Source organism: Haloferax elongans ATCC BAA-1513, from assembly GCF_000336755.1.
GTDB classification, from domain to species: domain Archaea; phylum Halobacteriota; class Halobacteria; order Halobacteriales; family Haloferacaceae; genus Haloferax; species Haloferax elongans.
On record NZ_AOLK01000015.1, the window covers coordinates 112,526 to 169,512 of the forward strand.

At 63.2% G+C, this 56,987-nt stretch carries 54 protein-coding genes, 1 tRNA gene and 1 other RNA gene (2 of these 56 running past the window's edge); 18 read left to right on the forward strand and 38 right to left on the reverse strand.

From position 1 onward, the window contains the following. Positions 1-658 carry the 5' portion of a thiolase family protein gene (locus C453_RS07240; protein WP_008323601.1) on the reverse strand. It extends 494 nt beyond the left edge of the window, so only the first 658 of its 1,152 coding nucleotides appear in the window; its start codon is at positions 656-658; its stop codon lies beyond the left edge, outside the window. 178 nt (positions 659-836) lie between these two features. Here C453_RS07240 and C453_RS07245 point away from each other — a divergent pair, with 178 nt between their 5' ends. Continuing rightward, positions 837-1,250: a DUF7548 family protein gene (locus C453_RS07245; protein ID WP_008323602.1), complete on the forward strand. Its 414-nt coding sequence runs from the start codon at positions 837-839 to the stop codon at positions 1,248-1,250. A 138-nt stretch (positions 1,251-1,388) separates the two neighbouring features. Continuing rightward, positions 1,389-1,700: signal recognition particle sRNA (gene ffs, locus C453_RS19530), an RNA gene on the forward strand. Between the two features lie 190 nt (positions 1,701-1,890). Here ffs and C453_RS07250 read toward each other — a convergent pair. Both C453_RS07250 and C453_RS07255 read right to left on the reverse strand, forming a co-directional pair. Then, the gene (locus C453_RS07250) at positions 1,891-2,163 is read right to left on the reverse strand and encodes a Sec-independent protein translocase subunit TatA/TatB (protein WP_008323603.1); all 273 of its coding nucleotides are present in this window, start codon (positions 2,161-2,163) and stop codon (positions 1,891-1,893) included. Between the two features lie 579 nt (positions 2,164-2,742). Continuing rightward, positions 2,743-4,674 carry a bifunctional metallophosphatase/5'-nucleotidase gene (locus C453_RS07255; protein WP_008323605.1) on the reverse strand — a complete coding sequence of 644 codons (1,932 nt, stop codon included), beginning with the start codon at positions 4,672-4,674 and terminating at the stop codon, positions 2,743-2,745. A 279-nt stretch (positions 4,675-4,953) separates the two neighbouring features. On the opposite strand from C453_RS07255, the gene C453_RS07260 reads away from it, so the two are divergent. Further along, positions 4,954-5,766, forward strand: coding sequence for an aldo/keto reductase (locus tag C453_RS07260; RefSeq protein WP_008323606.1), 813 nt, complete (start codon positions 4,954-4,956; stop codon positions 5,764-5,766). 400 nt (positions 5,767-6,166) lie between these two features. Here the strand turns inward: C453_RS07260 and C453_RS07265 are convergent. The 7 genes from C453_RS07265 to C453_RS07295 all read right to left on the reverse strand — a co-directional run bounded on the left by C453_RS07265 (position 6,167) and on the right by C453_RS07295 (position 13,836). Next, positions 6,167-6,237: transfer RNA gene (locus C453_RS07265), tRNA-Gly, on the reverse strand. A 175-nt stretch (positions 6,238-6,412) separates the two neighbouring features. Continuing rightward, positions 6,413-7,438, reverse strand: coding sequence for a DUF4382 domain-containing protein (locus C453_RS07270; RefSeq protein WP_008323607.1), 1,026 nt, complete (start codon positions 7,436-7,438; stop codon positions 6,413-6,415). Positions 7,439-7,543: 105 nt separating this feature from the next. Continuing rightward, the gene (locus tag C453_RS07275; RefSeq protein ID WP_008323608.1) at positions 7,544-8,572 is read right to left on the reverse strand and encodes an NAD(P)/FAD-dependent oxidoreductase; all 1,029 of its coding nucleotides are present in this window, start codon (positions 8,570-8,572) and stop codon (positions 7,544-7,546) included. 105 nt (positions 8,573-8,677) lie between these two features. Further along, positions 8,678-9,325: a class I SAM-dependent methyltransferase gene (locus C453_RS07280; protein ID WP_193788056.1), complete on the reverse strand. Its 648-nt coding sequence runs from the start codon at positions 9,323-9,325 to the stop codon at positions 8,678-8,680. A gap of 138 nt (positions 9,326-9,463) precedes the next feature. Beyond that, positions 9,464-11,569: a type II secretion system F family protein gene (locus tag C453_RS07285; RefSeq protein WP_008323610.1), complete on the reverse strand. Its 2,106-nt coding sequence runs from the start codon at positions 11,567-11,569 to the stop codon at positions 9,464-9,466. A gap of 1 nt (position 11,570) precedes the next feature. Then, complete coding sequence (locus C453_RS07290; protein ID WP_008323611.1) at positions 11,571-13,265, reverse strand: type II/IV secretion system ATPase subunit; 1,695 nt, start codon at positions 13,263-13,265, stop codon at positions 11,571-11,573. A gap of 67 nt (positions 13,266-13,332) precedes the next feature. Next, complete coding sequence (locus C453_RS07295) at positions 13,333-13,836, reverse strand: DUF7549 family protein (RefSeq protein ID WP_008323612.1); 504 nt, start codon at positions 13,834-13,836, stop codon at positions 13,333-13,335. A 157-nt stretch (positions 13,837-13,993) separates the two neighbouring features. On the opposite strand from C453_RS07295, the gene C453_RS07300 reads away from it, so the two are divergent. After that, complete coding sequence (locus C453_RS07300) at positions 13,994-14,467, forward strand: DUF5793 family protein (protein WP_008323613.1); 474 nt, start codon at positions 13,994-13,996, stop codon at positions 14,465-14,467. Between the two features lie 80 nt (positions 14,468-14,547). Further along, the gene (locus tag C453_RS07305) at positions 14,548-15,174 is read left to right on the forward strand and encodes a uracil-DNA glycosylase family protein (RefSeq protein ID WP_193788057.1); all 627 of its coding nucleotides are present in this window, start codon (positions 14,548-14,550) and stop codon (positions 15,172-15,174) included. A 333-nt stretch (positions 15,175-15,507) separates the two neighbouring features. Here C453_RS07305 and C453_RS07310 read toward each other — a convergent pair whose 3' ends face one another. From C453_RS07310 to C453_RS07320, 3 genes are all read right to left on the reverse strand, one after another. Beyond that, the gene (locus C453_RS07310; RefSeq protein WP_008323615.1) at positions 15,508-16,320 is read right to left on the reverse strand and encodes a DUF4097 family beta strand repeat-containing protein; all 813 of its coding nucleotides are present in this window, start codon (positions 16,318-16,320) and stop codon (positions 15,508-15,510) included. Positions 16,321-16,368: 48 nt separating this feature from the next. Further along, positions 16,369-17,043 (reverse strand): MBL fold metallo-hydrolase, encoded by a 675-nt coding sequence (locus C453_RS07315; protein WP_008323616.1) that lies wholly within the window; start codon positions 17,041-17,043, stop codon positions 16,369-16,371. Positions 17,044-17,127: 84 nt separating this feature from the next. Further along, positions 17,128-18,315, reverse strand: coding sequence for a J domain-containing protein (locus C453_RS07320; RefSeq protein ID WP_049907568.1), 1,188 nt, complete (start codon positions 18,313-18,315; stop codon positions 17,128-17,130). 113 nt (positions 18,316-18,428) lie between these two features. Between C453_RS07320 and C453_RS07325 the strand changes: the two genes are divergently transcribed. Both C453_RS07325 and C453_RS07330 read left to right on the forward strand, forming a co-directional pair. Beyond that, positions 18,429-19,415, forward strand: a complete 987-nt coding sequence (locus C453_RS07325) for an MBL fold metallo-hydrolase (protein ID WP_008323620.1) — start codon at positions 18,429-18,431, stop codon at positions 19,413-19,415. Between the two features lie 26 nt (positions 19,416-19,441). Continuing rightward, positions 19,442-19,726, forward strand: a complete 285-nt coding sequence (locus C453_RS07330) for a DNA-directed RNA polymerase subunit L (RefSeq protein ID WP_007539164.1) — start codon at positions 19,442-19,444, stop codon at positions 19,724-19,726. Between the two features lie 72 nt (positions 19,727-19,798). On the opposite strand, the gene C453_RS07335 is transcribed toward C453_RS07330, so the two are convergent. Together C453_RS07335 and hisF are read right to left on the reverse strand one after the other, a co-directional pair. Continuing rightward, entirely contained in the window at positions 19,799-20,419 is a 621-nt protein-coding gene (locus C453_RS07335) for a DUF1684 domain-containing protein (protein ID WP_008323625.1), read from the reverse strand. Between the two features lie 98 nt (positions 20,420-20,517). Continuing rightward, on the reverse strand, positions 20,518-21,330 hold the full coding sequence (gene hisF / locus C453_RS07340; RefSeq protein WP_008323626.1) for an imidazole glycerol phosphate synthase subunit HisF: 813 nt from the start codon (positions 21,328-21,330) through the stop codon (positions 20,518-20,520). Between the two features lie 113 nt (positions 21,331-21,443). On the opposite strand from hisF, the gene C453_RS07345 reads away from it, so the two are divergent. Further along, positions 21,444-22,055 (forward strand): VOC family protein, encoded by a 612-nt coding sequence (locus C453_RS07345; protein WP_008323627.1) that lies wholly within the window; start codon positions 21,444-21,446, stop codon positions 22,053-22,055. A 22-nt stretch (positions 22,056-22,077) separates the two neighbouring features. Here the strand turns inward: C453_RS07345 and C453_RS07350 are convergent, their stop codons facing one another. Next, positions 22,078-23,886 carry a glycoside hydrolase family 13 protein gene (locus C453_RS07350; RefSeq protein WP_008323628.1) on the reverse strand — a complete coding sequence of 603 codons (1,809 nt, stop codon included), beginning with the start codon at positions 23,884-23,886 and terminating at the stop codon, positions 22,078-22,080. Between the two features lie 123 nt (positions 23,887-24,009). Between C453_RS07350 and C453_RS20390 the strand changes: the two genes are divergently transcribed. Both C453_RS20390 and C453_RS07355 read left to right on the forward strand, forming a co-directional pair. Next, a complete protein-coding gene (locus C453_RS20390) occupies positions 24,010-24,210 on the forward strand; it encodes a DUF7550 family protein (RefSeq protein WP_008323629.1) in 201 nt (66 codons plus the stop codon). 66 nt (positions 24,211-24,276) lie between these two features. Further along, entirely contained in the window at positions 24,277-25,248 is a 972-nt protein-coding gene (locus C453_RS07355; protein ID WP_008323630.1) for a quinone oxidoreductase family protein, read from the forward strand. An 18-nt stretch (positions 25,249-25,266) separates the two neighbouring features. On the opposite strand, the gene purL is transcribed toward C453_RS07355, so the two are convergent. Beyond that, positions 25,267-27,375, reverse strand: coding sequence for a phosphoribosylformylglycinamidine synthase subunit PurL (gene purL / locus C453_RS07360; RefSeq protein WP_008323631.1), 2,109 nt, complete (start codon positions 27,373-27,375; stop codon positions 25,267-25,269). Between the two features lie 96 nt (positions 27,376-27,471). Continuing rightward, positions 27,472-27,906: a CBS domain-containing protein gene (locus tag C453_RS07365; protein WP_008323632.1), complete on the reverse strand. Its 435-nt coding sequence runs from the start codon at positions 27,904-27,906 to the stop codon at positions 27,472-27,474. Positions 27,907-28,136: 230 nt separating this feature from the next. Between C453_RS07365 and C453_RS07370 the strand changes: the two genes are divergently transcribed. Together C453_RS07370 and C453_RS07375 are read left to right on the forward strand one after the other, a co-directional pair. Continuing rightward, a complete protein-coding gene (locus tag C453_RS07370; RefSeq protein ID WP_008323633.1) occupies positions 28,137-28,820 on the forward strand; it encodes a PHP domain-containing protein in 684 nt (227 codons plus the stop codon). Further along, positions 28,820-29,911 carry an asparagine synthase C-terminal domain-containing protein gene (locus tag C453_RS07375; RefSeq protein ID WP_008323634.1) on the forward strand — a complete coding sequence of 364 codons (1,092 nt, stop codon included), beginning with the start codon at positions 28,820-28,822 and terminating at the stop codon, positions 29,909-29,911. Before C453_RS07370 ends, C453_RS07375 begins: the two co-directional genes overlap by 1 nt. Positions 29,912-29,923: 12 nt before the next feature. Here the strand turns inward: C453_RS07375 and C453_RS07380 are convergent, their stop codons facing one another. After that, the gene (locus tag C453_RS07380; protein ID WP_008323635.1) at positions 29,924-30,397 is read right to left on the reverse strand and encodes an NUDIX hydrolase; all 474 of its coding nucleotides are present in this window, start codon (positions 30,395-30,397) and stop codon (positions 29,924-29,926) included. Between the two features lie 78 nt (positions 30,398-30,475). Continuing rightward, positions 30,476-31,423: a transcription initiation factor IIB gene (locus C453_RS07385; RefSeq protein ID WP_008323636.1), complete on the reverse strand. Its 948-nt coding sequence runs from the start codon at positions 31,421-31,423 to the stop codon at positions 30,476-30,478. 223 nt (positions 31,424-31,646) lie between these two features. On the opposite strand from C453_RS07385, the gene gatC reads away from it, so the two are divergent. Together gatC and gatA are read left to right on the forward strand one after the other, a co-directional pair. Beyond that, entirely contained in the window at positions 31,647-31,925 is a 279-nt protein-coding gene (gene gatC, locus C453_RS07390) for an Asp-tRNA(Asn)/Glu-tRNA(Gln) amidotransferase subunit GatC (RefSeq protein ID WP_049907601.1), read from the forward strand. Next, positions 31,925-33,196: an Asp-tRNA(Asn)/Glu-tRNA(Gln) amidotransferase subunit GatA gene (gene gatA / locus C453_RS07395; RefSeq protein ID WP_008323637.1), complete on the forward strand. Its 1,272-nt coding sequence runs from the start codon at positions 31,925-31,927 to the stop codon at positions 33,194-33,196. Before gatC ends, gatA begins: the two co-directional genes overlap by 1 nt. A gap of 63 nt (positions 33,197-33,259) precedes the next feature. On the opposite strand, the gene C453_RS07400 is transcribed toward gatA, so the two are convergent. From C453_RS07400 to C453_RS07410, 3 genes are all read right to left on the reverse strand, one after another. Then, positions 33,260-34,123 (reverse strand): CARDB domain-containing protein, encoded by an 864-nt coding sequence (locus C453_RS07400; protein ID WP_008323640.1) that lies wholly within the window; start codon positions 34,121-34,123, stop codon positions 33,260-33,262. An 80-nt stretch (positions 34,124-34,203) separates the two neighbouring features. After that, positions 34,204-34,866: a potassium channel family protein gene (locus C453_RS07405; protein WP_008323641.1), complete on the reverse strand. Its 663-nt coding sequence runs from the start codon at positions 34,864-34,866 to the stop codon at positions 34,204-34,206. A 71-nt stretch (positions 34,867-34,937) separates the two neighbouring features. Continuing rightward, positions 34,938-36,323: an APC family permease gene (locus C453_RS07410; protein ID WP_049907570.1), complete on the reverse strand. Its 1,386-nt coding sequence runs from the start codon at positions 36,321-36,323 to the stop codon at positions 34,938-34,940. Positions 36,324-36,515: 192 nt separating this feature from the next. On the opposite strand from C453_RS07410, the gene C453_RS07415 reads away from it, so the two are divergent. After that, a complete protein-coding gene (locus C453_RS07415; protein WP_008323643.1) occupies positions 36,516-38,060 on the forward strand; it encodes a TrkH family potassium uptake protein in 1,545 nt (514 codons plus the stop codon). 5 nt (positions 38,061-38,065) lie between these two features. Here C453_RS07415 and trkA (C453_RS07420) read toward each other — a convergent pair whose 3' ends face one another. The 4 genes from trkA (C453_RS07420) to C453_RS07435 form a co-directional block, all read right to left on the reverse strand. Then, positions 38,066-39,403 (reverse strand): Trk system potassium transporter TrkA, encoded by a 1,338-nt coding sequence (gene trkA / locus C453_RS07420; protein WP_008323644.1) that lies wholly within the window; start codon positions 39,401-39,403, stop codon positions 38,066-38,068. A gap of 101 nt (positions 39,404-39,504) precedes the next feature. Further along, positions 39,505-41,109, reverse strand: a complete 1,605-nt coding sequence (locus tag C453_RS07425) for a TrkH family potassium uptake protein (protein ID WP_049907571.1) — start codon at positions 41,107-41,109, stop codon at positions 39,505-39,507. Positions 41,110-41,202: 93 nt separating this feature from the next. Next, the gene (trkA, locus tag C453_RS07430) at positions 41,203-42,540 is read right to left on the reverse strand and encodes a Trk system potassium transporter TrkA (RefSeq protein ID WP_008323646.1); all 1,338 of its coding nucleotides are present in this window, start codon (positions 42,538-42,540) and stop codon (positions 41,203-41,205) included. A gap of 148 nt (positions 42,541-42,688) precedes the next feature. Next, complete coding sequence (locus tag C453_RS07435) at positions 42,689-43,213, reverse strand: type II toxin-antitoxin system RatA family toxin (RefSeq protein ID WP_049907602.1); 525 nt, start codon at positions 43,211-43,213, stop codon at positions 42,689-42,691. A 120-nt stretch (positions 43,214-43,333) separates the two neighbouring features. On the opposite strand from C453_RS07435, the gene C453_RS07440 reads away from it, so the two are divergent. The 3 genes from C453_RS07440 to coaBC all read left to right on the forward strand — a co-directional run bounded on the left by C453_RS07440 (position 43,334) and on the right by coaBC (position 46,352). Beyond that, the gene (locus tag C453_RS07440) at positions 43,334-44,311 is read left to right on the forward strand and encodes a DUF7551 domain-containing protein (RefSeq protein WP_008323648.1); all 978 of its coding nucleotides are present in this window, start codon (positions 43,334-43,336) and stop codon (positions 44,309-44,311) included. A gap of 37 nt (positions 44,312-44,348) precedes the next feature. Beyond that, on the forward strand, positions 44,349-45,128 hold the full coding sequence (locus C453_RS07445; protein WP_008323649.1) for an FAD-dependent oxidoreductase: 780 nt from the start codon (positions 44,349-44,351) through the stop codon (positions 45,126-45,128). A 66-nt stretch (positions 45,129-45,194) separates the two neighbouring features. Further along, on the forward strand, positions 45,195-46,352 hold the full coding sequence (gene coaBC, locus C453_RS07450) for a bifunctional phosphopantothenoylcysteine decarboxylase/phosphopantothenate--cysteine ligase CoaBC (protein ID WP_008323650.1): 1,158 nt from the start codon (positions 45,195-45,197) through the stop codon (positions 46,350-46,352). A gap of 35 nt (positions 46,353-46,387) precedes the next feature. On the opposite strand, the gene C453_RS07455 is transcribed toward coaBC, so the two are convergent. From C453_RS07455 to C453_RS07505, 11 genes are all read right to left on the reverse strand, one after another. Next, positions 46,388-48,133, reverse strand: a complete 1,746-nt coding sequence (locus tag C453_RS07455; protein WP_049907603.1) for a Na(+)/H(+) antiporter subunit D — start codon at positions 48,131-48,133, stop codon at positions 46,388-46,390. 140 nt (positions 48,134-48,273) lie between these two features. Further along, on the reverse strand, positions 48,274-49,971 hold the full coding sequence (locus C453_RS07460; RefSeq protein WP_008323652.1) for a cation:proton antiporter: 1,698 nt from the start codon (positions 49,969-49,971) through the stop codon (positions 48,274-48,276). Then, entirely contained in the window at positions 49,968-51,455 is a 1,488-nt protein-coding gene (locus C453_RS07465) for a monovalent cation/H+ antiporter subunit D family protein (protein WP_008323653.1), read from the reverse strand. The genes C453_RS07460 and C453_RS07465 overlap by 4 nt, the downstream gene beginning before the upstream one ends. Continuing rightward, positions 51,448-51,807: a cation:proton antiporter subunit C gene (locus C453_RS07470; RefSeq protein ID WP_008323655.1), complete on the reverse strand. Its 360-nt coding sequence runs from the start codon at positions 51,805-51,807 to the stop codon at positions 51,448-51,450. Before C453_RS07470 ends, C453_RS07465 begins: the two co-directional genes overlap by 8 nt. Continuing rightward, positions 51,804-52,271: an MnhB domain-containing protein gene (locus tag C453_RS07475; RefSeq protein ID WP_008323656.1), complete on the reverse strand. Its 468-nt coding sequence runs from the start codon at positions 52,269-52,271 to the stop codon at positions 51,804-51,806. The genes C453_RS07470 and C453_RS07475 overlap by 4 nt, the downstream gene beginning before the upstream one ends. Continuing rightward, positions 52,268-52,813 carry a DUF4040 domain-containing protein gene (locus C453_RS07480; protein WP_008323657.1) on the reverse strand — a complete coding sequence of 182 codons (546 nt, stop codon included), beginning with the start codon at positions 52,811-52,813 and terminating at the stop codon, positions 52,268-52,270. The genes C453_RS07475 and C453_RS07480 overlap by 4 nt, the downstream gene beginning before the upstream one ends. After that, positions 52,806-53,123 carry a monovalent cation/H(+) antiporter subunit G gene (gene mnhG, locus C453_RS07485; protein ID WP_008323659.1) on the reverse strand — a complete coding sequence of 106 codons (318 nt, stop codon included), beginning with the start codon at positions 53,121-53,123 and terminating at the stop codon, positions 52,806-52,808. The genes C453_RS07480 and mnhG overlap by 8 nt, the downstream gene beginning before the upstream one ends. 1 nt (position 53,124) lies before the next feature. After that, positions 53,125-53,415, reverse strand: coding sequence for a cation:proton antiporter (locus C453_RS07490; protein ID WP_008323660.1), 291 nt, complete (start codon positions 53,413-53,415; stop codon positions 53,125-53,127). 2 nt (positions 53,416-53,417) lie between these two features. After that, entirely contained in the window at positions 53,418-54,509 is a 1,092-nt protein-coding gene (locus C453_RS07495) for a monovalent cation/H+ antiporter subunit E (RefSeq protein ID WP_008323662.1), read from the reverse strand. Between the two features lie 187 nt (positions 54,510-54,696). Next, complete coding sequence (locus C453_RS07500) at positions 54,697-55,182, reverse strand: Lrp/AsnC family transcriptional regulator (protein WP_008323663.1); 486 nt, start codon at positions 55,180-55,182, stop codon at positions 54,697-54,699. A 99-nt stretch (positions 55,183-55,281) separates the two neighbouring features. Further along, a protein-coding gene (locus C453_RS07505; protein WP_008323664.1) for an amino acid permease crosses the window boundary here: on the reverse strand, positions 55,282-56,987 show its 3' portion. It continues 499 nt past the right edge of the window; the window shows 1,706 of its 2,205 coding nt (coding positions 500-2,205); the start codon falls outside the window, past its right edge; its stop codon occupies positions 55,282-55,284.

Consider the following 56,987-nt stretch of genomic DNA (forward strand, 5'->3'; position numbering starts at 1 on the left):
GACAGAAGACGAGCGCCGCCGAGCCGTCCGTGATGGGACAGAAGTCGTAGAGGCGAAGCGGGTCAGCGACGATAGGCGAGTCGAGGACGGTGTCGAGGTCGACTTCCTTGCGGAACTGCGCGTGCGGGTTGTCGAGACCGTTCTTGTGGTTCTTGACGGCGACTTTCCCCAGCGACTCGCGCGGGGCGTCGTACGTGTCGAGGTAGAGACGCGCCGTGAGTCCCGCGAAGGAAGGCAGCGTCACGCCGTGTTTGTACTCGACCGGGTGTGTCAGCGAGGCGATGACGTCTGTCGCCTCGGCGGTCGAGCGATGGGTCATCTTCTCGCCGCCGACGAGCATCGTCATGTCGGACGCGCCGGAGGCGACCGACTGCCACGCGGCGTAGACGCCCGCGCCGCCGGACGAAGAGGTCTGGTCGATTCGGGCGGTGTAGGCTGGCATCGCCGCGAGGTCGTGGGCGAGGGCGTTCGGGACGCCGGTCTGCCCTTCGAACTCGCCGCTTGCCATGTTCGAGACGTAGAGGTGCTCGACTTCGTCGGGCGAGACGTTGGCGTCCGCGAGTGCTTCCTGTCCCGCCTCGGCGAGCAGTTCGCGAATCCAGGCGTCTCGTTGCCCGAACTGGGTCATCGATGCGCCGATAATCGCTACGCGGTCCATACGCGCACGTCGTCGCACCGAGATTTAAAACCGGGCAATCCCCTCGCGGTCACGCCTCGACGACCTGCCTCGACGACCTGCCTCGACGACCTGCCTCGACGACCTGCCTCGAATCACTGCCACCTGCTCTCGACCACGTCTCAAACCGTTTATCAGTCGGTCTTTCGAACGGGTTTCTATGGATATCGAACGCACCGCCCCGGCTGTCGGCCTCGTCGGCTCGGTCCTTCTCGCGGCCGCCGTCGCGGTGCCAGCAGTCGCCGTCGAATCCGGAGCAGGTCCGATGGCCGCCTACTACGCCTCGGGTCCCGTCGGAATCGCTATCGTCGGATTGCTGGCGCTCGTCGAGGTCATCGTTCTCCTCTCCGGGCGGCAAGAACGCACCGACCCTGCGACCGCTGCCGGTCTGGCGTTCGTTCTCGCGCTCACGATGCTCGGTATCTCGGTCACGTGGGCGTTCGCAATCGACCCAACGGTCCTGTTTAGTTTCCCAGAGCAGTACTCGTGGATTAGCTATCACCGCTGGAGCGTCCTCGGAGCCGCCTCGCTCCTCTTCGTCGGGACCGCGGGATACGCCAGAAGCGTCCTCTAAGCGAACCACAACGTCACTCCGAACGAATCGTCGCTGGAGCTATCTGTGGCTGTACTACCACTGGAGACACCCCGACGGTGTCCCACGATTTTCCTTCCGACGAGTCGAAAGGCCCTTAACAGTCCGTGGATTAGGAAGGGGTGGACTAGGTCGGGCAGTTAGGCCCTGCTCTTCACCCGCGAAATAGGTCTTTAGCGGGGACCGAACACGGGCGCGTCCGGTCAGACCGGCGCGGGCCTCGGAAGCCAACGTAGAAACCTCGTCCTTCGGGGACAGCGGTTCCGCGTACCCCTTCCGCAGGGAAGGGTTCGCGCGGTTCATCGGTGGTACCCCGCCAGGCGCGGAAGCGAGCAGCGGACCATCGGACGTGCGTCGCTCGAGGGATCGCGGGGTGGAGAAGGCAACCGAGATTCCCCACGTCGGAACGCCGGGCAACCTCACTGTCCACCCATTCATACCTCATTCACACGCTGAGCGAGAGCCCCGTTACTCGCTCTATTCGGACGATAGTGACCAAGACAACAGTGAGTAGGACGACAGTGAGTAGGACGACAGCGCAGCATGCAGCTTCCGTCTACGTGCAGCGTCGCTACTCACACGTCTTGGGTGTCGAAGCGGAAGTGACCCGCTAAAAACGCGATTAGTTCTCGTCTTTCGCTTCGGCCGTCTCCGATTCGGACTCGGCGGCCGTCGTGGTTTCGTCTTCGTCTTCGTCCTCGCTGCCCTCAACGCCTTCCTTCAGCTCCTCTTCGATTTCCTGACGGCCGCGGCGGAACTCTCCCATCGCCTGTCCGGACGAGCGAGCGAGTTGCGGGAGCTTGTTCGCACCGAAGAGTAGGACGACGATGAGCAGGACGATGAGTAGTTCTGGGCCGCCGGGGAGCCCCGGAAACAGTGGGATGGGTGTCAACATTATGTTCGGTTACGTTCGCGGGGAAGATAAGAGAGGCGGTCTGTCGCGCTGGTATTTCGCGCCGTTGTGACTCTCCCAAAGAGCCGCACAGCCACACTATCGGCAGTTGTGGGCGTTTAAGGGTGTAAAACGTGGACGCGGGTGGTCGCAGCACTGGGGAACGGACTCACGTGTTGCCACCGCGACAGCAATAGTGCCCTCGCTGGAGAGCGAGCGCCACTCGGAATTTTCGTGGTGGCACCACCGAAGCCACCAGTTGTCAGGACGATTTTTCTCGACGTTAGAGACCTGTCATTACGTCGGTGCTCCCGCATTCGGGACACTGTGTCATCGTCCCGAGTGACGACTCCACTCGACTCCACTCGGTCCCACCCGAGATAGCCGAGTAGCCACACTTTCGGCAGCGAGACATCGGTTCTGAGGAACTGCTTGCCATACTGATTCAACTATCACGATTCCACATAGTCGTTACTCTGGTTGGTGGAAATGTACAGAAAAAAGACGGTCAATTAGTGTATCAGGACGCGAGTTGTGCGCTGATCGTCGCCGAGGGAGTGATGTCACACCGCGACGTTCGGGTCACACCGTACAAATCGGCGGGTCGCCGTTGCCGGACCCCGGTTGACCGTCGGGGTGTGAATCGTCCTGTCCCGGCGGCACGTTCACGTCGACGTTTGCGACCGCATGCTGGAAGTAGCCGTCGCCGTAGACGGGACTGTCGTATCCGGCGTACAGTTCGAGTTCTTGACTGTCGTCACTCAGCCGTCGGAACTCGTCTTGGTCGAACGTCACGACGAGTTCGCCGTCTTCGACAGTTGCTGACTCGGCGTCGAGCGCCCCTGTGGTCGCGTTCTGGAGGACGACAGACGAGGCGTTCACCCCGTCGATATCAGAGGAAACCGCCTTCCGGACAGTGACTGTCTCCTTCGCCGCGTGGGCTGGCGGGTTCGCGACTGTCACGTTTCCGAGGTGGCTATCGACGCGCCGAATTCGGTTGGTGTCCTCGGGTGCAACCGGCGAGTTGGCGTCGATATACTGCGCAACGACGGTCCCGTAGAGCGTGTAATCCTCGCTCGTGGTCGGGAGTTCCGCCATGCTCCATCCGTACCGGTCCTCGAAGGCCCACCCGGCCATGTACGAGTTGACGGTGACGTTGTAGTGAGCATCCTCGTCGAGTTGCTCGCCGTTCACGTACACGTCTCGGACGACCGGACTGGCGTTTTCGGACGGGACGTACTCGTAGGAGACGCCGCTTACCTGCAGTTGTGCCTGTGCGCCGTAGTTGTCGTCCGTGGTCGAGACTTGGCTCGCGAGGAGTTCCCGCAATTGCTCACCGGTCATTCGTTTGGTGACGAGGTAGTTTCCGAACGGGAGCGAGGTGTAGACGTCGTCGTAGGTGACGTTCCCGCGGTCGATGACGAAGTCGCCGCGGATTCCACCGGCGTTCGTCACCGCGACGTCCGACCCGGTCTGGTTGCGGAAGGCGTCGGTGATGAGGTTGCCCCACGCAGTCTCGTCTTTGTAGTTGGACGTGAACCGCGAGTCGAGGGTCGTGTTGGTTCGTCCGACGACTTCACCGAGCTGTGCCGACCGCGCGTCGGAGACGATTGTCTCGGCGGTCTGGTTCACCGACGAATTCTCGCCGACCGTGACGAGTCGCCCACTTGCGAGCGAGACATCGTCGTCGGTCACGGAGAGGTTGACCTCGCCGACGTACGCGCCGCGAGCCTCGGCCTCGACGATAGTGGTTCCATCGACGGTCTTCGGGGCGTAGGCGACTTCGTCGTCACCGGTGACGATGAGGTCGATATTGTCGGTGTTGCGCGCGAGTTCTTTGGACTCGGGCACGCCGATGTGGGCCGCTGCGACCACGACATCGACGTTCTTCTCGTCTTTGAGTTTCGTCGCCACGCGACTCCCGACGCGGGAGAAGTCGGCGACGCGGTATCCCTGTTCGTCGAAGTCGACTGCCGTCTTCGACTTGATGGCGTCGTCGACCAGTCCGACGATGCCGACTCGGACGCCGTCGCGCTCGACGATGGTGTAGTTCTTCGTTCCGGGGATGCCGCTGCCGTCCTCGTGGACGACGTTCGCGACCAACCACGGGAACTCCGAGGCGGCGCTGTAGTTCTCGACCGCACCGAATCCGTAGTCGAGGTCGTGATTACCGACGACTTCCGCGTCCGGCCCGAGCGTGTTGAGCACGTCCACGGGGACGCGCCACTGACTCGTCGGCGAGAAGGAACTCGGACTCACCTGGTCGCCGCCACCGACGACGACGGTCGGGTTATCGTGTGCCTGCCGTCGGTCGTTGACGACGCCGACCAACCGACCCATCCGCGTCGGGTTCGACGCGGCGGTCTGCACGTCGTTGTACGTCAATACTGTGAGTGTTGTCGCGTTCGTTGCGTTCGTGGTCGCGTTCGAATCGACGTCCGCCGGGGCGGTGGGACCGGCGTTCGTACCGGCCGGGCCTGCGGTCAGAGCGGCCGCAGGCGACGTCGTAGCCACGAGAAGCAGTACTGCTACTGTGAGTATGGTTCGAAGAGTATCGGAACGTGATTCCACTGCGTTCGTTCGTGTTCGATAATTTAAGAAAAAGATGACGGCCGATTGTGATATCGGGCGTACGTACTGCTATGTATGGCTCCATATACGGTGGTTTTGGGTGATGCCGAGTCTACCTGCTATCTGGTTCGGACTGTGTCACCAGGCTGAACTACCCCCAAAATTCGTCAGTGACCCCCCACCAGCAGCATCTTCTTGCATTCTTGACTCGAAATACAGCTTATGGAGTCCGTTTCGGTGCACGGGGTGGCGGTCACGGCGTTGGGGCTCGGAACCGCCCGCATGAGGGGTGACGAGTGTCGTCAGGCGGTGACGACCGGGTTGGAACTTGGGTATCGACACATCGACACCGCGCAGATGTACAAAAACGAGGATGCGGTCGGCGACGCGGTGGCCCAGTCGGGCGTCGACCGCGACGAGGCTTTCTTGGTCACGAAGATTCTCCGGGGGAACCTCCGATACGACGACGTGCTGGATTCATTCGCGGAGAGCCTCGAACGCTTGCAGATGGAGTACGTGGACTTGCTGTTGATTCACGCCCCGAGTCGGTCGGTTCCCGTCAGTGAGTCGGTGCGGGCGATGAACGAACTGCAAGAGCAGGGAGCGGTGAAACACATCGGCGTCAGCAACTTCTCGGTGAGTCAGTTACGGGAGGCGATGCAGGCGTCCGCGACTCCGATACTCACCAATCAGGTCGAGTACCACCCGTTCAAGAGTCAGCGCAGCCTCTTGGAGTTCTGCATCGAAAACGACGTGTTGCTGACGGCGTACAGTCCGTTGAATCTGGGGTCCGGACTGTCGGACGAGACGCTCCAAGAGATTGGGGCTCGCCACGGAAAGACGCCAGCGCAAGTCGCCCTGCGATGGCTCGTCCAACAGGAGCACGTCGCTGCAATCCCCAAGGCGTCTCAGGAGCGCCACTTGGCAGAGAACATCGATATCTTCGACTTCCAACTGTCCGAAGACGAGATGGAGCAGGTCTTCGAGTTGCAAGGCGGGTTGCTCACCCGGCTTCGTTCGTTGCTGCAACTGTGAGTTCGGAGTCTAACGACTCCTCGTTTGGTTCCGTTCAGAAAGTGCGCCGGCCGGGAGTTCACCGATCGAAGCGAGGTGAACGTCGGTGAGGCTCTGCCTCACCGGGAGTCCCGCGAGCGTATGCGAGCGGGATATCGGGCGGCAAACGACCGCAGGGAGTCCCGTGAGCAACGCGAACGGGACGTCGGCGAGACGTGTCTCGCCGGAAGTGCGCCGGCCGGGACTGAGCAAACCGAAGGTTTGCGAAGGTCGGTGAAGCAGGGCTTCACCGGGATTTGAACCTCGGTCGCTCTGCTCGCTTCGCTCGCGTCGCTCCCTGATTCAAATCCCTCTGGGTCGCACTTCTTCACTCCACGGAACTCGGAGTCTAACGACTCCTCGTTTGGTTCCGTTCAGAAAGTGCGCCGGCCGGGATTTGAACCCGGGCCATGAGCTTGGAAGGCTCAGGTCCTGCCACTAGACCACCGGCGCTCATTGCATTCGCACCGAGCATCGACGGACGCCGTCCGTCTCAACACCGGCGCTCACTCGTTACACTCGTTCGCGCCGAGCCTCGACCGACCTTCGGTCGGCCGAGACACCGGCGCTCTGAGGCAACGTCTATTCCCTCATTCTCGACGCCCCAATAAGGATGTTACCTTTTTCGTCAGGCGTCCGTGTCTCCCGATTTTCCGGGGTTATCGGGCTTCTTCTCGTCGTCTTCGCCGAATTCGTACTCCAACTCGGCTTCTGCGTCGCCGTCAGTGACTTTCACCGTCACCTCGTCGGCGTCGGGGATGGAGACCACGAGTCCCCCGTCGGCGTCTGTCGTCCCGACGTCCTCACCGTTCACGTTGACGGTGGCGTTCTCGACGGGCGTCTCGTTCTGGGAGACCACGAGCGTCGCGTTCTCACCGGCCGTGACGTTGCCATCGAAACTGGCGGTTACTTCTGCGTCCGAGGACTCGTCCTCAGATTCGTGCTCGCCTTCAGAGTCGGCCGCATCTGCGCCGACGTCCTCGATGGGGACGTTCGTCCCGGACTCGCTGATAACGGGCTTAAGGATGTACTTCCCGCTCTTGCCAGCCTTGAACGCGGTGATGTCGAAGACGAAGTCCACGTCCTCACCGTTGCCGACTTCGAAGTTCGAGTTGAGGTGGAGCTTCTCGCTCGGAAGCTTGACGTTCACCTGCTCGCCCGTCTTGAGCGTCCCGTTGACCTCGCCCACGTGGACGAACACCTTCGTGTAGTTGCCTTCGGGCACGTCGTAGCTTCCCACGAGCGATGCCTTGTCGCCCTGCAGTTGGGTCAGGTCCACGGTCACGTTGTCGACCTCGTAGGTGACTTTCCCACTGTCGTCCGCGTCGTCGTCTGCTTCGGCTTCCGCTTCAGCTTCTGCTTCGGCCTCAGCCTCGGCGTCGGCGTCTTCGGAGTCACCATCCGAGTCACTGTTCGCCTTCATCAACGTCACGCGCTCGATGGTGACGTTGAGGTGTTCGAAGTCGGCGATTGCGTTCTGCTCGTCGCTCACGTAGAAGTTCAGTGTGCCCGTCTGGGTGGCTTGGTCTCCAGAAGCGGTGCCGTCACCGTCTGCGCCAGATGGCGCATCAGTCAGTGTTCCACTCCCGCCTGCACACCCGGCCAAGAGGACCAGGAGTGCGACGAGAACAGTCGCAAATCTGTGAGTGTTCATCGTAACAGACACTACTCGCTCCGAGAACTTGAGGAGGGTATTTACGAACCCCGAATTTCCCCGGATTTCGCCGAATTACGGGGTCAATAACCCGAATAGCCCGTGTTAGTCGTCAGCGTGGGAAGCGTTGAACTGCTTTGCTTTCGCCAGCAACTCCGGCGAGATGCCGGGCACGTCTGCCTCGCCGACGGACCCCTCGGTGCGAATCTCGTCGAGACTCTTCGGGAACTCGCGGAGTTCCATGTGGATGGCGATGCCGGCTTTCGCTCCCTTCCCCATTGCGACGGGAATCTGGTTGTGCCCGGGCGTGATGTCGCCGACGGCGAAGACGCCCTCGACGTTCGTCCGGCCGTGGTCGTCGACCGGGACCGTCTCGTCGTCGTTCAGTTCCACGCCGAGTTGTTCGAAGAGCGCCGTGTTGTACTCCGAACCGTACATCGCGAAGCCACCTTTGTACTCGCGGACGGTCCCGTCTTCGAACTCGAAGCTCTCCAGCCAGCCGTCGTCGCGCTTGTTCATGCCCAAAATCTCCTCGGAGACGATACCGACAGGGTGCGCGCGCACGAGTTCGTCCGTCTCGTCGGACCACGACGGCTCCTCACCGCGAAGGAGAATGTCCACGTCGTCGGTGAAGTTGAGCATAATCATCGCCACGTAGGCCGCGGAGTCCGAGTGGCCCATGACGTACACCGACTCGTCGACGAACATGTAGGCGTCACAGTGGAGACAGTAGTGCAGTCCCTTGCCAGTCCGCGGAAGCGGCGGCTCTGGACGTTTGTCGTTGAATCCGACGCCGAGAACGACGCGCTCTGCGACGAACTCACCGTCGTTCGCGACGAGGCGGAATCGACCGTCGTCCAACTGTTCGGCTTCGGTCACGAAGTCGCGGTGGATGTCGGTGCCGTAGTCTTCGAGTTGGGTTCGTGCGGTTTCGAGAAATTCGTTTCCAGAGACGTCCTCGGTGACGCCGATGACGTTGTGGGTGTCGAGCATCATCGCCGCGCGGCCGCCACCGCGGTCGACGAGTGCGGTGTCGTGTCCCAGTCGCGTCGTGTAGAGCGCAGTTTGCAACCCCGCAGGGCCGCCACCTACGACGACAACCTCGTACTCCTGTCGTTCGTCGGCTTCGGTCATACAATCTGATTTGTCGCACCCGTCTTAAGCCCACACCTCCTGTGCGCTCGCAGTATCCACTCGCTACATGTTACCAACAGTCGTAGGAGGCGAGACGGCCGCCGCTTACAACCCAGACACAACAGCGTAACAGTTCCCGCTCGAAACCCGCGATTCGACGACAGACAGGTCGCTCGCGGCGAGGTCGTCGTCGAACTCGTCGGGCGCGTAGATGTGGTAAAAACGGGGCACAGTCTCGCCACCGGGGAGCGTCCAGTCGACTTCGGTGTCGAAACCGTCCTCCCGGTCGAAGGTGTCGTGGGCGGTGCTCCACGCGCTGACGACCGCTCGCCCGTCCGAATCGAGGACGCGCGCGAGTTCGTTCAGGCTCTCGACGCGGGTCTCCCGGGGTGCGAGGTGGTGGAGCGTCGCCACGTAGACGGCCAAATCGAAGGCGTCGTCCGAAAACGGGAGACGCGCCGCGTCTCCTTGCACGAGTCGCGCCTCGAAGTCTCGCTCGCTCGCCCGCGACGTCGCTTCGAGCAGTAAGCCGCGACTCACGTCCAGTCCGACCACTTCGTCGGCGTGCGAGGAGAGCAGTTCGACGTGCCGCCCGTTTCCACACCCGAGGTCGAGCGCGCGCGTTGCAGGCGAGTCCGCCGTCGATTCGGTGACGAACGACTCCACTTCGGGCCACGGATACTCGCGCGTGGACGCGAAGTGCGATGCGATGCGGTCGTACGTCTCGCGAACCGCCGCTCGGGATTCGTCCATGTCGGTCGATAGAGACACCACGACAAAGACCGCACGGGTCGTTGCCGGTGTCACAGTCGGGTGCAGCGTGGACACGCCGAACCACATCACACCGCGCCACACCACGCCGCGCCACATCACCTCCTCCCGGTCGCGCAGTCAGATAAAGAGGAAGACGGCGTAGGTGATTATCAACAGGACCGCTGCGTGTTTGATGCCGTCGGCGACCTGTCCTTCGCCCAGTTGGCCCGCGATGAGGCCGGAACAGAGGCCCTGAATCACCGAGAGGTGGTAAAACAGGACGGTGTAGGCGGTCGTGTCTACGTCACGGAGACCGGAGAACGCCCCCGAAGAGACGCCAGCAACCTCGCCAGCCCCGACGTTGCCGGCGCTCGCCTGCTCGACTGCAGGAATGAACGAGACCGTCAGAGCGACGACGATGCCGAGGAAGACGAAAAACGAGATGTAGATAACGATGAGGTAGGTGACCATCTCCTGTCGGCGTTCGCGGGCGAGACGGCGACTGTCCTGTGCCTCGTCGGCCGCGATTCGGAGCACGGGCGCGAGGTCGCCACTCGCGCGCATGGCGTTCGTGATGAGCGTGACGGAGCGTGAGACCATCGGGCTTTGCGTCCGCTGGTCCATCCGGTGAAGCGCCGTCCGAGCGTCTGCGCCCCAGTCGATGTCGCGGACGGTGCGCGAAATCTCTTCGCCGAGCGGTCCGAGGTCGGACGACGACACGCGACGGAGACTCTGAATAATCGTCAGTCCCGCCTCGTTGACGCTGGCGAGTCGGTCGAGGAAGTCAGGCATGCTCCGCTCGATAGCCCGAATCCGACGTTTTCGAATCTCGTGGACGCCCGCGATGACGAGCAGCGCGACGATGGTCGCTTCGACCACGTGGCGGTCGACCGCCGCGACGATGTCGACCGGCGACATACCGGGTGCCACGTTCGACTGGAGGACGACCCAGACGATACCGAGCGGGGCGGTCACCACCAGCGTCGCGGCGGGGTAGCGGCTGAGCGTTTCCAGCGGGCGATTGAGCCACTTACGGACCCAGTACAGGCGGTCGTAGGCCTCGAGTAGTTCCCGATGTCGCTGTACGGTCGTCGACTCTCCCCCGTCTGTCACCGAGTGTTGTTGGCCTGCCTGCACCCCGCCTGCACTCAGCACTGAGTCGCCTGCCGTGCTCTCGTCGTCGGTCGCGACCGTTCCGCGAAGTGATTGGGTGACGCTGTCGATGTAGACGACGAAGCCGAAACTCGCCAGCGGGATGCCGACGTAGCCGACGAACCTGATGAACGTGAGCGTCTCCGCGAGGACGAGGCCGATGACCACGAGGACGGTGATGAAAAACAGCGGGCCAGCGACGAGGACGGTGACGTACACCTCGGCGAACGTCGAGAGGAGTTCGAGGTATTGTTGTTGTTGAGCCTCTGCTTCTGCTTCGAATCGTTCGTACTGTTCGTGGAGGAACGACGAGAGGTTCCGACCGCTTCCGAGGACGCTCGCGAGGTTCTCTGCGAACTCTTCGAGGCTCGGACTCGGGGTCCGTTCGGACATCGTCTGCAACGCGGTGAGCACGTCGGTCCCGAACCCGTCCATGTCGCGGACGACGATTGCGACCTCACGTGCGGCCTCTCCGTACACGGCTTCGTTCCGCGCGAGCGTTTCGAGCACCTGCGGAAACGGCATCCCCGAGCGCGACAGCGCGAAGATGAACGCGACCGTTCGCGGCATCGTCGCCTCGATCTCGGTCGAGCGGGTCTTCGTCCGCTCGGTGAGGTAGTACCACCGAATCCAGTACACGCCAAGCGAGAGAAGCGCCCCAATCGTCGCACTGGAGAACAACAAGAGCACGAACAGGTCGCGAAGTGAGAGTTCGTCGAGCGTCGTGAGGTTTCCGAGGAACTGTAGCGCCGGTGGAAGGCTGGTCCGAATCGCCTCGCCCGAGACCGAGAGCGCCTGAAGCACCCCTCCCGCGGCGTAGACGCCGAAGACGCTCCCGGCGATACCGAAGACTGCGGCCATGAGAAGCGTTCGAGACGCATAGACGCGGTGGGTCACGTCGACGTGGGCAGCACGGAGTCGCCAGCGTTGCATGCGCCGTCGCGGGTTCTCGTTTGCGACGTAGAAGCCGAAGATTGGGAGTGCGACCTGCGAGACGAGCAAGTCGGCGCGGCGGCTTACCGGGGCGAGGACGACCGGTAAGACGAGAAGCACCGCGGCGACAAGCGGGAGGTAGTACAGGCCGAAGTCCATCTCAAAGCCCCACGCCAGCGTCTGAAACGTCTTCGTCCGCCTCGACGCGCTTCATCACGGCGTCCGAGTCGGCGTAGTACTCGTTGATGAGGGCGGTAAAGCGGCGGTAGTCCGAGACGTCTTTGTCGAGCAGATACTGGAGGAAGCGCTCGCGCTGTCGCAGTTCGCGGCGGAGTTCCGTCCGTGACCACCCGTTTTCGCGTTGAATCTGGTCGAGAAGCGAACTGTCGCTCTGGTCGAACGAGTCGTTTTCTGGGTCCCACGAAAACGCCGCCGAGTAGTCGAGTTCGCCAGTTCGCTGGTCGATAGTCCCGATTTCGCCGATGGCTTTCGACCGGCGCACACGCTCTCCATCGAGGCGGGTGAGCGTCTGGACACACAGCAGGTCGAGCGACTGGACCATCGCACGCGGGACGTTGATTGGTTCGTTTTCCAGTCGGTTGATGACCGTCTCGATGCTGTCTGCGTGCATCGTCGAGAACGTCGTGTGGCCCGTGTTCATCGCCTGAAAGAGCGTCACGGCCTCGTTCCCGCGCACCTCACCCACGATGATGTACTCGGGGCGATGGCGGAGCGCCGACCGCAACAGGTCGTACATCGTGATGTCTGTCCCCTCGTGGATGCGGTCGCGCGTGACCGACGACAGCCAGTTGTCGTGGTAGAGGGCCAGTTCGCGGGTGTCCTCGATAGAGAGGACCTTCGACCGCGGAGGGACGAACATCGACACCGCGTTCATCGAAGTGGTCTTCCCGGACGCGGTCCCGCCCGCGAAGATGAGGCTCTTGTTGTTCTCGATACAGAGCCACAGGTACGCCATCTGCTCGATAGAGAACGTCCCGTATTCGACGAGGTCGATGGGCGTAAACGGCTCTTCGGCGTACATACGGATGGTGAACGCCGACCCGCGCGGGGTCACTTCTTCGCCGAGTGCGAGTTCGGCACGGGCACCGTTCGGAAGCGTCGTCCCGAGAACCGGGTCGCCGACGCTGATGTGGCGACCGGAGCGTTGGGCGAGTCGAATGACGAAGTTGTCGAGTTCTTCCTTCTCGAAGATGACGCTCGTCACGATGTCGGTGTAGTCGTCGTGGTAGACGAAAAGCGGGAGGTCGTACCCGTCACAGGAGATGTCCTCGATGTGTGGGTCGTGCATCAAGGGGTCGAGACGACCGTACCCGTGGAAGTCGCGCCGGAGGTAGTACAGGAGCGTGTAAAACGAGTTCATGTCGAGTTCCAGCCCGTACTGCTCCAGCAGCGTCGTGAGTTCCGAAATGAGGGCGCTTTCTTGTGTGGGGTCGGCGTTCTGACGATACAACAGCGGGTCGCGGATGTCTGTGCGGACGCGTTGAAGGAGTTCGACTTCGAACGCGTCGAGGTCCGGTTCGACCACGTGGTACTCGTGTGCGGTCGCGTCCGTATCGTAGGTGATGACCACGTACGCGAACGGGGCGTTCACCCAGTAGCGGTCGATTTCCTCGTGGTTGTCCGGCACCTCGAACGACCCGAGGGGAGTGTCGTCCGGATTCAACGGCCGAACGTCGACCTGTGACCCGCGAAGCATCTCTGCGGTGCGCCGGAGGAGGCGCTCGGTCTCGGCTGCGGCCGCATCGAAGTCGCCGTCGCGGAGGAGACGGAAAATGCCCCGCTCAGACGGAGTCTCGATAGGCTGTCCCGCGTCGTTCGCAGTATCTCGTTGCATCGTCACCCGAATCAGTCGGTTGGGTGGTATGGTCGGTCAGAACTTAAATAGTCCACGCCGTTCACTGTCAGGCTCGCTCCACAGTCAGGAGGACGCCAGCGAAGACGAAGAGGAGAACCACGCCGAGCGGGACCGGAATCCCGGGGAACCCGCGGGTAGCGAGGAGATACGTCGAGGCGGCGAGAACCACTCCCGCGAGGCCGAGCAGACCCCCAAGCACTCGAACCGGGTCGACCGGTCCGTCCTCGACGCGCTCTTCTTGGGTGTAGTACACGACCGAAAAGAGGACAGCAACCGCCATCACCGCGGCACCGACCGACCACACTTTATAGCCGACGGCGATGGACTGTCCGGCTTGAAACGCCGTGGCGGAGAGCGGGTCCGACAGGGCGACTCGTTGGGCCACGTCGATACCCCACGCGAACCGAACCTGAAAGAACGGAAACCGGACGAAAAGCAGGCTTCCACCGGCAATATTCGGAGAATACATCAGATTCCACGGGAGGAATGCACAGACCCACGTCGCGACGACCGAGAGGGCACCCGCGTGTTCGGAACGGACCCAGACCATACCGAATTGCCACGTGCCGATGGGTAAAAGCTACCGACAGTGGTGACGGCCACACCGCGTCGTCGGAGACGCCGCAGTCGCTCGATACTCACGTTAAAAACTCGACACGCAAATGGCGTCACGTTAATAGGTGGCGCAATATAACGAGGTGTACGGAATGCGGCGTGACTACTTCGAACTTGACGTCCGTGACGTCGATTGGTACGGGGAAGACGAGCCCCCTCTCCAACCGACGGTTTCTATCGACTTCTACGGCCCCGCCGAGGAACTCCGAGAGCGGTTCGTAGGCCCTGACGGTGAACTTCTCGCTGCCGAGGAACTCGACGCCACACTGCGCTTGCAGGGGTCCGTCGACGACCCGGAGACCACAGGGGTCGTAAGCGTCACAAACCGGGTGACCGGGGATTACGTGATGGAACTCAACGCACCCGCAGAGGACGTACTCCAGTTTATCGGTGCTGCGCGCGAGTACGGTCGAACCTCCGATCACGACGACGGTCGGTACCGCGTCGACGTCGCAATCGAGGGCGACCACTTCGCGACGTTCGAGAAGTCCACGTTCTTGGTCTACGACGTGGACGGAAACCTGCTTCGCGGCCAGAGTCTCATCCCCTCTGGGGTCGAACTCTAGGTAACGACAATTACACTCGTTCGTGTCAAAACGGGCGGTAAACCACGTCTTCTTTATCGATTGCATGCACAGAGGACAGCGTGAGGAACGTAACCGATCGCACACGTAACCCGTTCGACATGCGACCGTCGTGTGACCAGTTCGTCCCAGGATACGGTGACGCGAACGCCGACTTCCACGTCATCGGCGACCATCCCGGTGTCCACGGGGGCGTCGAAACCGGCGTCCCGTTCACAGACGAGGCGGGAAAACGCCTCCAATCGGCACTTCACGAGGCGGGACTCCTCGACGCGACGGGCGACGAACCGACGGTGGACGCCACGTTCTTTTCGTATCTCCACATGTGCGTCCCCGACGGCCAACCGACGAAAGCCGACTACACCGACATGGAGCGGTTCTTCGACGCTGAACTCCGCGCCATCGCCGCACACGTCCTCTTACCGGTGGGTGCTGTCGCGACTAAACAGGTCCTAGAGAATTACTCCGCAGTCGCCTGGAAGACGGACATAGACATGGGTTCACTCCACGGGAAGGAACTCCGTGGAAGTGGCTTCCTCATCGTCCCAATCAAAGACCCAATCGAGTGGGACGACGGCGACCACGACGAACTCGTGACCGGTTTGATGACGCTCCAGTCGACCGACTTCCGCCGCGAATCTGACCTCGGTCGGTTCATCCCCGGTTCCGATCCGTACCTGGTCAGATAACCTCTATTTTTGCCGCATTCGGGGCTTGGTCGTACGATTTTTAGAAATCATCACGATTCTACCTACTGTTCGTCCAGTAAGAACCATGATGGTTGTTATATGTTCAGTGATTTGGGCTAAATGAGTCACATAATGGCACATTTAGACAGTGCTTCTGGATGCCATGGTTCTAATTGGCGGAAACAAAGGACTTTTTACAACCAGTGTCAAATGTGCAGTTGACGCGCGTGGTTCGAGTAACTCCGCCGGGCGCGTCAGGCAACTGTGAGATTGGTGCTCCTCGCAGTGGCTTGGTCAGTCCGGGGACCTGCGCTCGGCCGCGGTCCCCGCTCTTTACTCTCCTAAGAGCGATAGCTCGATACGTCCGTTGCTCGTCAACGCCGTGAGCGTCGGCCCACCGTCTCCGAGCGTCCCGTCGACGTGTGTTCTGGAGATGCTAGCGTCGGCCAGCGAGAGTCCACTCACGTCGATAGACTCGGTCGAGGTTTGGGCGACGAGTTCTGCGTCTAGGTCGCCCGCGAGCGCGGCGTCTATCTCCCCGTTCGACGTCTCGATGCTCGTGTCGCTACGAATCGAGAAGACGTCTACCGCTATCGACCCGTTTGTCGTCCGCACCCCGTCGAGGCCGCCGACGCCGCGAGCCGAGACACTCCCGTTGCTGGCTGTCGCATCGACGAATCCGTCTACGCGCTGCACGTCGATGTCGCCGTTTGTTGTCTGGACTTCGAGGTCGCCCGCAGTCCGTTGGATATCGACAGAGCCGTTCGACGTCGACGCGTGAGACACGGGGAAGGCCGACGGAACACGGATTTCGAGTTCGACGACGACGGGTTCGGGGTCGTCGCCGCGGACGACTCGCTCTACCGTCAACGACTCGTCGCCCCCGATATCGACGCGAACCGAATCGAGGTCCTCCGTGACGAACCCGCGTTTGACGACCTGTACTTCGACGTCGTTCTGCGCCCACGGCTCGATAGTGATGGTTCCGTTTCGATTTCGCACTTCGAGTGAATCGAATCCGTCTGGGGAGACGACGCGTGTCTCCGCTTTGCGCGTCTCGATACTGGGCGCAGTACACCCGGCGAGTGACGCGAGTCCGAGTGTGGCACCGCCTGTGAGAAACGACCGCCTGGAGGGCTTTCGCATGCTCTATCCGACGAGTGGAGCCATTGAAATTAGTACCGGATTGACCGTTCAAACGCGGTCGGCGACGCGCTTCAGCGCGCCAAACCCGTGTTCTTCGATTGGAGTTCCGTGACCCATCGCGACGACATCGACCGGGGGGCACTGCTCGGCGAACTCGCGGATGCTGGCGCGATTCGCGTCGGTGTCGGCGGTGAGTATCCACGGCGAGGGAACGAGTTTCCCACCGGACTCGCGAACCATGTCGCCGACGAACGCGACGCCGAGTTCCTCGTGGACGAATGCGGTGTGCCCGGCGGTGTGCCCGGGGGTTCGGTACGCGACGAACCCGCCGATTTCGTCGCCGTCGTCGATGGGTTCGACGGGGTTCGTCGGGCGACGAAGGAATGGACCGACGAGGTGATGGAACGTGCCTTTATGGGTCTCAAACGAGGGTTTCGCGTCACCAGTCACGTAGGATGCGTCCGGTTCGGCGGCGTGGATTCGGACCGAATCGCGGAGACCGAGCGCCCCCAGCGTTCCGACGTGGTCAGGGTCGTAGTGCGTCAGGAGAACGCGGTCGATGTCGCTTGGGTTGTACCCGGCGACCGCGAGGCCACGGAAGATTCGGTCGCGGTCCCACGGTGTCCCGGCGTCGATGAGGACGAGTTCGTCCCCGTCTTCGACGAGATACGCGTTCACTCCTCTGAGGCGAAATCGGTGGACGCTGCCGCCGAGCGTGGTCATACGCCCGCAACGGTCGCTGACAGTAAAATCGTGTCTCCGGGGAGAAATATTGAATCGACGTTCCTGCGTCGTGACCGCGGCCCGCTATCGCGACGCCCAGAGATAGCGTCCCACGTCGACGACGAACCCACCGGCACCGACGACCGGACAGACCGCGAGGCCAAGGATGTCGACCACGACGGGCCGTGGAACGCCGAGCATCGCCGCGGCGACGATGCCAATCGGGACCGCCGCCGCGACCACGTAGAGCCACGTCGCCCACGCGTGGCCGAACCGTTTGACCACCGCGAAAAGTGAAATCAAGAGAACGACAGCAGTCACCGGCACGACCAGCAGCGTCGGCGACGTGACCGCAGTCGTCTGGACCGCAGCGAGACTCGGGAACGAAAGCGGCGATGCCGCCAAGAGCGTCGCGGCCGGGGACGCAGTATCGAGCGAGGTGAGCATCGTCACGAGGGCCATCCCCTCGCGCGCGACGTACCATCCGAGGCTTCCGAGATACGACACCAAGACGAGAAGCGAGACCCCCCAACCGTACCACAGTGGATTCGTGCTATCTGACGACGTAGTCGACGACGGTCCTTCGCCACCGAATCGACGGCTGGTCCCTGTGGAGCCACCCTGTGACGAACTGCCACTGGAGCGTTTGCTTCCGCGAGACGACCCTGTTCGAGACGACCCCGAGGACCGCGAGGAACGTGAGGACCGAGACGACCGACGACCGCTGCCGGACGAACTCGACGTTGAGGCCGTCGACGACCGACTGGAACTCCGACTCGACCGAGAGGACCGCGACGAACTCGACGAGCGAGAGCGCGACGAGGATGTCCGATTAGACGACGAACTTGACGACCGGTTCGACGACCGCCGAGACCCGCGCGAGCTCGACGAAGATGTCCGACTGGACCCGGTGGACCGGGATGTAGACCCACTCTGAGACGACTCTGAGGACTGCGACGACGAGGAACTCGACTGCGACGACGAGGAGGCAGACCCGTCGTCGCCGGCGCGACCGGGGAACTTGAACTTCGTCAGCCCATCGAGCCGCTTGTTGACGTACTTCGTGTGTCCCATCCGGTCGTAGTCGGCGCGCTCGGCGTCGTCGGTGAGGACTTCGTAGGCCTTCCGGACGACGGTGAACTGCGCTGTCGCTCGTTCGTCGTCGTTGACATCGGGATGGTACTCCCGCGCCTTCTGACGGAACGCCTGCTTGATTTCCCCCGTCTCGGCGTCGCGTTCGACGCCGAGGAGTTCGTAGAAGTCCACCGGCATTCGACGTGCGATTCGATGCGACGGCGGCTTTTGAATGTACCGGGCGATTGGGCGAACCGGTCGGCGTCGAATTCGTTCGGAAAAATCATGAACACTGACGGCAAGGAAGCGGTATGGAACGTATCCCGCTTGGTAACACCGTCTTCGAAGGGCGGAACAACGCCTATCTCATTCCGGGCGACAGACCGACGCTTGTCGACGTCGGCGTCGCGACCGACGCAGTTCGACAGGACCTCCACGACGGCCTCGACGCGCTCGGCTACGACGTCGCCGACATCGACGCAATCGTCCTGACGCACTGGCACGCCGACCACACCGGACTTGCAGGTGAAATTCAAGCGGAGAGCGACGCTGCCGTGTACGTACACGAAGACGACGCTCCCCTCGTCGCCGGTGACGAGGACGCTATCGCCGAAGAGCGGCGCATCAGCGAACGCCGATTCGAGGAGTGGGGCATTCCGGAGGAACCGCTCGACGAGCTGACGACGTTCCTCGGCGGTCACGAGGAACTCCGCGGCGATACGGTGGACGTGACGCCTGTCACGGACGGCGACCGAATCGCCGCCGGAGACGACGAACTCGAAGTTGTCCATCTTCCCGGTCACGCCGCCGGATTGAGCGCCTACGCGTTCGATGGCGACGAGGGTCGCGAGGCGTTCGTCGGCGACGCGATTCTGCCGAAGTACACGCCGAACGTCGGCGGTGCGGACCTCCGTGTTGACCGCCCGCTTGCGACCTATCTCGACAGTCTCGACCGCCTCGTCGACCTCGACTTTGCTCGGGCGTGGCCGGGGCACCGTGACGTTATCGACGACCCCGCGGGGAGAGCACGCGTCATCGCGGACCACCACCGCGAGCGCACCGAGCGCGTCCTCTCGGTGCTCGACGAACACGGCCCCGCAGACGCGTGGACCGTCAGCGCGCACCTCTTCGGTGACCTCTCGAACATCCACATCCTCCACGGTCCCGGCGAGGCGTTCGCACACCTCGACCACCTCGTCGAAGCGGGCGTCGTCGAGCAGGACGGGACTGAGTACGCGCTCGCCGATGCTGACGCCGAGGCGTCGGAGTTGGTCGCTGTACCCGAGACGAAACGTTAAAACGCCGTTGGAGGGAACGGAGAGCCATGGAACTGCGGGTCATCGACAAGACCGACGAGGAACTCCGCATCGAAATCGGTGGCGAGGACCACACCTTCATGAACGTGCTGAAGGGTGAACTCCTCGAGACCGACGGTGTCACGGCGGCAACCTACGACGTGAACCCCGAACAGTCCGGTGGACAGACGGACCCTGTCCTCTCGATTAAGACCGAATCTGGCGTCGACCCACTCGACGCGCTCGCCGAGGCTGCCGCTGGCGTTCAGCACACCGCCGACGCCTTCACGGAAGCCTACGAAGCCGCAATCTAAGCGCGCCCGGATTCTCTCTTTCGTGTTCGACTCGTGAGCGACTGGTGCAGTCGTCGGGAGCGTCGCGGATGTTCAGTCTGCGTGTTCGTGGTCGTGGTCGTTCCCGTCCTCGTGTCCGTGTCCGTGTTCGTGACTCCTGTCACTGCTCTCCGGCCCCTCGTACGCTTTCTCACCGGCTTCGATGCGCACTTCGAGCCAGTTTTCCATGGGCACGAGTGGGCACTCGTACTGCGGTGAGTAGGCACAGAAGGGGTTGTACGCGTAGTTGAAGTCGAGCACCCACTGCCCGTCGTTGGTGCGGTCGGCCGCTTCGAGGTCGAGATACCGACCCGCGCCGTAGGTCTCTTCCATGTTCGTCTCGTCGCGGAAGGGCACCCAGAGACGGTCTTCCTCTGGTGTCGCACGATAGGCATCGAGAGAGTACGCCTCCCCGTCGATTTCGAATTCGAACGCCCCCCAGACGAGGTAGTCGCGCTCGCCGTCGGTCGTCGTTCCGATGGTGATGGTCTCGGGCTCGTCGTACTGTTCGAGGGCGAGTTCGAACCGGAGGTTCGGGTCCGGGTTGAAGTAGTCGAGGCCATCGAAATACTCGCGCTGGTCGGGTGGAATCGGCGAATGCTGGTCGGTCGCGAGGAAGCGGTCTTTCTGCTCGCGATGCTGGAGGAGGGCAGTTCGCCACGAATCGTCAGTCATACACGAAATGTACGCTCGCTGATGAGGTGAAGATTGGTTTCGACTGCACCGAGAGCGCACGACCGGAAAATTTCGGTCGAAAGGCCGCGCTCCCCTGCTTACAGACGGACCGGAACGTCGTGGTCGTCGAGGTACTCCTTGACGTCGCGGATAGAGTACTCGTCGAAGTGGAAAATAGAGGCGGCGAGACCGGCGTCTGCACCTGCTTCGGTGAACACCTCGTACATGTCTTCGGGACCGCCACAGCCCGACGAGGCGATGACTGGCGTCGAGACGTTGTCACAGACGGCTTTCGTCAGCGGAATGTCGTAGCCGTCCTTCGTGCCATCGGTGTCGATGGAGTTGATAAAGAGTTCGCCCGCACCGAGCGACTCGGCCTCGCGGGACCACTCGACCACGTCCACGCCAGTACCCTCGCGGCCGCCTTTGATGGTGCACTCGAACCAGCAGGATTCACCGTCGACTTCGGCGTAGTACTCGCCTTCCTCGTCGTAGCGGCGGCGGGCGTCGACCGAAATAACGATGCACTGGCTGCCGAACGAGCGTGCGCCCTCCTCGATGAGCGAGGGGTTCTCCAGCGCGGCGGTGTTGATAGAGACCTTGTCGGCACCGGCGCGGAGCGTCTCTTTGATGTCGTCGCGGGTTCGGATGCCACCGCCGACGGTCAGCGGGATAAACACCTCGTCGGCGACCTTCGAGACGGTGTCGAGCATCGTCTCGCGGCCGTCCGCGGAGGCGGTGATGTCGAGGAAGACGAACTCGTCGGCACCGGCCTCGTTGTACAGTTTTGCCATCTCGACCGGGTCGCCCGTGTACTTCAGGTCCTCGAAGTTGACACCGGTGTAGACTGCCGGATTGCCGTCCTCGTCGAGGTCGACGTCGATACAGGGGATGATGCGCTTCGTGAGCATTCGCTACCGAATCGTTGGCGGAAGAGTCGCTTCACGGTTTCGGCTACGGCAGGCGACGCTGGCGGTGATTCGCGCAGCGCCATCTTCATGCCGCTGTCCGATTTGTCAGAGGTATGAATCTCCCCGAGGTGTTCCACCTTCACTATCACGTCCCTGACGTTGACGCTGCTGCGACAGCTCTCTCGTCGTGCGGAATCACGCCCGTTGCGCGCTTTGGCTCGGTCGAGGGTGAGTCGGTCGCGCTGGCTCCCGAGGAAGACGAGCCGAGTGGCTTTCGACTTCGGTTACAGACGAATCGCGGCGGCACGGCAGACGTGACACTCACACCCGGTCCGAAGCTGGCGTTCGACCACTTCGGCGTCGTCGTCGAGGACGTGTCCGCAGTCGTCGAGCGCGCGACGGCCCGCGACTGGTCGGTGACGGAAAACGAGCGCCGGACGTTCCTCGTCACGCCGTGGGGGTTCCGAATCGAACTGCAGTCGCCCGACAGCGACCTCGTCTCGGAACTCGGCGACCCAGACGACTGCCACTTCCGCGAGGTGTCGTTGAGTGTCCCGTCCGAGGCGCGCGAGCGAATCGACCGGACGATTCGGGCAGTCGTCGGCGACGTGTCGAACCTGCGCGTCGTTCCGCTTGCGGGGTCGCAGCCTGCAGTTACGGAGGCGTCCCTCGCCGGAGCGAACGTCGAAGAACAGCAGTTCGAGATGTGCGTACTGGCCGAATAGCGCACTGGAGGCGCTACCGGCGCTACCGGCGTCCGAGGTCGTAAATACGGGCTTCCCACGGTCGGAGCATCTCGGATTCGACCACCTCGACAGTCGTGTCGTAGTTCGACAGCAGGACGTCGGCGGGACGGCCATCGAGTTCGTTTGGGGGTTCGAACCGTGTCTCGCTACTGTCGAAGTTGAGGACGACGAGGATGGTGTCTCGGTTCGCGTCTCGGTCGGCAGACGCGTCTTCTGCGATTTCAGTTTCGAGCGTCCGCGTGTACACCCACAGCGACTCGTGGTCGGGCGTGAGGGGGTCGTAGTCACCGTACACAATCACGTCGCGTTCCTTTCGAAGCGAGATGAGGTCGCGGTAGTAGTGCCACACCGAATCGGGGTCGGCGCGGGCGTCAGCGACGTTGATTTCGTCTTTGTTGGGATTGACCGGCATCCAGGGCTCGGCGGCGGGGTCGGTGAACCCCGCGTACTCGCTGTCGTCCCACTGCATCGGCGTGCGGGCATTGTCGCGGCTGTTGGCGCAGACTGCGTCTTTCACCGAGTCGAAGTCGGATATCGTCCCCTCATCGATGGCTCTGCGGACGGGGTTGAGCGTGTCCACGTCGCGGAAGTCGTCGAGTGATTCGAAGGGATAGTTGGTCATGCCCAGTTCCTCGCCCTGGTAGACGAAGGGCGTCCCGCGGAGTGTGTGTAGAAGCGTCGCAAGCAACGTCGCCGACTCGCGGCGGTACGCACCGTCATCCCCGAATCGGGAGACCTGCCGGGGCTGGTCGTGGTTGTTGAAGTACAGCGAATTCCACCCTTCCTCGGCGAGACCCGCTTGCCAGCGGTCGAAGACCGATTTGAGTTCTGGGAGCGCCCACGCTGTTGTCTCCCAGATGTGGTCGCCTCTATCGAGGAGCATGTGTTCGAAGTGGAACACCATCGAGAGGCCGTCGCCTTTCGGTCCGGGCGTCGTGTAGCGTCTGGCAACGTCCATCGGAAGTTCGTCGCCAATCGTCTCGCCGATGGTCAACAGGTCCTCGTCGAGGACGCGGTCGCGCATCTCGCCGAGGTACTCGTGAATGTGCGGGCCGTTCGTCACGCGGTCGATGGTTTGGATGCCGCGTTCCGAGTCGGTGTCCGGCAGTCCGTCCGGTTTGGAGATGAGGTTGATGACGTCCATCCGAAAGCCGTCGATGCCCTTGTCGAGCCACCACTGCATCATGTCGAACACTTCTGTTCGGACGGCCGAATTCTGCCAGTTCAGGTCCGGTTGTCGCTCGTCGAAGAGGTGGAAGTACCACTCTCCGGTGGCTTCGTCGTACGTCCACGCGGGGCCGCCGAAGAAAGACTCCCAGTCGTTCGGTGGGACTTCGTCCACGCCAGGAGGTGTCTCGTAGTCGTCGGGGTCGAGGTCAGTTTCTTCAGGGTCGCGACCTTCGCGCCACCAGTAGTAGTCTCGCTTGTCGGCGTCTATCGCCGAGCGGGAGTTGACGAACCACGCGTGCTCGTCGGAGGTGTGGTTGACGACGAGGTCCATGATGAGCCGGATGTCGCGGTCGTGGAGCGCATCCCGGAGGGCTTCCCAGTCGGCCATCGTCCCGAACTCGTCCATGATGGCGCGGTAGTCGGAGATGTCGTAGCCGTTGTCTACGTTAGGCGACTCGTAGACAGGGTTGAGCCAGACACAATCGATGCCGAGGTCCGCGAGATAGTCGGCCTTCTCGACGATTCCCTGAATGTCGCCGACGCCATCACCGTCTGAGTCGTTGAAACTCCGCGGATAGACCTGATAGACGACCGCCTCTTTCCACCACCGACGCGCCCCGCCTGCGGAGGCCGAAGCCATACGAGACGTGAGTATCGGACGAAACTTAGGTCTGTGTGCCGAGTGTGGACGTCTTGCATACTGCCACAGAGAGGGGTTTCAGGACGCGCAGGCGACAACCAGCACCGACGGTTAGGTGCGTTTTTGTACCGCGAATACGTCGGCTCGAACATGAGCGACGACCATCATTCGGGCGACCACGACCACGACGACCACGAGTCCGGGGAGGAAGGCCGCGTCACCTCTCCGATGCAAGACTTCACGATGGGACAGGTTACGACCGGCTTCATCGTTCTCGTCGTGGGCGTCGCCGTTACGTTCGGCCTCCCGTTCATCCTCGCGTAGAACCGGCAATTTGTACGAACTTCCGCTTTCTCTCCGCTTTTATGAGAGCCGTGACCAACGGGTGACGTGAAATCCATCGTCGTCACTGAATACGGACGAAGCGATACGCTCGACGTGCGCGAGACCGAGACGCCCGACCCCGGTCCGGGCGAGGTCCGAATCGCCGTCGAGGCAGCAGGAATCAACTTCGCCGATATCATGCAGCGGCGCGGTCACTACCGCGACGGTCCAACTCCGCCGTACACGCCGGGACTGGAGGCCGCGGGTACCATCGACGCCGTTGGCGAGGGTGTCGAACGAGAGGTCGGCGAGCGTGTCGTCGCCATGACCGGAACCGGGGCATACGCCGAGTACGTCACCGCCCCCGCGAACGCGCTGTTCGACGTCCCAGAGTCCATCTCGTTCGCCGAGGCCGCTGGCTTCCCCGTGCAGTTCCTCACGGCCCACAACTGCCTCCACGAGTGGGGTGGCCTCGAAGAGGGCGAGCGCGTGCTGATTCACGCGGCCGCCGGTGGTGTCGGCACCGCGGCAGTCCAACTCGCTGACCTCGCGGGCGCGGAGACGTTCGGCACCGCCAGCACCGAGGAGAAACTCGACCTCGCGACCGACCTCGGCCTCGACCACCCGATTCAGTACACCGAGGAGGACTTCCGCGACGTGGTCGCCGACGAGACAGACGGCGAGGGACTCGACCTCGTACTCGACGGCGTCGGCGGCGAGACGTTCCAACACAGCCTCGACGCGCTCTCGGACTTCGGCCGCGTCGTCACCTACGGTGCCGCCTCGGGCGAGGTGGCGGAGGCCGACACGACGCGTCTCCTCTTCGAGAACAAGTCCGTCATCGGATTCCATCTCGGAAACGCCATGCAAAAGCGCCCGCGGTCGGCCCTCGGCGCGGTTCCAGAACTCTCCGATCTACTGGCGTCCGGTGAACTCGACATCATCGTCGGCGAGACGTTCGCACTCGAAGACGCCGCCGAGGCGCACCAGTACATCGAAGACAGAAAGAGCAGCGGAAAGGTCGTCCTCGAACCGTAGGACGACGCTGTCGTCTTTTTAGTCGAGTTCGCGGGTCAGCACGTCGCGCAGGTCGGCAATCGTCCCCGCCTCGTAGGCGAGTTCCTCGTCGCCGACCGAGAGCGTGAGCGTGCCGTCGTCGGTCGTCGTGCCGAGTTCGACGACTGGCACGTCGCCCGCGAGGTCGCGGAGCGCGTCTTCGTCTGTCGTCTCGACCACGACGCGGCCGGGCGTCTCGTCGAAGAGCGAAATCACGTCTTCGACCGCAACGTCCGCGCCGACATCGTCGGTGACCATCTCGGCCAGCGCGACGGCGAGCCCGCCGTGGCTCACGTCGTGGACGGCGAGCGTGGATTCGTCCGCGGCGACAGTGCGAACCGTCTCGACGGCGGTCGCGGCGTCTTCGTCCTCGGGGAGTTCAGGGAAGGCGTCGTCGCCGCCTGCGTTTTTGAGGTAGGTCGACCCGCCGAGTGCGTCGCCCGCGGTGCCGACGACGAACAGGTCGCCCTCGCCAGAGAGCGAGAGGCCGGGCGTTCGGCCGTCTGCCGTGCCGACCATCGCGAGGGTAGGCGTCGGGGGAATCGGACCCGAGACGGAGTCGTTGTACAGCGAGACGTTGCCACCGACGACCGGAACCGAGAGCGCGCTGCACATGTCGGCGAGGCCGTCGACGATTCCCTTGAAGCCGCCGTACACGTCGGGTTTCTCGGGGTTACCGCCGTTCAGACAGTCCACGGTTGCGAGGGGCGTCGCGCCCTTCGCGGCGAGGTTTGTCGCGTTCTCGAAGGCGACGGCGCGGGACCCCTCGTACGGGGCCGCGCTCGTCCAGTTGGGGTCTGCACCCGCCGTGAAGGCGAGTTTCGTGTCTGCTTCGGGGATGTCGAGAACCGCGGCGTCGTCGCCGGGTCGGACGGCAGTTCGAAGCCCGACTTCGTGGTCGTACTGGCGGTAGACCCAGCGCTTGGAGGCCGTGTTGGGGTCGGCGACGACCGCCTCGAACGCCTCGACGAGGTCCGCGTCGGGCAGGTCGCGCTCGGCGGATTCGGGTTCGGTCGCGTCGAGGTCGTTCATCGGTGCGCCCTCGGCGAGGAACTCCGGCGGCACGTCCACGACGGTCTCGCCGTCGAACGTACAGACGTAGTTTCCGTCGGCGACTTCGCCGATGACGGCGCTTCCGAGGTCGAACTTGTCGGCGAGTTCTTGGACGCGCTCGACGTTCTCGGGAGTCACCTCGTAGCACATGCGCTCTTGGGACTCCGAGAGCAGAATCTCGAAGGCGTTCATGTTGGGTTCGCGCTGGTGGACCTCGTTGAGGTCGATGTGCGCGCCGAAGCCGCCCTTGGCAACGAGTTCCGACGATGCGCCACCGAGACCGGCGGCACCGAGGTCGCGGGCGGACTCGACGAGGTCCTCGTCGAGAAGCGCCTCGTTGCACTCGATGAGGAGTTTCTCAGTGTAGGGGTCGCCGACCTGCACGGCCGGGCGGTCTTCGGTTTCGGCGTCTTCGGCGAGGTCTTCGCTGGCGAAGGACGCGCCGCCGAGGCCGTCGCGGCCGGTCGAATTGCCGATGAGGACGAGTTTGTTCCCGGCTTTCTGTGCTTCGGCGGTGACGAGGCGGTCAGCCGAAAGCAGGCCGACACACGCCACGTTGACGAGGGGGTTGCCCTCGTAATCTTCGTGGAACGAGGTCGCGCCGGTCACCGTCGGGACGCCGATGGCGTTCCCGTAGTCGGCGATTCCCTCGACGACGCCGTCGAGGAGATACCGCGAGTGCTCGCGGTCGAAATCGCCGAAGTACAGGGAGTCGGCGAGGGCGATGGGGTACGCGCCCATCGAGAGCGTGTCGCGGACGATGCCGCCAACACCCGTCGCCGCGCCGTCGTAGGGGTCGACGTACGAGGGGTGGTTGTGGCTCTCGATGCCGAGGGTGATGTACGTGTCGTCGTCCAGTGCGACGACGGCGGCGTCGTCACCGGGGCCGATGGCGACCTGGTCTCCCTCCGAGTCGAACGCCGACAGGAGGGGGCGAGACGACCGATAGGCACAGTGTTCGCTCCAGAGGTTCTCGAAGAGCACCGCCTCGGCCGGTGTCGGGTCACGGCCGAGTTCGGCGACGACGAGGTCGCGGTCCGCGTCGGGAAGCGTCATTCATTGGTATGGTCAGAACGCAGGTTGTAAACCCTTTCTATGTGCACAAACGTGCTCAAAAATGTGGTCGAGGTCACGCACTGATTACGACGTCGCTCACGCGGGCGTGTACGGCGGCGATTCGGCGCGGATAATCTCGGTGAGTTCGTGCATCTCGTCTTGGAGCAAGACGAGCAGGTCGTCCATCGTGACGATGCCCGTGAGCTTCCCACCGTCAGTTATCGGTGCACGCCGGACGCCGTGTTCGCGCATCTTGCGGAACAGGTCGAAGACGCCCATGTCGGCGTCGACCGTGAAGGGCCGCTCCGTCATCACGTCTTTCGCGGTCATTCCTTTGAGGTCGCCGCCCGAGCCGACACATTTCAGCGCGATGTCGCGGTCCGTGACGATGCCCTCGATGTTGTCACCGTCCGCGATGACGATGGAACCGACGGTCCGGTCTTCCATTAGCTTCGCCAATTCGTGGACCGGTGTGTCGTGCTTCGCTGTCACCAGTTCGTCCTTCGGTCGTGCAATATCTCGTACTGTCATCTCTGATCTCCCCTCGGTGGCCCCGCCACGACACTCGTGGCTCACCACCACACTAGTTGTTCGTCGGTTGTGATATTATATCTATGTGATGACATTTTTTCACGTTCTACTGGTACGTCCCGTGTCGGTGAGTTTCAGGAAGACGGCGTTGTCACCGTCTTAGTCCGCCGGAAGTAGGGTATCGAGCCGGGACCGGGGCGCTTTTTTAGACCCCGTTGTTAGGGTACCACGTGTTATCGGTCGAGTTGCACTCGCACTCCTCGCTTTCGTACGACGGGCGAGACCCGGTCGAATACCTCCTCGAACAGGCGGTCGCGGTGGGGCTGGATGCGCTCGCTGTGACTGACCACGACGAGATCGACGCGAGTCTCGAAGCAGCAGCTATCGCGGACGACTACGGGCTGGTCGGCATTCCGGGGATGGAAGTCACGTGCGCTGCGGGCCACGTCTTGGCACTCGGTGTCGAGGAACTCATCCCCGCAGGGCTCTCGTACGACGAGACACTCGACCGCATCCACGACGCTGGCGGCATCGCCATCGTCCCACACCCGTTCCAGAAGTCTCGCCACGGCGTCGCCCCGCACATCTCTCGGAGCCAACTCGCCGCGGCGGACGCCATCGAGACGTACAACTCGCGGCTCTTGACGGGTATCGCAAACCAGCGCGCCGAACGCTTCGCGAAGCGGCGCGGGCTTCCGATGACCGCCGGAAGCGACGCCCACATCGCCGAGATGGTTGGCCAAGCCGTCACCGAAGTCGGAACCGACACTCGGAGCGTCGAGGCGATTCTCGACGCCGTCCTCGACGGCCGGACCAGCGTCGTCGGCAGCAAGACCCCGTGGCGCATCTCGTTCCAGCAGGCCGCTGGCGGTGCGAAGCGCCGCGTGAAACACGCGCTTTCTGACCTCCTGTGATGCGCGGCGCGGACGAATCTGTCGTTCGACGGGCGCTCGAAAGTGGTGACTCGTTGCCCGGAACAGCGGGGTTCGCCGGTGTACTCGACGGCCAACTCGTCAGAGACGTTCTCGGTCGGCAACCGCTCTTTTGGGAGCGCGACGACCCGGGCGCGTGGTCGTTCGACCGCTGTGACCTCTCGGACCCGGTTTCGGTCCCCGCGGGTCACGTACGCCCCATCAGCGCAGACGGAGACGACGAGAATCGCTCGGTCTGGACACTTCCAGACCTACCTGTCGCATCCGACCGCGACGAGGCACTGGCCGCTGTGCGAGACGCCGTTTTGGAGTCCGTCCGCGAAGTTGACGACGACGGTCTCGCAGTCGCGTTCTCCGGTGGTGTCGATTCGGCGGTCGTCGCTGCGGGCGTCCCCGACGCACCCTGCTACGTCGCGGGGTTCGAGGGCTCACACGACATCGACGCCGCGCGTGAGGCTGCCGAAGCGATGGGTCGCGACCTTCGCGTCGTCGAACTTACCCACGAAGCTATCGAGCGCGCCGTCCCGGAAATCGTCGCGGCACTCGGCCGAACCAACCCGATGGACGTACAAATCGTCCTCCCGCTCTACTTGCTGGCCGAGCAGGTCGCCGCAGACGGCTACGACCGCCTCGCGGTCGGTCAGGGCGCGGACGAACTCTTCGGCGGCTACGCCAAGGTCGCCAAGGCACCCGACGACCCCCGCGTCGAGGCCGAGACGACTCGCGGCGCGGCCCGCGAGGTCATCCAGACGCTTCCAGACCAACTCGAACGCGACGTCCTCGTGCTTCGCGCTGCAGGCATCGAGCCCGTCGCACCACTTCTCCACGACCGCGTCGTCGAGGCTGCGCTTCCGCTCCCCGGTGAGTTACTCGTCGATGGCGACCGGCGAAAAGTCGCGCTCCGGGAGGCCGCTCGCGAGGTGCTCCCAGAATCTGTCGCAGAGAAGGACAAGAAGGCCGTTCAGTACGGCACGTACGCGTCTCGGGAACTCGACCGCCTCGCCCGACAGGCTGGGTTCAAGCGCCGGATGGACGACCACGTCGAAAAGTACGTCCGGTCGCTCGTCGAGTAACTGACTCGTCGCTTAGTCCGCGGCTTCGACGACCTCGATTGCATCCAGTGCAAACTGTACCGTGTCGGGGTCGAGGTCGCTCTCGCGGAGGTCGTCGCGGTCGTACCACTCCCAGACTTCTGGCCCCTCTTCGCCCGGCGCGGGGTCGATATCGCGCGACTCGACGCGGGCGTAGTAGATGTGGTCGATGTGTTGGTGGCCGACGGACCCGTCGTCGTGGATGTTGATGTCGTAGAGCATCTGTTCACGGGGTCGCGGGAGGGCTTCACCGTCCGGTGCCGGGACTGCGGGCGTGTCGTCGACGAGTTCGGGTTCGAGACCGGTCTCTTCTTCGACTTCGCGCAGTCCCGCTTCGTGCGGGAGTTCGTCCCTATCGACGTGGCCACCAGGCGGGATGCGGATGCCGAGGCGTTTGTGCTCGTGGAGGGCGACAGCGCCGTCGTTGACGATGTAGACAGTGGCGGTGAAGTGTCGGGTCGTCTCCATGCGCGACGCTATCGAGGGAGGTGTATCGGTGTTTCGAAAATCGACTCCGGCTGGAACGGATTCGAAAAGACGGCCGTATTAGAGGACCTGTGCCTTCTCTTCGGCTTCGAGAAGTTCGTGGTAGCGGTTGCGGATGGTCACCTCGGAGATGTTGGCCACCTCGGAGACCTCGTTTTGGGTCACTTTCTCGTTGGTCAGGAGCGACGCGGCGTAGACGGCGGCGGCGGCGAGGCCAACCGGCGACTTACCCGAGTGGACGCTCTGTTCTTTGGCGTTCTTCAGGAGTTGGCGCGCGCGGCGTTCTGGCTCGTCTGAGAGGCCGAGTTCGCTGGCGAAGCGCGGGACGTACTGCTCTGGGTCGGCAGGCTTGATTTCGAGCTTCAGTTCGCGTACCACGTAGCGATACGTGCGGGCGATTTCGTCCTTTTCGACGCGCGAGACGCTCGTAATCTCGTCGAGCGAGCGCGGCGTGTCGGCCATGCGAGCGGCCGCGTAGAGCGCCGACGTTGCGACGCCCTCAATCGAGCGGCCGGGAAGCAGGTCGTCGTTGAGAGCGCGGCGGTAGATGACCGAGGCGGTCTCGCGGACGTTCTCGGGAAGGCCGAGTGCGGAGGCCATGCGGTCGATTTCGCCGAGTGCCTGCTTGAGGTTGCGCTCCTTGGAGTCGCGGGTGCGGAAGCGCTCGTTCCACGTGCGAAGGCGCTGCATCTTCTCGCGTTGGCGCGAGGACAGCGACCGGCCGTAGGCGTCTTTGTTCTGCCAGCCGATGTTAGTCGACAGCCCCTTGTCGTGCATCATGTTGGTCGTCGGCGCACCGACGCGGGACTTCTGGTTCTTCTCCGAAGAATTGAACGCGCGCCACTCTGGGCCGTGGTCTATTTCGTTTTCTTCGACGACGAGACCACAGTCGTCACAGACGGTTTCGCCGTGCTCCGTGTCGGATACGAGCGCGTCTGACTCACACTCTGGGCATTCGAGGGTTCGGTCTCGGGTGTCTTCGGTTTCGGCTTCGTTCTTGTTGCGCACGCGCGCGTTATCGGTCGTAAAACGTCGAACACTTTCTGTCATTTTAGGTTGCAGAGAAGCAACTGCGAACGGTCGTTCTCACTCATTTGTATCGAGGGCGATTACTTATATCTGACGGCTAGAAAACGACGGAATAGGGCTGGGGAGCGTTCGAGGGGACCGGATGCCAGACGAAACGGCGCACACCGAAACCCTTACTCCCGGTCTCCGACACCTCCGATACATGAGCGATACGCCCGTCGACGCCGACGAGGTGCGACACGTCGCCGAGTTGGCGCGGGTCGACCTCGACGAGGACGAAGTCGAGGAGTTCGCGGCGCAGTTCGCGGACATCCTGGAGTACTTCGACGCCCTCGATGAGGTCCCCGAAGTCGACCGCGAGGATGAACTGGTGAACGTGATGCGCGCCGACGAGGTCCGCGAAGGACTGACCCAAGAGGAGGCGCTCTCGAACGCCGCAGAGACCGAAGACGGCTTCTTCAAAGGTCCACGGGTGTCCTGATGTCTCTGAACGCATTCATCACGAAGGAGACGGTCGAAAGCGACGAAGACGGCCCGCTCGCCGGGAAGTCCATCGCCGTGAAAGACAACATCTCGACCGAGGGCCTGCGTACGACCTGCGGGTCGGAGATGCTCGAAGACTACGTCCCGCCGTACGACGCGACGGTCGTCGAACGCCTCAAAGACGCGGGCGCGACCATCGTCGGCAAGGCCAACATGGACGAGTTCGGTATGGGGACCACCACCGAGACCTCGGCCTACGGTCCGACGAAGAACCCGGTGGACGAATCTCGTGTCCCCGGTGGCTCCTCCGGTGGCTCTGCGGCCGCCGTCGCCGCCGGTGAGGCCGACCTCGCACTCGGAACCGACACTGGCGGGTCCATCCGCTGTCCCGCAGCGTTCTGTGGCGTCGTCGGTATCAAGCCCACGTACGGACTCGTCTCGCGCTACGGTCTCGTCGCCTACGCGAACTCTCTCGAACAGATTGGCCCGATTGCGCCGTCCGTCGAGGAGGCCGCCGCGCTGCTCGACGTCATCGCGGGCCCCGACGACCGCGACGCGACGACCCGCGAGGAGGGAGCAGACTCGAACTTCGCCGCGGCCGCCGACGGCGACGTAGAGGGTCTCACTATTGGCGTCCCGACCGAACTGGTCGAAGGCGCGGACGAGGGTGTCAAAGCGGCGTTCTGGGACGCCCTCGACGAACTCGAAGCACAGGGTGCCGAGTACCACGAGGTCAGCATGCCCTCGACCGAGAAGGCGGTCGCCGCCTACTACGTCATCGCCATGTCCGAGGCCTCCTCGAACCTCGCGCGCTTCGACGGCGTCCGATACGGCAAGTCCGGCGGCTACGAAGGCAACTGGAACGAGGCCTTCGCTCGCGCCCGCGAGGAGGGCTTCGGCTCCGAGGTCAAGCGCCGTATCCTCCTCGGTACGTACGCCCTCTCTGCAGGCTACCACGACAAGTACTACGCGAAGGCGCAGGACGCCCGCGCGTGGGTCAAGCAGGACTTCGACGCCGCCTTCGAGGACGTGGACGTGCTCGCGTCGCCGACGATGCCAGTCCCGCCGTTCGAACTCGGTGAGAGCCTCGACGACCCGCTGCAGATGTATCTCGCCGACGCGAACACCGTCCCGGTGAACCTCGCGAACCTCCCCGCGATTTCCGTCCCCGCGGGCGAGACCGACGGACTCCCGGTCGGACTTCAGCTCATCGGGCCGAAGTTCGGCGAAGAGACCATCGTCCGCGCTGCATCCGCAGTCGAGAACTGATTTTCGGACGGCGGGCCGCCCGCTTTCATACTTACGACGGCAGTTTGCCCGCCTCTCACACCATCACGACGGCGGCTTGACCGTCGTTTCGGTCGATACCGACCCACCGCGCCAGTTGAGGCGCAAGTACATCGGTCTCGACTCGGTGCCGCCGTCGAGAGACGGGATGTACGAGTACGTCCACGTCATCGACTCCCCGGCTGCGAGTTCGGCTTCGACGCGTTTGATTGGCGTGTAGGCGACGAGTGGCCCGGAGCGGTTGAACGCGCCGACGAACGTTCCGTCTTCCGGCCCGGTGTTCTCGATGGTCGCTGTCAGGGTCACTTCGCTGCCGCTTTCGACGCGATCGGGGGCCGACACGTCCGAGACCGAGAAGTCGGTCGGAGGGCGCGCAAGCGTCGAGCGGGCGTCCGCGCCGAGTTCGAACTGCCCGCCAGGGCCTCGAAAGACGACCTCGGGCGCTTCGAGCGGCTTCGGAACCGAGAAGACGAGATATCCCGAGGCCTCCCCTTCGTAGGGGTCGCCGCGGGACCAGAGCGTGTACGAGGGAAGGTTCTCGGGGAGCGTCGGGTCGAACGTCTGCCCGTCGGCCGAGAGTTCGAACGCCTCGACCGGCGGGCCGGACTCGCCATCGACGAGGACGGTGACGAGAACGAACTGCTCGTCTCGGTCGCCGAACGTCCCGATTGAGTCCGGGGTGTTGAGCCCGACGAGTTCGGGGGTGATTTGGACGTTCGAGACGGTCACGTCGGCCGGTTCGGTGGTGGTCGTGGTCCTGTCGCCAGTCGTTTCAGTGGTCGGGGTCCGCTCGGTCGTCGGCGACTCGTCGTCCGACCCAGTCGGTGTTCCCAAACACCCCGTGAGAACTGCGAGCGTCGTGCCGCCGAGACCGAGTAGCTCTCGGCGAGTGGGCGATGCGGAGGGCATGGTTCACACTCCGAACACGTTTCGGAATAAGCTTTCAGGCGATTGTCTGCTCCCGGACGCGACGCGATTGCCGACGCGACTCACCCCCGGAACAGATTCATCACTTCGTTCGCGACGGGAGATTCAATCGCAAGGACGTAGCGGTGGCCTGCTTCGAGGACCGTGTCGGGGCCGCCGATGCGGTCACCCTGATAATCGACGATGATGAGACACCCACGCGGGAGGCGGACTTCGTCGAGACGCTTGCCAGCGACGGGCGCATCCTCCGCAACCTCGACTTCGACGACTTCGACGTTGCCCGCGATGTCCTCGATGGTTCTGACCCCACCGTCCGCGATTTCGTTCACTGCGGCGCGAGAGCCGAGTCGCTCGGGGAAGACGAGACCGTCGACGAACTCGGTGTACAGTTCGTCCGGCGTGTGGCCGACGCGCATCACGGTCCGGACCTGTGACATCCGCTGGGCGGCCATACAGACCGCGAAGTTGGTGGTCTCGTCGTCGGTGAGCGCGGCGACGACGTCGCTGCGCTCCGGTTGGGCCTGTCTGAGCGTTTCGGGGCGTGAGGCGTCGCCCTCGATAACTGTCGCGACGTACTGTTCGGAGATTTCGGCACAGCGGTCGGGGTCGGCCTCGACGACGACCACGTCGTGGCCGCGGTCAGAGAGCAGTTCGGCGGTTCGCAGTCCCATCTCGCCGCCGCCAGCGACGACGACGCGCAGGTGGTGTGGCTCTGAATCGGTCATTGGTGTGTATTAGTGTCGAATGGTAGTAGTCGTCTGGGTGGCTCTGTGAGGGGTCGGCGGTTCATTCGGCGTCAGTCGTCTCCCTGTTCGGCGGTCGGAATCGGCTCTGGGTCCTGAATCTCGGGCGACTCTGTCGGTCCGATATCGCCCCGACGCGAGAGCAGGAAGTAGACGACACCACCGAAAATGAGCCAGCCGATGGCGAGCGCCCACGTGAACGGGTCGATGAACAGTCCGAGCAGGGCGTTGCAGACGATGCCGAGAACTGGCGTAATCGGGTAGTAGGGAACCTCGAAGGGGCGTTGGAGGTCGGGTTGCCGCCGCCGGAGCCGAATCAGTGCGTAGTTCACGATGATAAATCCGAGAAGCGAGAACAGACTCGCCAGATTTCCGACGATACGAATCGGCACGACGACGACAGCGACGAGCATCACCACCGCCGAAACGAGAATCGCTACGAGTGGCGTCCCGTACCGGTGGTGGAAGCGCCCCAGCGAGGCGGGTAGCTGCCGTTCGCGACCCATCGCGAACGCCACGCGCGACGACCCGATGACGACGGCGTTGAGCGCCGAGATAGTCGAGAACACCGCGCCGAAGGCGATGAGCGCCGCGCCCGTCCCGATGAGGGGGAACGTGGGCATGAATCCCTCTGCGGCCTCTGCGATGGCCGTCTCGCCCGCCCCAGCGAGTCCATCGGCACCGAGCGTTCCGATGGCGACGAAGACGACGAGGAGGTAGACGACGACGGTAGTGAGAACCGAAAGCAGAATCGCTCGCGGGATGTTCACCCGCGGGTTTTCGACCTCTTCGGTGACGGTGGCGATGAGGTCGTACCCCTGAAACGCGATGAAGGTCAGCCCCATCGCGGGGAGCACTGCCAGCGGCCCCTCCGTGAACAGTGGGTCGAACTCGCCGACCTTCGTGGCGGTCAGCCCGAAGACGACGAACACGCCGAGGATAGCGATTTTGACGAGTGTTATCGCCGTCTCACCTCGCCCCGACGCTTCGGTCGACAGCGCGTTCAGCGCCACGAGCGTGACGACTGCACCCAGCGCGTACAGCACTGGTGGACCGGGGAGCGTGAACCCGTAGAGGTGGCCGAATTCGACGAAGTTCGACGCGAAGCCGAGCGCGTAGAGCGACCCGGCAATCATGTACGTGAACCATCGCGTCCACCCCATGACGAACGAGACGGGTGCGGAGAAGACCTCGCGGACGTAGGCGTATCCACCTCCGTTGCGCGGGATTGCTGCCGCCAACTCCGCGTACGACAGCGCCGTGAACGTCGTCACACCCCCGTTGAGCGCGAAGACGACGATGGCTGCTGGTCCAGAGATTTCGACCGCGAGCCCCGTCAGGACGAAGATGCCAGCGCCAATCATCGCGCCGATACCGACCATCGTCGCGTCGAGCAGACTGAGACTCACCGCCGGTTCACGGCCGCCAGAGTGGCTCACTGGACTCCCCCCGTAGTACCGTCTCCGTCTAGCCACCGATACGAGGCGCGCATGTGCAGTGTACATCTCGTCGTGTGTGAATAAATGTCATGTCCGTGTTGCAGTTGTGACGAGTCGCGTCCGGCGGTCTGCTGACAGTCGGATACCTAAGGAATCATATGGCTGCTACTAATCTGGATTCGTGAAGACCACATGAGAGTCGATTTCACGACCTACGTCGATTACCGGACGAGCCTGGGCTTCCTCGGGTCGGTAATCAAGTACATGGCGATTCCGCCGTTGGTGCCCATTCTCGTCGCCCTCTACTACGGCGAAAGCCCACTGCCGTTTCTCGTTGCGATGGGCGTGATGCTTGTCGTCGGGGCGGGGCTCGAACGCCTCCGAACCGACCCCGACCTCGGACACCGAGAGGCGTTTCTCCTCGTCAGCCTGACGTGGCTCGCCGTCCCGCTCGTCGGGATGATTCCGTATCTCGTCGCTGGACAGGGAACCGTCGCGCACCCGGTGAACGCGCTGTTCGAGAGTATGAGTGGCTTCACGACGACGGGAGCGACCGTCCTCGGCGACATCTCCTTCGAGACGCACTCGCGGTCGATTCTGATGTGGCGACAGCTCACGCAGTGGCTCGGTGGGATGGGTATTATCGTCCTCATGGTTGCTATCCTCCCCGAACTCTCGGTCGGTGGTGCTCAAGTCATCGACCAGGAGGCACCCGGTCTCTCTATCGAGAAGTTGACGCCGCGGATTCGAGACACCGCCCGGATTCTCTGGCGAATCTACATCGGCTTCACCGTCGCCGCAATCGCCGTCTACTACGGACTCCACTTCTTCGGCTTCGCGCCGAACATGGACTTCTACAACGCCGTCGCGCACGCGCTGACGACCTTACCGACTGGTGGCTTCTCACCCGAGGGGCGCAGCGTCGAGGCGTTCACGCCCGCGATTCAGTGGGCAATCACGTTCTTCATGATTGTCGCGGGGACTAACTTCGCCCTCTTTTGGTACGTCTTCGCGGGCGAACCCGAGCGCCTGACGAAGAACGCGGAGTTCAGAACCTACCTGTTCATGATGGGTGCGGTTGGGGTGCTCCTCACCGTGCTTCTGTTCACCGGCGTCGGACTCACCTCGGTCCCGAACGCCATCGCTCCGATTTCGGGTGACCTCGAACACTCGCTTCGACAAGCAATCTTCCAGACCGCTGCGGTCGTGACGACCACCGGTTACGCGAGCATGGACTTCAACACGTGGGACCAGTCGTCGCAGGTCATCCTCCTCTTGGCGATGTTCCTCGGTGGGTCCGCCGGGTCCGCAGCCGGGTCTATCAAGATTATCCGCTGGTACGTCATCCAGAAGGCGGCGGTTCGCGAACTGTTTACCTCGGTTCACCCCGACGCAGTCCGCCCGATTCGACTCTCCGACGAGATTATCGACGAATCGACGATTCGCGGCCTGTTCGTATTCACGATGACGTTCCTCGCCATCTTCGCCGTCTCGACGGTGCTCATCTACCTCGACAGTCTCCGTATCGGTCTCGAACTGACGGCTATCGAGGCGGTGAGTGCATCTATCGCGACGCTCGGTAACATCGGTCCGGGTGTCGGTGTCGTCGGCCCCATGAACAACTTCCTGCCCTTCTCCGATGCGGCCAAACTGTACATGGTCCTCCTGATGTGGATTGGCCGACTGGAGATTCTATCTGTCCTCATCATCTTCACGCCGTCGTACTGGCGAGGGTGAAGTGACTAGACCGTAGCCGTCACCTCGGCTGCAACAGTCTCGTCGACGAAGAGGACGACGTGGTCGCCGGGTTCGATGACGGTCTCACCGCGCGGCGAGACGAGTGCTCCCGCCCGCGCGATTGCCCCGACGACGACGCCCTCGGGAAGGTCGGCTATCGACTCGCGAATCGGTCGCCCGACGAGGACGCTCTCGCCGCCGACTTCGACTTCGAGTACTTCCGCGCGGTCGTCTTCGATGAACGCCAGTTTCTCGGTCGTTTGCTCGCGCGTGAAGCGCGTTATCTCTTCTGCGGTCACGACCCGCGGATTGACTGCGATGTCGACGCCGACCGTCTCGAACAACTCGCGGTACGCGCCGGTTTCGACCACCGCAATCGTCTGGTCGACGCCGAGTCGCTTGGCGAGAAGCGAGACGAGGAGGTTCTTCTGGTCGTTGTCGAGCGTGGCGACGACGGTGTCTGCCATCCCGAAGTTCTCCCGGTCGAGCGCACTCGTGTCGGTCGCATCGACGTTCAACACGAGCGTTGCCGGCAACTCCTCGGCGACCTCGCGAGCGCGGTCCGGGTCCTGCTCGATGAGTCGCGGCTTGATACCACGCGTCTGCAGTAGCCGGGCGACTTGCACGCCAATCTCGCTTCCGCCGACCACGAAGACGGTCTCTGTGTCCGCCGCCGCTGCCTTCGGCGCGGCACGCTGTGCAAACTGGTGGACGGTCTCGGGTGTCCCGATGACGACCACCTTGTCACCCGATTCGAGTTTGCTGTCTCCGCGGGGGAGTTCCACCGCGTCGTCGCGGAGAATCGCGGCGAAGGTGAGTAACTCGAACTGGTCGGCCTCGCTGACCGTCCGACCCAGGAGTGGACTGTCCTCGCCGAGTTCGAACTCCGCCATCTGAACGAGACCGTTGGCGAACCAGTCGACATCGACCGCAGCGGGGAGACCGATGACTTGGACGATGTCTTCGGCGGTGAGCAGATTCGAACAGACCATGAAGTCGACACCGAAGGTTCCCCGCGAGCGCTCCCACGTCCTGAGGAAGCCGACGTGCTTGACGCGGGCGATAGTGAACGCATCGCCGAGCGCCTTCGCGGTCCCGCAGGTCGCGAGGTTCGTCTCGTCGTCGTCGGTCGAGGCGATGAGGAGGTCCGCGCTGGCTGCGTCGGCCGCTTCCAGCGTCTCTAGCGACGCGCCGTCACCAGTAAGCGCGAGCACGTCGTGAGAGTAGTTCATCTGTTCGACGCGCTCGGAGTCGATGTCGATGACGACGACGTCGTGTGAATCTGCGAGACTTGCGGCGATGTGCGACCCGACTTCGCCAGCCCCGACGATGACTACGCGCACGGCTGTCTCGCCCCTGTCTGTTCCATACTAACATGTCTCGTGGAACGTCAATCAACATTTCCTCCGCATCGACGACAGCCCGTCGGGGTCGCTGCTAGCGGTCAACGCCGCCAGTACTCGGGTGTGAACAGCACGAGCACCGGCAGAATCTCCAGTCGGCCGACCCACATCAGGAGGACCATGTAGAGCTTCGAACTGTTCGAGAAGTCGAGATAGCTCCCCATCGGGCCGACGACACCAAAGCCTGGGCCGACGTTCCCGAGCGTCGCAGCGACGGCGCTCATCGATTCGAGGACGCTCACCTGCAACCCGATTCGCGCAGCGTCAAGGTGGACGAGGCCGGTCGAGACGAAGAACAAGACGAGATACAGGAGCGTAAAGGCGTAGATACCGCGGATGGCCCGTTCGTCGACCGCACGGCCAGCGAGTCGGACGGGACGAATCGCCTCGGGGTGGGCCGTCGTAAACAGCTCCCGACGGAGCGACTTCAGGATGACGTACCAGCGGACGATTTTGATGGCACCACCGGTCGACCCCGCGGAGCCGCCGATGAACATGGCAAACAGGAGGCCGTACTGTGTCGGCGCGCTCCACGCGTTGAAGTCCATGCTCGCGTAGCCAGTCGTCGTGACGATAGAGACGACCTGGAACACTGACTGTCGAAGCGACGATTCGGGACCGCCGATGATGGCGTTGCGGACGCCTTCGAGATACAGTTGGTCGTACGTCCCACCCGAGGGTGCGACAGAGACGAGGCCGTCACCGAGGAAGAGGACGGCGGCGAGAATCGCCGAGATGACGCCGATAACGCCGAGATAGAACTTGAACTCGGTGTCGCGGACGAGTTTCTTCGGTTCGCCGGTAAGGACGTGCCAGAAGAGGGCGAAGTTGGTCCCCGCGGCGACCATGAAGGGGATGATGACCCACTGGGCGGCAGCCGAGAAAGCCTCGATGCTCCGCGCTTCGGGAGAGAATCCGCCTGTCGGCATCGTGGTCAAGCCGTGAGCGATGGCGTTGTACACGTCCATGTTCGGCGCGAACCCCGTGACGTTGAGGCCGTACAGGAGGACGATTTCGAGGACGGTGAGGCCGAGGTACGCACCCCACAGCGCACGGGCCGTCTCAGCAATTCGCGGGGTGAGTTTCTCGATACCGGGACCGGGCGCTTCGGCGTCCATCAACTGTGCACCACCGACCGACAGCTCTGGAAGAATCGCGACCGCGAGGACGACGATACCCATTCCGCCGAGCCACTGGGTGAGCTGTCGCCACATCATGATGCCGCGAGTGTGCGAGTCGAACGAGATGTCGCCGAGGACGGTCGCTCCCGTCGTCGTGAACCCGCTCATACTCTCGAACAGCGCGTTCACCGGGTTCGCCAGCGTCGATTCGGGGTGAATCGCCGACGTGACGAACGGGATGCCGTTGGCCTCGATGAGGAACGGAATCGCTCCGACCACGGTGACAGCAAACCACGTCGCCGCGACCATCAAGAATCCCTCGCGGGCACCGATATCAGAGGATTCAGAGAGTTGTTCGAGGCCGCTGCCGACGAGCACGGTGAGGCCCATGGTGACGACAAACGGCATCACCGACTCACCGTAATACAGTGAGACGACAAGTGGGAAAGAAAGGGGGACTGCAAGATATTTCAACACCGTCCCCACGAGACGGAGGCTTGCTCGATAGTCGACGCGAAGTTTCATCTGTGGCAGAACGTTCCGTGCGCTGGGGTTTTGCCTGTTCGGATTCCGCGACAGGTCCGTGAATCCGTGTCGCAGCGGGCGCTATCGCGGTTCTCAGAGCTTCGGCGACACGTCGCCGATAACCGTGCTGTCGACGAAGACGACGACGTGGTCGCCGGGTTCGATGACCGTGTCACCGCGGGGAGTAATGAACTCGCGTCTGCGTGTTATCGCACCGATGACGACGCCCTCGGGGAGGGCGGCAATCGACTCTCGAATCGGTGTTCCGGCGAGGATGCTGTCGGGGTCGACCTCGATTTCGAGGACTTCTGCCTTGTCCGTCTCGATGAGCGCGACGTTCTCGGCACCACCCTCGCGAGTGAAGCGCGTAATCTCCTCGGCGACCACTTCCCGGGGACTGACGCCGATATCGACGCCGACAGCCTCGAACAGTTCGACGTACGGCGTCGTGTCGATGACGGCGACGGTTCGTTCGACGCCGAGGCGACCGGCTAGTAGCGTGACGAGGAGGTTCTTCTCGTCGGAGTCGAGCGCCGCGACCACGAGGTCGGCGTCGCCGACGTGCTCGCGTTCGAGGAAGTCAACGTCGGTCGCGTCGCTCTCCATGACGATGGTTCCGGGGAGGAGTTCGGCGAGTTCGCGGGCGCGGTCGGCGTCGTGTTCGACGAGTCGCGGTTTGAATCCGCGTTCTTCGAGGAGGCGAGCGACGTGATAGCCGATTTCGCTCCCGCCGACGACGACGACTTCTTCGGCGGTTCCGGGCGACTCCTCGGGCGCAATCGTCGCCGCGAACTGCTGGACGCTCTTTGGACTGCCGATAACGACCACGCGGTCGCCGGGGCTGATGACGGTGTCACCGCGCGGAATCGTCACTTCGCCGTTGCGGAGGATGGCGGCGAACGTGAGCGAGTCGAATCGGTCGGCCTCGCGGACCGTCTGGTTCGCGACGGGGCTGTCGTCGTCGATTTCGAACTCGGCCATCTGGACCTGTCCGCCCGCGAAGGGGTCGACGTCGCGTGCGGCCGGGAGGCCGACGACGCGGACGATAGACTCGGCGGCGAGCAGGTTCGTACACACCATGAAGTCGACGCCGAAGGCCTTCTCGGAGCGCTGCCACGTCCGAAGGTACTCCGTGTTCTTCACGCGGGCGATGGTGAACGCCTCGGAAATCGCCTTGGCGGTCGCACAGGCGACGATATTCGTCTCGTCGTTGTCCGTGGAGGCGATGACCATGTCTGCGCTGTCGATACCGGCCTCTTCGAGCGTTTCCACCGAGGTACCGTCGCCGTTGATGGCGAGCACGTCGAGCGAATAGTTCAGTTCGTCCACCCGTTCGGAGTCGCAGTCGATGACGACGACTTCGTGAGTGTGGTCGAGGTCGGCCGCAATCGACGACCCGACCTGTCCAGCGCCGATAATAATCACGCGCACGAGGGACCAGCCCCTATCATACCCCATCTTTGTATCGGCGGTGGGTATGTGCATTTCCCTTCGGTGGTCACCGCGGAAGACGCACCCACGCTAGGCTGTGTCGTCGAGAACGTTGACTCGGGCAACCAACTACCGTTCGGTCGCCTGCTTAGCGATGAACCGTCAGTTCGACACGTCGGGGTCGCCCCTCTAAATCGGCGACGATGCGCTCGACGATTCGTTCGGCTTCCTTCTGGAGGACGGGTCGAACCTTGTCGACGACCCAGCCGAGAGAGACGAATCTCGGGAGGTCGATATCGCCAGCCGAGACCGTTTGGGTGTCGTATTCGACTTCGAAGAAGACTCTGGAGGCCGTCTCCGCGTCACTCGGGGCGTCGTCCGGGACGTCGTCGAGTTCCTCGATACGCCAGTGCCCCGTCGCGTGGATGTCTTTCGTCACCGTCCAGTCGATGCGGTTCGGCGGGTCGACGTCTGTCACCCGTGACTCGGCGGTGTAGGTGAGTTTCCACCACGCGAACTGGAGGTGGTAGCGTGTTCCGGGTGTTCCGTCGCCGAACTGCCGCACGTCGGTCAGGTGCTTGGAGTAGTTTGCGTACCGCGGGAAATCTACGAGAAACTCGTAGACTTCCTCGGGGGGCAAGTAGACGACGGTACTGACGGCTATCTCGTCCACGACACTGAGTTTGCCCGAGACCAACTAAGCGTTGTGGGAGCGCCTGTCTCGGGTCACTGTGTCCCGACCGTCACGAACATCGGAACCTATAATCGGGGCCTTTCGATACCTAACAATGAGATGGTCGGGGGGACGCTGCGGGATATCCGGGCGGAGGTTCGGTCTCTGTCCCGGCCCGACGGCGACTACATGGTGGTGTGTGGGAAGCTTGGTACTGAACCGTCGGTCGTATCCGGACTCCGGTTTCCGGACCGTGATGCGGCGAGCGAAGCGGCCGACCTCGCCAAAAAGTACCGAGACGCACTCCGCCGCTACGACCCTGCTGTCCCCTACTACGACCCGTTGGTCAACGAGGTATCGGACGGACCAGATGCGTCGCTCGTAACCGACTCGGTCGACGAACGGACGCGGTACATTTCGTTTTGTCACGACGTCACCGGCTCGGTCTTCGAAGCGCTCTCCGAGACTGGCGCGCGGAGTGTCGAATCCGCGGCGATGGAGACGTACCTCACGCTCGCCGAAGTCGTCTCCGACGAAGACGACTTCTGTCTCACCATGCTGTGGAGTCTGATGAGCGAGATGGACGTTCGACTGTCCGTTCCCGAACAGACGAACGTGGTCGAGACGGCCGCCGAGCGGTTCGCTTCCGCGCCGATGTCGAACCCGGTGGAAGCCACGCTCCAGAACCTCGAATCGGCGTCGTTCATCGAAGGCTACTCGTTTCGCTCAGTGACTCACGAGTCAGAGACGCCGGATTCACAGGCGGCAGCGTCCGCCGCCGACGAGAACGAGTCTGACAGCGGCGACACGACCCAGCCCAATTCGTGGGAACTCACCTTCGGAGACTACGCGCTCGCGGAGCGGACTGGCCGACTCCCCACCCTCCCAATCGCTGTCGACCTCCTCCGACGGACGCCCAGTCAGTCGGTCCGATTCTACGACGGAGAAGCGTTGTCTGACTCCCGGTGGCGACTCCGCCTCCAGACGGGGACACACTTCGAATCGGCCGGTCTCGTCAGCGTCGATGCCGTCGAAAACCGGTGGCTGAACGATTCGGCTGCACCGCTTCGGTCGGAGCGACCGGGCCAAAGCGATTAACGGCGAACCTTTATTTTTGGGGGGAGTACCGCCGCGCATGTCTGAGACGAATCCGCGAGACGTCCTCGTGGTTGGCGGTGGCGTCGCAGGCCTCACCGCGGCGACGTTCCTCGCCCGCGCAGGCCTCGACACGCTCGTCGTGAACGCTGGAGAGTCTATCGTTCGACGCAACGCGCACCTCGAAAACGTCCCCGGCTTCCCGGCGGGTGTCAACAGCCGACTCTTCACCGACCTCCTGACCGAACAGGCCGACCGCTCTGGTGCTGATTTCCTGACCGGTCTCGTCGTCGACCTCGACGTGCTCGGAACCGAAGCCGACCCGTTTTTCGAGGCGACCGTCGAGACCGAGGATGGCGAAGAAACGATTGCTGCAACGCGAGTCATCGCTGCCTCGTGGGCCGACGCGTCGTATCTCGAAGATACTGGCGTCGAACTCCGAAGCGCCGGGTCGAAGACGTACGTCGATGTCGACGACCTCGGCCGAACCGCCGTCTCCGGGCTGTATGCGGCGGGGCGAATCACCGAAATCTACCACCAGACAGTCGTTGCCGCTGGCGACGCCGCGGAGACCGCGATTACGCTCGTCCACGACTCCGGCACGGCGTTCTACAACGACTGGGTCACCCCCGAGGGCTACTTCACGGGCCGTGGGCGCGAGGTGCCTCCTGCGTGCGAAGAAATCGATGCCGAAGAGCGCGACCGTCGCGAACGCGAGTCGCGCGAAGTCATGCAGGAGTTCTTCGCCGACGACCACCCCGAGCCACAGCGGACCCATCCGAGCCTCGTCGAAGACGAACTCGGCCGGCTCGACGAATAACAGCAGCCTCCGACCGGGCCACAGACGCGAATCTTTTTAATCGATAGCGGGCGCAGAGACGAGTGAATGCTGGAAGGTGTCAACGTCGCGCTCGGGGTGTCCGGGAGTATCGCGGCCGTGAAAGTCGTCGAGTTGGCGCACGAACTCCGCCGACAGGGGGCGTCCGTTCGTGCAGTGATGTCGAACGCCGCGACGAGTATCATCCACCCGTGGGCCGTCGAGTTCGCCACCGAACACGACGTCGTCACCGAGATTACCGGCCGCGTCGAACACGTCGAACTCTGCGGTCGCGAGGGCTGGGCGGACGTGTTCCTCGTCGCGCCCGCGACGGCCAACACCGTCGGAAAGATGGCCGCCGCTATCGACGACACGCCCATCACGACCTGTGCGACCACTGCGCTCGGCGCGGATGTGCCAGTCGTCGTCGCGCCCGCGATGCACGAACCCATGTACGACCACCCGGGCGTCTTGGAGTCTATCGAGCGTGTCGAGTCGTGGGGCGTCGAGTTCGTCGACCCGCGGCTCGAAGAGGGGAAGGCCAAAATTGCGACCGAGGAGGCCATCGTCACGGGCGTCGCGAAGGCGACGACCGAACAGACGCTCGCCGGGAAGTCAGTCGTCGTCACCTCCGGGTCGACCACTGAATCGGTCGACCCAATCCGAACGCTCTCGAATCGCGCGTCCGGGCGAACAGGCCGTTCCGTCGCCCGCGCGTTGGCGATTCGCGGTGCTGACGTGACGCTCGTCCACGACGGCGACGACGTTCACTACGCCGACGTGCTCGCTATCGAATCTGCGGCAGAGATGCTCGACGCCGTCCAAGCGGCGGTCGACGCCGGTGCCGACGCCCTCATCTCTGCGGCCGCCATCTCGGATTTCACCGTCGAGGCCGCCGACCAGAAGATTCGTTCCGGCGACGCCATCACGCTCGACCTCCAGCCAGCGCCGAAGCTCATCGACACGGTTCGAGAGTCACACCCCGACCTCCCTATCGTCGGGTTCAAAGCCGAGACGTCCGGCGACGACGACGCGATGGTCGAACAGGCGCGGAGAATTATGGACCGCGCCGGTCTCGCGTTCGTCGTCGCCAACGACGCCTCGGTGATGGGGTCGGACGAGACGCGTGCGCTTGTCGTCCGCGACGACAATATCGGCGAGTTCGCTGGCTCGAAAACTGAACTCGGCGCTCGCGTCGCATCGGAACTCGAACGCGAACTCTCCTAAAAAGTCGTCAGCGTCAGAGCGGAATCGTCGCCTCGTCAGCCGAGGAGGCCGACGAGGTAGCCACCGAGAATCACCACGACGAGGACGATGCTCGTCGCGATAGTGGCTCGGAGGCTTCCGGTGGTGATATCCTTTGCATCCGCGTCACCGAGCGCGCCCGCAACCCGGCGGGCCGTCGGGTAGGGGTCGGCAATGGCGGTCGCAACCGCGTACGACCCAGACGAGACGGCGCGGTCGACGGCGGCGAACAGGTCGGTCGTCCCGCGGACGAGCACCCGCGTGCCGTAGAACACTGCCGGGTTCAACACGGCGTCGACGTCCGGCACGTCGCCGACCTTCGACAGCGGCTTTTTGAGCGCGACGAAGCCGATGACGCCCAGCGCGGCGAGCGCGAACCCTTCGCCGAGGTGGCTCAGCGTGAAGGGATGCGCCTTGGCGGTGCTGCCGGGGAGGATGCTGAACAGCGCGTCGGGATACAGTCCGAAGACCACACAGAGCGCGGCGACACCGAGCATCGCAACCGCCTGTCCGGTGTGCGCGCGGTCGAGCGACCACTCGCGGTTTGCGTCACGGAAGAACGCGTAGTAGCCGAACTTGATGAAGGACATGAACGTCCCGACACCCGCGGCGAGGAGGATGTAGAAGATACCGTCGAGGTGCTCTTTGTGCGCCGCGGCGGTAATCATCCCCTTACTGACGAAGCCGTTGAAGCCGGGGAAGCCGCTGATGGAGAACGCGGCGATGGTAAAGGCGAGCGCGGTAATCGGAAGCGCACCGCGGAGATTCCCGAGGTACTTCAGGTTCTCCTCGTTGGTTCGCGAGAGGACGACGCCCGCCGTCATGAACAACAGCGCCTTGTAGAGGATGTGGTTGTAGACGTGGGCGAACGCGCCAGCGGTTGCGAGCGCGGTTCCGATACCGACACCCGCGACCATGTAGCCGACCTGCGACTGGATGTGATACGACAGGAGCCGTCGCATGTCGTCTTGGAGCAGCGCGTAGATGACCCCGAGCAGTGCCATCGCCGTCCCCATGTAGGCGATTGCGAGGTTGCCCTCGGGGAAGGCGCGAGCGAGACCGTAGACACCGGTCTTCGTCGTGAACACCGACAGGAAGACCGAGGCGGCGAAGTGCGGCCGGGGGTACGTGTCAGGAAGCCACGTGTGCAGTCCGACGTAACCGACGTTGACGCCGATACCGACCGCGGCGAGCGCCGCGGGGATTCCCGGCGCGATGCCGTTCGTCGCCGAGAAGAGGAACGACTCCACCTCGACGTAGTGCCAGACGATAGCGCCCATGAGGAGACTGCCACCGAGACCGTGGGCGATAGCGTAGCGGTAGCCCGCACGGACGGCGTCGCCGCCGTAATCCCACACTAAGAGGGTGCTGGTGACGGCCATGAGTTCCCAGAAGAACACCATGGTCAGCCAGTCACCGGCGAAGACGGTTCCGAGACTCGTCCCGACGTAGCCGAGGGCGTACGCGGTCTGGAGGTTTCGCGCGTCCGACGAGTACGAGTACAGTACTGCCGCGACGCCGATGATGCCGAAGATGATGCCCATCAGCCGCGAGAAGTCGTCGACGTTGAACAGGACGGCCTCGAAGCCGAGGAACGACACCGGGAGGTGGACACCGGCCGGTGCGAGAAGCGACCAAACGGCGACCGCCCCGGTCGCGAGGATACCGAGTCCATGACCGACTCGCCGCGAGACGAACGGCATGATAATCGCCACCGCGAGGACGACGAACGCGGGTGGCAAGAGCGTGAGGCTACTCGCCATCAANTGAAGCGACCAAACGGCGACCGCCCCGGTCGCGAGGATACCGAGTCCATGACCGACTCGCCGCGAGACGAACGGCATGATAATCGCCACCGCGAGGACGACGAACGCGGGTGGCAAGAGCGTGAGGCTACTCGCCATCAGAACACCACCCCCGTCGCGCCAGCGACGACCTGTTGGACGAGCGCGAGGAACACCGCCGTGTAGGGAACGATACCGAGGACGAGCGCGCCGGTCGCGGCCGTCGCAATCGGTGCCATGATGAACCACGTACTCTCGGTGCCGAGCGCGCGGTGCTCCCACCCCGCTGCTGGCGGGCCGCCGTGGTGCTCGTCGTCGTGGTCGTGTGCGTCCTCAGTGAGGTGGTCGCTGGGGTGTTGGTCGACTGCATAGGTTTCTCCGTTCGCTTCGGTTTCAGAGGTGAGCGTCGCGTTCTTCCGTCCGCCGTCAGCACGGGTGGGCGTGCCGCCGATTGGGAACTCGATGAGCGGTTTCGCATCGGAGTCCTCGGGCGTCTGGAAGAACGCCTGGTAGATAATCGGCCAGAAGTAGCCGATGTTCAACAGGCCGGAAGTGAGTAAGACGAGAGCAAACACCGTCTGTCCGGCATCGAGACTCCCGATGAGGAGGTACCACTTGCTGACGAACCCGGCGACGAGCGGCAGGCCCGCCATGCCGAGGCTTGCGATAGTAAACGCAATCATGGTCAGTGGCATCCGCTTCCCGATACCGGCCATGTCGCTGATATCGTCGGTGTGAGTCTCGACGTGAATCGCGCCCGCACAGAAGAACAGCGTGAGCTTCATGAACGCGTGGGCGGGGATGTGGAGCAATCCGCCGACGAGCGCTGCGGGCGAGAGCAACGCGAGACCGAGCACGATGTACGACAACTGACTCACCGTCGAGTACGCGAGTCGCCGTTTGAGGTTGTCCTGTCTGAGCGCGATGATACTCGAGACGAGGATGGTGAACGCGGCGACGGCGGCGAGTGGCAGGCCGACACCGAGTGACTCCACGGTACCCGGACCGTACACGTCGAGAATGACGCGCGCGATACCGAAGACACCGCTTTTGACGACGGCCACAGCGTGCAGGAGGCCCGAAACGGGCGTCGGGGCGACCATCGCGTCAGGAAGCCACGAGTGAACCGGCATGAGGGCCGCCTTCACACCGAACCCGGCGATGAGGAGGCCGAACGCAGCGCGAGCGAGAACTGGGTCTGCGCTCGCGAGCGCGGCGATGCCGCCGGGCGTGAACTCGACAGATCCGGTCGTCAAGAACACGAGCGCAGTGCCCGCGAGTGCGGCGACGCCGCCACCGAAGGTGTACGCCAGATACTTTCGACCGGCCTTGCGCGCTTCGTCAGTCTCGTCGTGAGTGACGAGTGGGTACGTCGCCACCGTCAGCAGTTCGTAGAACACGTACAGGACGATGAGGTTCGACGCGAACGCGACACCGATTGCGGCGCTGACGCTCCCCGCGAACGCGGCGAAGTACCGCGTCTGCGAGTGCTCGTCGAGGCCGCGCATGTAGCCGATACTGTAGAAGCTCGTGACGACCCAGAGGAGACTGGCCAAGAGGCCGAAAATCATCCCGAGCGGGTCGGCGGTGAGCGTGAACGAGATGCCGGGTACGAACGCCCCGAGCTCGGTCACGTAGGTCGACCCGTCGAGGACGGCCGGCACCATACTGGCGACGATGGCAAGCGTCGAAACGGACGAGGCGATGGTCGCGCCCTCGCGGAGGTTCGGGCGACGGTTCAGTGCGACGATGAGGAGAACACCGACCGCGGGGGCTAACACGGCCGCGAGCGGTCTCAGTGAGTCGAGTTCAGTCATACGAAGTACACCTCCAGTGCAGGCTGGATGATGCTGATGAGGTCAGAACCGGCGATGCCGAGCAGGACCGCGGTGACCGCGGCGACGACGACGACGGTTCGCATGCCGAGCGAGACGTCGCTCGCTGGCTGGCCGCCGTCGGCCGAAACGCTGGCGTCGGCCACGTCGGCCTCGTCGGGATGGGTGAAGTACATCCGCTCGATGACGCGCCCGAAGTACGCGAGCGTCAGGAGCGTGCTGACGACGACGACGAGCGCGACCGACCACGACCCGGCTTCGACCGCACCGACGACGATGTTCCACTTGCCGATGAAGCCGATTGCGGGCGGGATGCCGACCATCGAGAACGCGAGCACGGCGAACGCCGCGCTCGTCACCGGTTCGCGAGCGGCAAGTCCCTTGAACTCGTCCATCGTTCGAGCGCCGACCGACGCGGCGAAGACGCCGAGCGCCAGAAACAGGCCGCCTTTCATCACGGCGTGGCCGATGAGGTGGACCACCGCGCCGATAAGCGCCGTCTCGTTCCCGATTCCGATTGCGGTGACGACGAGACCGAACTGCGAGACAGACGAGTACGCGAGCATCCGTTTGAGGTCGGACTGCATGACTGCGAGTACCGACCCGGCGACGATGCTCACGCTTCCGAGGAGGACGAAGGCGTCCGCCGCGATGGGAACCGTCTCGAGGAAGTCACGGGTGAAGACCGTGTAGGTAACGCGGAACAGCCCGTACGCCGCAGCGGTCGAGACGAGCGCGGAGATGTACGCGCTCACCGTATCCGGCGATTCGGCGTACGCACCGGGTTGCCACGTGTGCAGTGGGAAGACGGCGACCTTGACTAACAGCCCGGTCGCCATCAGGCCGAACCCGGTCAGCACGGCTGGCGTGTACCCCACCCCGGCGAGTGCTTCCGAGAGGGAAGCCATGTTCAACGTCCCGGTGGCGATGTAGAGATAGCCGGTCCCGAGCAGGTACAGCGAGGCACCGATAGTACCGACAAACAGGTACTTCAGGCTCGCAACCGCGGCCCGGGGCGACCGACCGCTCGCGACGAGCGCGTAGGTTGCCAGCCCCGTAATCTCCAAGAAGACGTACAGGTTGAACACGTCGGCAGTCGCAACGACGCCGGAGATACCCGCGGTGAGAAGCGCCAGTTCGCTGTAGAACGCGTTCGAGTGCGGTCCGGCGCGTCGCGCGTACACCACGACGCCCAGCGTCGAAAGCGAGATGAGCACTAACAGCGGTGCCGAGATGCCGTCGGCGACGAGTTCGATACCGAACGGTGGTTGGAAACCGCCGACCGCATACGAGAGCCGCCCGCTCGTAACCACTGCGTTGGCGACGACTGTCGACAACCCGAGGTGGGCGAGCGACATAGCGAGTGCGACGTACCACCCGGCGCGGTCGGAGAGAATGCCGAGGAACACCGGCAGTATCGCCGCCACAATCGGGAGTACGATGAGCAAGACGAGTGCGTCAGTCATCTACCTGTACCTCCTTGATGACGTCTTCGTCGAGAGAGCCATAGCCGTTGTAGATACGAACGATAAGCGCGAGCGCGACGGCGGTCAGGCTCACCCCGACGACAATCGCCGTGAGAATGAGCACGTGCGGGAGCGGGCTCACGATTGGACCCTCGGAGTGGCCGACGATGGGCGGAACGCCGCCGTCGACGTAGCCGGTGGTCACGAAAAAGAGGAAGATACCAACTTGGAAGATGTTCATACCGATGACCTTCCGAACGAGGTTGGGACTCCCCATGACGACGTAGAGCCCGATGCCGACCAAGAGAATGCTCGCGATGTAGTTGTAGTGGGTCGTAAGCAGGTCAATCATGCTTCATCACCGTCCGTCTCCTCGTCGGAGAACCCCGCAGCGAGGTTCATAAACAGCGAGACGATGACGCCTGCGACAATCGCCCCGATGCCGAGTTCGACGAGTTCGATGCCGTATTTGACACCGTGGCTGATTCCGTAGGCGGAGTAGTTGAGGAACGGTCCACCGAAGGCGAGCGCACCCAAACCGATGAGTGCGAACGTCGATGCTCCCCCGCCGATGACGACGCGAACGAAGTCGTCGTCGAGCCACTCTCGCGTCGGTTCGATACCGAAGGCGAACGCGAGCATGATGATACTCGACGCGACGATGGCTCCACCTTGGAAGCCACCGCCCGCGGACTCTGCGCCGTGGAACATGACGAAGAGCCCGAACGTGAAGACGAACGGGCTGACGACGCGAACTGTCGTCATGATAATCGTACTTTCGACGTATGCACGGGGGCTGAAATCGAGTGAACTCATACGTACACCTCCTTGCGAAGGACGACGAGGACCGCGATTCCGGCGGCCAGCACGACCGCTGCCTCACCGAGGGTGTCGAACCCACGGTAGGCGGCCAACACCGCCGTCACGACGTTTTCGACGTCAGTCTGCGGGTACGCGTTTTCGAGGTAGTAGCGCGTCACCTCAGAGGTTGCGACCGCCGAGTTCGGGTCTCCGATGCGCGGCAGCGAGCGCACCGTCGTCAGCAACACGCCGACGAGGGCCGTCGCTACCGCCGCTGGACCCCACTTAATTCGCTCGAAGAGGCGGTCGCCACCGGGACGAACCGTCCGAACGATGGTCAAGAGGAACAGGACGGTCGTGACGCCCGCGCCGACGGCCGCTTCGGTGAGCGCCACGTCGGGTGCGCGCAGAAGGACGTACACCAACGCGATACCGAAGCTGAATCCGGCGAACGCGATAATCGCGCTGAGGATGTCGCGGAGGAACGCGGCCGCGAGCGCAGCGAATATGACGAACGCGAGCAAGAGCGCGAACAACGTGAGCTGCACGTCAGTCACCTCCTCCGTCGTCTGCAGTCCACGGTTCGATACCCTGTTCGTAGGCCGCCCGGGTGATGGCGTGAGCGGCCGTCGGGTTAGTGATAAACATGAACAAGAGCAGGAGCGCCGTCTTGACGGCGGCAACGTCCGCCCCGAAGAGGAGCATGACTCCCCCGAGCGACAGAACCGTTCCGAGGGTGTCACTCTTCGAGGTGGCGTGAGCGCGGGTGTAGAGGTCGGGCAGTCGGATGATACCGACGACCGCGACGAAGCCGAAAAACACCCCCGCGAGGACGAGCCCCGAGATGAGGTATTCGAGCGGCGTCATCTCAGAGCACACCTCCGCGCTCGACGATGAACTTCGAGATTGCGATGCTTGCGAGGAAGTTCAACAGCGCGTAGACGAGCGCAACGTCGAGGTACCCCGGTTGGCCGAACGCCGCCGCAGCAAGCGCCAACACGACGACAGTGTTCGTCCCGATGGCGTTGATGGCGATAACGCGGTCTTCCATGGTGGGACCGCGGACCACACGGTAGAGCAGCACGATGGCGAACGTCGCGAACGCGGCCGCCCCGCCGAGCAGAACCGTTTGGAACGTCGAAAAACCTTCGAGTACCATTGTTAGGGTTCCTCCGGTGTTTGTGGAACCGATTCGTCTTCGACCGTCCCGCGCTCTCGCGGGCTCGGGATGCGCGCCGCTGCGCGACCGTAGAAGATGAACCGCACGGCGCGTTCGAGCGTTCCACCGGCCAGTCCGTCACGAGCCGAGCCAGTAAGCGAGTGAATGACGAGACTGTCTCGGTCGACATCGACAGTGAGCGTGCCCGGCGTCAGCGTGATGCTGTTCGCCAGCGTCGTCACCGAGAGGTCGTCCCAGATAGCCGCCCGATATCGCTGTATCTTCGGGTCGATAGGCAAGCTCGGGTGGAGGATAATGTACGCAACCTCGATGTTCGCTTTCAGAATCTCCCACAGCAGGTACGGAACGTACAGGATGAACCGGCCGGTCCGCCTGAGCAGGCGGCCCGCTTTCGGCGTCTCTCTGAACGTGATACGAGAGAAGACGGTGGTGACGATACCCGCCGAGACTGCGCCGGTAACGAGGTTGAACGTGTCGAGCACACCGGCCAAGAGCAGGTAGAAACCGAACGATGCGCCGAACATCACGAGCGCTTTCGACAGGTTCGAACGGCTCGGAAACCGTCCGCGCTCGACGACGCGGTCGACAGGGGCTTCCTCGACGATACGGTCAGACCGAGAGAGTTCGAGTTCCAGCGGTTGGAGCATCGGTGCGCTCCCGCCAGGCTGGTACTCCGGGTCCACGATGATACGGCCAAGGTCGCGGTCGCGTGCGTATTCGAGAAGTACGTCCGCGAAGTCACTCGGCGAAAACAGATATCGGTCTTCGCCGACGACAGCCGTCTCTATCGAGACCGGTACACCGTCGTCGTCGATTTCACCGTCGTCGTCGTAGTCTAAGTCCTCGGCCGCCCAGACACGCGCTCGGTCGAGTACGTCGGCGACCTCTTCGGACGCCGACCGTTCGACTTCGTCGACCAACTGCCAGCGGACCGGATAGACGAAATGAACGGTCGCTTCTTCACCCGTTTCGCTGGCGACACGCCGAGCTTCACGAGTTGCGTACGCGGCCGTGTTCCTGAACGTCGAGGACTCTCCGACAGGGACGAGAATACGTGCGCTCGTCTCTGACATCACCCACCTCCGGCGCCGTTCGAGACAGTTCGCCGCGGATTCAGATACTGACTCATAAGCACTATTTCCCACTTACAAAAGGCAGGCAAAACGCTTTCCGCTATCGGATGGCGAGTATTGGCGATTCGACACACTGTCTGTGGATTAGTTCGGTTCTCGAACGCCGTCCAGTCGAGCGATTTGGCAGTCAGTCGTCGTCTTCGTCGGTCGACCCCTTGCCGAAGGGACTGTACGGGGAGGTGTACTCGTTGCGGATGAGTTCCTCCTCGGCGATTTCGAAGCCCAGCGCGCTGAGTTCGCGACCGATTCGACTCAAGTCGTCGCTGTTTCGGCCGAGTGCGGTTATGTGGACGTTCTTCTCGCCGGTCATGATCTCTCGAACCGAGATGACGCCGTCGACTTCCAGTGCCGCCTTTGCGAGTTGCTCTCGCTCGGGAATCGGCGCGGTACAGAAGATAATCGTGTGGAGTTGGTAGCCCAGCACCTCGTAGTCGATATCGAGATGACTGCCCCGGATAACGCCCTTCGATTCGAGCTTTCCGACTCGGTTTCGAACCGTACTCGCCGAGACGCCGAACGCCTCTGCGATGTCGCTTCCGGAGGTGTGTCGAGCGTCCTTCTGAAGCGCATAGAGGATGTATTTGTCGAGATCGTCTACCGAGATGGTCGCCATGCACCAACGAATGGACGTGCTTAAAATAGGTGTTTTGTTCCCTCAGAGGCGCTCCTGCAGTCGAAAACGCGTCCGAGAGCGGGTAACGCCGTCTCATGGTCAGAAGACCCACCGGTCGAGTGCGCGGGCGATTCGACTGCGTCGCATCGAGTCGCGGCCGTGAACGGCGAGAACTGAACCTTCCCAGCGGTCGATGGTGTGCTTCCCGCGGTCGGCTCTGGCCGCGGCTTCGTCTTCGACACTCACGACGAGAATGTCGCCCGTTTTTGCGGGAGTATCGCCACCATCGGAGACCAAGTCCCCTGTTTTGACCGGCACGGAACAGAGCTCAGCAATCTGCGACTTGTACTCTCGGAGGCTCGTCGCCTGTGCCGCAGACGCGCCAGCGTCAGACTCGTGGCTCAGGTGAATCACCGCACCGGCCTGGCTCGCGAGTGCGTCCGCGACGGCGACTTTCGTCGGGTCGTACGGCCCTTCGCTCGTCAGCAGTTCGACCGTCTCGATGTCGTCGAGACCGCGGTCGTCCAGCAGGGCCACCTCGCAGGTGGCGTGTCGGAGAATCCAGTCGATGTCGTTTCCGAGGAGTCGCTCTCGAACGCTGGCCGAGCGGTCGGGTTGTTCCATGAGCACGATATCGGCACCGGAGTGGTCGGCGTAGTTGACCACCGCGTGTTTGGTGTCGTGGCTGACGATGGTGCCGCAGTCGACCGTGACGTCGAAGTCGGCACCGAGTTCGGTGGTCTGACGCTCGAACTGAACGTCGGCGGGCGACTGTATCTCCGAGGCGTGCGCTAACGGCACTTGGTCCGGGACCTCGTCGAATCGGCTGACGATAACGCGACCATCGTGTCCGCGAGCGAGGTCGGCGGCGACACGAACTAACGAGCGCTCTCTGTCTTTCGAGATATCGTTCGAAATCGCGACGAGGACGCGGTATTCGTCGGCCACCGAGCCGATTGTCTCTTGGGTTCGGTCGACGGCGTTCTGTGCAACTTCCTGTCGGACTGCGTCGATAGCCGCGCCTTCGCGGTCGACTCGCTCGTGTGCGTACACGTAGTACCACGTAATACCGGCAGCCACGAGGACGACTGCGCCGACGAGCGGCACCGTACCCATCTGCGTCAACAACACGAGACCACTGACCGCACCGAACAGTTGCATCCACGGGTAAAGCGGCGAGTCGAACGACGGTTCGTACTCGACGTGGCCTTCGCGGAACGCGATGACCGCGACGTTGATGAGCACGAACACGAGCAGTTGAAACGCGCTGGCGAGTTTGGCGATTTCCAAAAGCGGGACGAACGCAATGAGCAGGAGCAACACGACGCCGGTGAGCGTGATGGACGTGCTGGGCGTTCCGAATCGGTCGCTAATCGTCGCTAACGACGGCGGGACGAGGTTGTCCCGACTCATGGCGAACGGATACCGAGACGAAGAGAGCACGCCCGCGTTTGCGGTACTCACCAAGGCGAGAACCGCCGCGATGACGACGGCGACGATTCCGGGCGTCCCCAGCGTCGCTTCGGCGGCAAGTGCCATCGGCGTCGAACTCTCAGCGAGCGCGCCCCGGTCTGTGACGCCGACCATGACCGCCACGATGAGCGTGTAGAGAAGCGTCGTGAACACGAGCGACCCGAGAATACCGAGCGGGATGTTGCGGCCGGGGTTCTCGACTTCTTCGGCGACGCTTGCGATTTTCGTGACGCCCGCATACGAGACGAAGACGAGCCCAGTCGCGGCGAGCAATCCGCCGACCCCACCGCTGAAGAACGGCTGGTAGTTCGTCGAGTGGACGCTCGGCGTGC

Excerpts from the sequence above, each read along its gene's own strand:
- C453_RS07335 (WP_008323625.1), bottom strand. The coding sequence starts at position 20,419 with ATGACTGACGATTCGTGGCGAACTGCCCTCCTCCAGCATCGCGAGCAG.
- coaBC (WP_008323650.1), top strand. The coding sequence starts at position 45,195 with ATGCTGGAAGGTGTCAACGTCGCGCTCGGGGTGTCCGGGAGTATCGCG.
- C453_RS07260 (WP_008323606.1), top strand. The coding sequence starts at position 4,954 with ATGGAGTCCGTTTCGGTGCACGGGGTGGCGGTCACGGCGTTGGGGCTC.
- C453_RS07300 (WP_008323613.1), top strand. The coding sequence starts at position 13,994 with ATGCGGCGTGACTACTTCGAACTTGACGTCCGTGACGTCGATTGGTAC.
- C453_RS07495 (WP_008323662.1), bottom strand. The coding sequence starts at position 54,509 with ATGTCAGAGACGAGCGCACGTATTCTCGTCCCTGTCGGAGAGTCCTCG.
- C453_RS07365 (WP_008323632.1), bottom strand. The coding sequence starts at position 27,906 with ATGACAGTACGAGATATTGCACGACCGAAGGACGAACTGGTGACAGCG.
- purL (WP_008323631.1), bottom strand. The coding sequence starts at position 27,375 with ATGACGCTTCCCGACGCGGACCGCGACCTCGTCGTCGCCGAACTCGGC.
- C453_RS07425 (WP_049907571.1), bottom strand. The coding sequence starts at position 41,109 with ATGAAACTTCGCGTCGACTATCGAGCAAGCCTCCGTCTCGTGGGGACG.
- C453_RS07380 (WP_008323635.1), bottom strand. The coding sequence starts at position 30,397 with ATGGAGACGACCCGACACTTCACCGCCACTGTCTACATCGTCAACGAC.
- C453_RS07345 (WP_008323627.1), top strand. The coding sequence starts at position 21,444 with ATGAATCTCCCCGAGGTGTTCCACCTTCACTATCACGTCCCTGACGTT.
- C453_RS07280 (WP_193788056.1), bottom strand. The coding sequence starts at position 9,325 with ATGGACGAATCCCGAGCGGCGGTTCGCGAGACGTACGACCGCATCGCA.
- gatA (WP_008323637.1), top strand. The coding sequence starts at position 31,925 with ATGTCTCTGAACGCATTCATCACGAAGGAGACGGTCGAAAGCGACGAA.
- C453_RS07275 (WP_008323608.1), bottom strand. The coding sequence starts at position 8,572 with ATGACCGAAGCCGACGAACGACAGGAGTACGAGGTTGTCGTCGTAGGT.
- C453_RS07320 (WP_049907568.1), bottom strand. The coding sequence starts at position 18,315 with ATGCCGGTGGACTTCTACGAACTCCTCGGCGTCGAACGCGACGCCGAG.
- C453_RS07405 (WP_008323641.1), bottom strand. The coding sequence starts at position 34,866 with ATGACCGATTCAGAGCCACACCACCTGCGCGTCGTCGTCGCTGGCGGC.
- gatC (WP_049907601.1), top strand. The coding sequence starts at position 31,647 with ATGAGCGATACGCCCGTCGACGCCGACGAGGTGCGACACGTCGCCGAG.
- C453_RS07415 (WP_008323643.1), top strand. The coding sequence starts at position 36,516 with ATGAGAGTCGATTTCACGACCTACGTCGATTACCGGACGAGCCTGGGC.
- C453_RS07270 (WP_008323607.1), bottom strand. The coding sequence starts at position 7,438 with ATGAACACTCACAGATTTGCGACTGTTCTCGTCGCACTCCTGGTCCTC.
- C453_RS07455 (WP_049907603.1), bottom strand. The coding sequence starts at position 48,133 with ATGGCGAGTAGCCTCACGCTCTTGCCACCCGCGTTCGTCGTCCTCGCG.
- C453_RS07330 (WP_007539164.1), top strand. The coding sequence starts at position 19,442 with ATGGAACTGCGGGTCATCGACAAGACCGACGAGGAACTCCGCATCGAA.
- C453_RS07440 (WP_008323648.1), top strand. The coding sequence starts at position 43,334 with ATGGTCGGGGGGACGCTGCGGGATATCCGGGCGGAGGTTCGGTCTCTG.
- C453_RS07250 (WP_008323603.1), bottom strand. The coding sequence starts at position 2,163 with ATGTTGACACCCATCCCACTGTTTCCGGGGCTCCCCGGCGGCCCAGAA.
- C453_RS07475 (WP_008323656.1), bottom strand. The coding sequence starts at position 52,271 with ATGAGTTCACTCGATTTCAGCCCCCGTGCATACGTCGAAAGTACGATT.
- hisF (WP_008323626.1), bottom strand. The coding sequence starts at position 21,330 with ATGCTCACGAAGCGCATCATCCCCTGTATCGACGTCGACCTCGACGAG.
- C453_RS07285 (WP_008323610.1), bottom strand. The coding sequence starts at position 11,569 with ATGGACTTCGGCCTGTACTACCTCCCGCTTGTCGCCGCGGTGCTTCTC.
- C453_RS07490 (WP_008323660.1), bottom strand. The coding sequence starts at position 53,415 with ATGGTACTCGAAGGTTTTTCGACGTTCCAAACGGTTCTGCTCGGCGGG.
- C453_RS07245 (WP_008323602.1), top strand. The coding sequence starts at position 837 with ATGGATATCGAACGCACCGCCCCGGCTGTCGGCCTCGTCGGCTCGGTC.
- C453_RS07465 (WP_008323653.1), bottom strand. The coding sequence starts at position 51,455 with ATGACTGACGCACTCGTCTTGCTCATCGTACTCCCGATTGTGGCGGCG.
- C453_RS07375 (WP_008323634.1), top strand. The coding sequence starts at position 28,820 with ATGCGCGGCGCGGACGAATCTGTCGTTCGACGGGCGCTCGAAAGTGGT.
- C453_RS07310 (WP_008323615.1), bottom strand. The coding sequence starts at position 16,320 with ATGCGAAAGCCCTCCAGGCGGTCGTTTCTCACAGGCGGTGCCACACTC.
- mnhG (WP_008323659.1), bottom strand. The coding sequence starts at position 53,123 with ATGACGCCGCTCGAATACCTCATCTCGGGGCTCGTCCTCGCGGGGGTG.
- C453_RS07460 (WP_008323652.1), bottom strand. The coding sequence starts at position 49,971 with ATGACTGAACTCGACTCACTGAGACCGCTCGCGGCCGTGTTAGCCCCC.
- C453_RS07445 (WP_008323649.1), top strand. The coding sequence starts at position 44,349 with ATGTCTGAGACGAATCCGCGAGACGTCCTCGTGGTTGGCGGTGGCGTC.
- C453_RS07400 (WP_008323640.1), bottom strand. The coding sequence starts at position 34,123 with ATGCCCTCCGCATCGCCCACTCGCCGAGAGCTACTCGGTCTCGGCGGC.
- C453_RS07290 (WP_008323611.1), bottom strand. The coding sequence starts at position 13,265 with ATGCAACGAGATACTGCGAACGACGCGGGACAGCCTATCGAGACTCCG.
- C453_RS07295 (WP_008323612.1), bottom strand. The coding sequence starts at position 13,836 with ATGGTCTGGGTCCGTTCCGAACACGCGGGTGCCCTCTCGGTCGTCGCG.
- C453_RS07325 (WP_008323620.1), top strand. The coding sequence starts at position 18,429 with ATGGAACGTATCCCGCTTGGTAACACCGTCTTCGAAGGGCGGAACAAC.
- C453_RS07350 (WP_008323628.1), bottom strand. The coding sequence starts at position 23,886 with ATGGCTTCGGCCTCCGCAGGCGGGGCGCGTCGGTGGTGGAAAGAGGCG.
- C453_RS07315 (WP_008323616.1), bottom strand. The coding sequence starts at position 17,043 with ATGACCACGCTCGGCGGCAGCGTCCACCGATTTCGCCTCAGAGGAGTG.
- C453_RS07470 (WP_008323655.1), bottom strand. The coding sequence starts at position 51,807 with ATGATTGACCTGCTTACGACCCACTACAACTACATCGCGAGCATTCTC.
- C453_RS07500 (WP_008323663.1), bottom strand. The coding sequence starts at position 55,182 with ATGGCGACCATCTCGGTAGACGATCTCGACAAATACATCCTCTATGCG.